This window comes from Brevibacterium gallinarum, assembly GCF_014836885.1.
Classification (GTDB): Bacteria; Actinomycetota; Actinomycetes; order Actinomycetales; family Brevibacteriaceae; genus Brevibacterium; species Brevibacterium gallinarum.
Map to the genome: position 1 here is coordinate 1 of NZ_JACSPY010000015.1, position 57671 is coordinate 57671.

The following is a 57671-nucleotide window of genomic DNA, read 5'->3' on the forward strand; positions in this document are numbered from 1 at the left end:
CAATCAGCATCGAGCCCACACCGCTATCGGAGGCCTCACCCCAGCCGACCGCGTTCACAACCTCACGGGGAACTACATCTAGAAGGATGCACGTGTGGGCCCAGATGGTAGAGGGGTTCTCAGGACAAGTCGGGGAGAACTTCAAACAGGATTCAGGAGACCACGTCATTCAGAGGTTTGCCCGCGCTCTGTCTGAGCTGTACGCTCATGAGGATGGCGGAACGACTCCGCCAGCGCATTTGAACGCCGAGTTCGAGACCCTGTGGATCCAGGTAGATGCGGCTCTAGGACCGACAGAGGAGACTGAATGAGCGGGATCAAGCATTTCTTGCTCGTCTTTGACCATGCCAAAGACGAGCTCATTGAGCAACTCGACTTCGGCGATGACGCCGAGCGCGCTGTCGAAGAATATGCCGTTCGCGAAGCCAAGTACCGTGATTCGAGCTCAGTCGATATCGTCCTTGTCGGGTCTGACTCGATCGAAACGGTCAAGGTCACACACAGCACGTACTTTGAAGGATTCAATCGAGGATCTAGAAACCGAATCCTGGATAGGTTGCTCTCCAGCTGATACGCAGGCCGCCCCGCAGCCACGTTGAGCCGGGGTGGCCCAGTATTTCGAGCCGAGGCACGCTGCTACTCCTCGTGGATGAGCGCGAGGAAGTCCGCAGCCGCCCCGCGCAGCCTGTGACCCTTCGCCCACAGCGCGTGCAGTTGCCGGTCGAGCCGGACGTCGTCAGCCACCGGAATCTCGACGAGGCTGCCGGTGCGCAGCTCGGACTCGACGGCCAGCCGTGAGATCGCCGCTGGTGCCAGCCCGGCGAGCGCGGCGACCTTGACTGCGGCGTTCGACGGAAACGCCGCGGCCACCTGCACTCCCCCGGCCGCCGCCAGTGCCGCGTCGATGACGCCGCGGGTGCCTGAGCCCTCCTCCCGGACCACGAGCGGACGCGCCGCCAGTGCGGTGGCGGACACGACCTCGGGACCGGCCCACTGCGCCGCGATGGCGGGTGTGGCGACGATGACCAGCGCGTCGGTGCCGATGAGACGCGCGGTGAGGTCCTCGGGCACCTCAGCCGATTCGATCAGCCCGATGTCGCAGCTGCCCTCGCGGACCGTGGCGCACACCGCTGTCGTATTGCCGATGCTCATGCCGACATCGGCGTTGGGGTGGGCGGCGCGGAAGCGCTCGAGCCAGCGCGGCAGCAGATGCTCGGCGATCGTCATCGACGCACTCACCCGCACGCGCGCGCCGACCTCCCGGCGCAGTGCGGCCATCCCGGAGAGCAGGTGATCATAGCCGGTCATGATCTCGGCGGCCCAGGCTGCCAGTGCCTGCCCCTGCGGGGTGAGCGTGGTGCCGCGCGGGCTGCGGTTGAGCAGCGGGATGCCGGATTCGCGTTCGAAGGTGCGCAGCATCCGCGAGGCGTTGGGCTGCGCGAGGTTGAGAGCGCGGGCGGCCTGGCCGATCGAGGTGGTGTGCCGGTCGAGTTCGACGAGCAGGGCCAGCACCTGCGGGTCAGGCAGGCGGCCGGCTGGCGGGTGCACGGCATCGGGCGAGGTCATGGTCTCAAGTGTGCGCCCGAAGCCCGGTCATATCAAGTTCATATGAGGGTGGGACGGAACTGGGGTCTACTGGCGGCTCGCCGGCTCCCCCAGAGTTGAGGGTATGGCAGAACACAGCGACTCGACGACTCACCGGGCTGGCGCCACCGCCCCGCCGGCACGCCCATCCCAGACCAGCCCGGCCGCCCCGCACGGGCCGGGCCGCAGGCTCACCGACCACCGCCTCGGGAAGTTCCTCCCCGGGCTTGCCGTGTGCGCTGCGGCCACGCCGGTGGCGATGGGGATCGCGCACTTCGTGCCGCTGGCCTCCGCGCTGCTCATCGCGATCATCCTCGGCATCGTGCTGCGCAACGTGATGGGCGAGCTGCCGGGATCGTGGGCCCCGGGCATGCAGTTCTCCGCGAAGAAGGTCCTGCGTCTGGGCATCATCCTGCTCGGCGCGCAGCTGGTGCTCGGTGACATCATGTCGCTGGGCTGGAAGCTGATCCTCGTCGTCATCGCCGTCGTCGCCATCGGCATGCTCGGCACGATCGGGCTCGGCCGTGCGCTCGGCATGGGCCGGGATCTGTCGCTGCTCATCGGCTGCGGCTTCTCGATCTGCGGTGCCGCCGCGATCGCCGGCGTCGAGTCGACGGTGCGCGCCCGCAAGGAGGACGTCGCCGCAGCGATCGCCCTCGTCGTGCTCTTCGGCACCCTCATGATCGCCGCCGTCCCGCTCCTCGCCGGCCTGCTGGGCCTGGGTGAGGAGACCGCCGGCATGTGGGCCGGTGCCTCAACCCATGAGGTCGCCCAGGTTGTGGCGATCGGCGGGATCATCGGGCCCGAGGCGCTCAAGGTCGCCGTTGTCGTCAAGCTCGCCCGTGTGCTCATGCTCGCCCCGATCGTGGCGATCCTTGCGATCTCGGTGCGCCGCTCCTCGGCTTCGTCCCTGACCCCGGGCCCGGACTCCGAGGTCAAGGCCGCCCGTCCGCCGCTGGTGCCGCTGTTCATCATCGGCTTCCTCGCCATGGCGATCATCCGCACGCTCGGCTGGCTGCCCGACTGGGCCGTCACCACCGCCGGCATCGGCCAGACGATCGCGCTGACCGCGGCGATGTTCGCCCTCGGCTCCGGCGTGCACATCAAGTCGCTCATCAGGCTCGGCTTCATGCCGGTGCTGCTGGCCACCCTGTCGACGCTCATCGTCGCCGGTGTTGCGGGTCTCGGCATCTGGCTGGCCGTCTGAGACTGCTGACGCGGTGAGGCCCCGGGCGCATGTCCGGGGCCTCACTGGCGCCTGGCGAGCCTACGGCTCAGCGGCGGGTGAGGGCTGGCCGGCGCGGTCCGCGCACCGCGCGGGCGGCCCGGCGGGCGTACAGTGCTGCGCGCAGGCCGATGAGCACGGTGGCCAGCAGCACGAATGAGGCCGAGAGGTTGATCCACAGGAATCCGCCGAGGCCGAGCACGGTGCCGGCGGTGGCGGCCATGAGCGCGCCGCCGAGGTTCATCGCCGAATCCGAGGCGCCCTGCAGGGTCAGCTTCGCCCGCGCGGGCACGCTGGCGCTCAGCAGCGCCGAACCGCCGATGAGCGTCATCGACCACGACACCCCGAGCAGGAACAGTGCGGTCGTCAGCAGCGGCATCGAGGACACCTCGCGCAGCGCATCGAGGACGCCGAGGATGATGGTGATGACGAAGCTGATGATGCCGGTGATGATGACGGTGAACGGGCCGTAGCGGTCGGCCATCCACCCGAACAGCGGAGACAGCCCGTACATGCCGGCGATGTGGATGCTGATGACGAGCCCGACCTCGCCCAGGTGGAAGCCGTGGTGGTCCATGTGCAGCGGCGTCATGACCATGACGTTGGTCATCATCATCTGCCCGGCGACGATCGTGATGATGGCGAACAGCGGGACCGGCCGGGCGGCGACGAACCGCAGCGCGTCGACCAGGCCCAGCCGCGCCCCGACGGGCGGGCGCCGGTCATCGGCGGTCTCCCCCGCCTCGGGCGCGGTTACCCCCTTGCCCGAGGCGGTGATCTCCGGGCCCGAGTCGGTGGCCTCCGGGCCCGAGGCGGTGGTCTCCGCTGCCGGGGCAGGTGCCGTTCCGGCAGCGGCCGGGAGCTGGCTGGCCACGCGGCCGGGCAGCAGGGCCGTACACGCGACGGCAAGGGCGAAGCAGACCATCGAGATGACATACGGCCCGGCCAGCGGGTTGAGGCCGAGCTGCTCGCCGAGCCGGGCGCCAGGGGCAGTGAAGTTGGGCCCGAGCACCGAGCCGACGGTCGTGGCCCACACGACCAGCGACATCGCCCGGGCCGCGCGGGCCGGATCGGCGAGGTCGACGGCGGCGTAGCGGGCCTGCAGACCGGCAGCAGTCGCTGAGCCGCACATGAGCATGCCCGCCAGGAACAGCGGCAGCCAGGCGATGATGACGCCGGCGAGCACGACGACCGTGCCGGCAGCGCCGATGCCGAAGCCCAGTGAGAGTGCGAAGCGGCGCCCGCGCGCTCCGGCGAGGGTGGCCAGCGGGTAGGAGATGAGCCCGGCGCCGAGGATGACGGCCATCTGCGCGAACCCGGCCATCTCGGTGCGCCCGGTGATCTGCTCGGCCAGCAGCCCGCCGACGGCGTATCCGGAGGCGATGCCGGCGCCGGCGAAGAGCTGGGCTCCGATGAGCTTGAGCTGGCTGCGGACCCGCGGCGAGACCGGCATGCACACGACCTTTCAGATGCTGGGCGGCAGGCGGTGCCGCCGGGATTCCAGCGGATTCGCGCAGCGCTGAGCGGATCCGCCTGATGCCCTCCATCTTGGCATATGGCCCTCCCACCGGGCGGGACGTGTCAGCTCCGGTCTCAGCTCGGTCTCACAGCGGGGCTTTGAGGACCTTCATCGTGATGTGGGAGCTGACCCGTTCGACACCGTCGATGGCGGTGAGCACCTGGGAGATGAAGTGCTCGGCGGCCTCCAAGTCCTTCACGGCGATGCGCACGAGGTAGTCGGGGTTGCCGAACATGCGGCGCAGCTCGATGACCTCATCGCAGTCGATGAGCTCGCCTTCGAAGGTCTCGGCGATCTGCTTGGTCTTCGTGCCCATATCGACGTGGACGATGACCTCGCACGCCCGGTCGATCGCCGCCGGGTCGATGCGGGCGTGATAGCCGGTGATGATGCCCTCGGCCTCCAGCCGGCGGACCCGGCGCAGGCACGGTGAGGGGGTGAGCCCGACCCGGTCGGCCAGTTCGGTGTTGTTCAGCCGCCCATCCAGAACCAAGTGGTCGATGATGGCGCGATCAGTGGTATCCATGAGTGAATCATGCCAAGATTCCCTGCTTGCGGGCAACAGCAGCAATCGCGTGCCAGCCGATTTCTCCTACCATGAGCCTCATGGCCCACTCCCCTGCACAGCACACGCTCGCGCCTGCTTCCCGCCTGCCGGTCTCGCCTGCCGCACCTGCCGGTGAGCGCACCGACTGGGCCGGTGTCGCCTCGGTCGCCGCTGGTGCTGCCACCTGGGGAGTCGGCGCCGGTGTTGCCGGCTTCATCTTCGCGGTCTCGACGATGTCTGCTGCGACCGTGACGTTCTGGCGGTTCCTTGCCGCCGGCATCATCCTCGCTCTTGCCTACGAAGCCCGCCGTGTGTTCTCACCGGCGCGCCACGGCGGGAAGCCGAGTCTGCTGGCGATCATGCACCGGCACGGCTTCGCCCTCATCATCATCGGCTCAGCACTCGCCGCCGCCCAGTCGCTGATGTACGCCTCGGTCGCCTCCCTCGGCGCCGGCCTCGGCACGATCGTGCCGCTGGCGGTGAGCCCGGTTGCGATGGCGGTGCTGTCGATGCCGCTGCTGCGCACCCGTCTCAACCTCGCCGGCTGGCTCACGATGATCCCGCCGCTGGTCGCCATGGCCTGCGTCGTCGGGCTGACGAACGGAGCGACCGCCGCCGAGGTGTCGGTCATCGGCGTATGCCTGGCCGTCACCGCCGCCGCAGCACACGCACTCATGACGATCTCCTCGAAACGCCTGTCGACCGGCGGCACCTCGGTGTTCGGGACGACGACGCTGACCTTCCTCATCGCCTCGGTCGCCCTCGCCCCGTTCGCAGCAGCCAACGGATTCCTCGGCCATACGGACCGGCCGTGGGCGGTCATCGGCTGCCTGGCTGTGCTGGCCGTTTTCGCCTCGGTGGTTGCCTATCCGCTGTTCTTCACCGGAGTCAAGCGCATCGCCGCGCCGGTGGCGGCGATCGTCATGCTCGTCCAGCTCATCGTCGCGACCCTCATGGGCACGATCGTGCTCGGCGAGCCGATGCCGGCTGCCGCATGGCTGGCCCTGGCCGCACTCATCGCCGGCATCATCATCCACACGCTCGCCGCCCGCAGCCTGCCGATGCGCCGGAACCGCGAACGTGTCGCGATGAGCTGAAGTCGACTACGGGCTGGCGATAGAGGCGACACGCAGTTCAGCGCACCGGTCACGGTCAAAGCCGGGAGGCAGATCGGAACGGGCAGCCGCTCGAATCAAGCGCCGCATGATCCGCTGGCCCTCGCGCTGCACACGCTGTCATCTATAGCCATTCTCGGCCGAGTCCGTACCCGTTCGTTCACTGGTCTTCTCCCCTTCAATGAGGCTCGACGAACTATTCAGTGCACGCTCAACACTTGCCGAAGTTGGTTCTTCCCAGGCTTGAGAAGAAAAGTTCCAATGCAATCGGTCTGTATTGCCTGCGAGGACCGGCTCGACGAAGTCCAAACATGTTGCGAGCAGGTCTTCGAATCTCACTGGGGTCGACTGCTCGATCCTCTGCTTCTTTCGCCAGACTTGCCACTTGCGCTGTGCGAATGCTGGCATCTGAGACAGCAGCGGACCAAGCGGTTCCAGCTCAACCTGCCGGTAGCGGGCGACAACACCGATTGCTTCCTGTAGGTCCGCACCTGAGACGACTCGGGAGCGGGCAATGGCGGCGATGTCCGTGAAGTCTCGCCAACGGGTGTTCTGCTCTCCTCTTTCGAGGGCGGTGACGATCTTCTCTGCGAGAACCATGTGGTCCGGGTATCCCAGGAGATGCAGCGTGCCGCCCAATAGGAGCGGCAGGACCGCCTCTGCGGGTGCAGGCCAGATGGGGTCCCCGAAGTTCACGTCGATATGCAGCGCAACCTGCGCGGTCGCCAACTGTGCGGTCACTTTGACTCGCACACCGTTGTAGTCGGCTTCATCACGGATTCGCTCTCCGTTGACGGAATCGAGATCGAACTCGAGCCCGTCATCGCGGCGAACGGCAAGGATGCTCATGACACGTCTTTCTACCTCGGGGATATCGTTGGTGAACCCTCGCGCCGCGAAGTCGATATCCCTGGTTGGTCGCCGATCAGCAAAGGCCGCCATGAGCACGCCACCTTTAAGGACGAAGTCTGTGGCAGATTCGGACGAGGCAAGTCGGGCTAAGAAGCCTTCCAGCGCGTACAGGGTGATGTACTCCGCTGGGTCACGGTTCTGCCGCCTGGCGAGGTTACGGAGGTCGTTGTACGCGCGCCCCGCTGGGGTATCTCTGGAGGGCGTTGGCGGAGTCACAGGAGCACCTCCAAAGCGTGACGGATCCGAGGGAGCGCCTTCGGGAACGAGCCCGCAACCTTCAGCAGACCTGCTGGCGTGTTGCCTCGCTGCCGCAGCCAGCGTCGAAGCGACTCATACGCAACGTCGCTGCCTTCTTGGTGCATGAGCCGAAAAGCGTCAACGATGGTCCGCTCTGCGGAGTAGATCGCAACCCTGGCTCCTCCTCCCGCGTCGGCATATTCACGTCCGATCGCGAAAGTAGCCGGGTCGAAGCTATGCCAGCTCACATTCGAGAGGCCGGCGGGCTGGTGAGTTCCGCGCGGCAGCGCTATGTCGGAACCGAACGGGATCGCGTCGCTGAGCTCGTGGTGCACAAGAGCGCTCGTCAGACATAGCGTCGCGTCGTGACGAAGCGCGGTTGCCGCAGCAAGCACGGTGAGCGCAGGCTCAAGGACGTCGGGACACACATAGACTCCCCGCCCCACCCGTTCGATCTCGTCGCGATCGAGCAAGGAGTACACCTGATCCTTGGTGAAACCCGCCGCGCGAGCGTCCCCGAGCGTGAAGGCTGGCCCAAGTTCGCGTGTTGGCATCCGAGCCTCCTAACTCTTGACACATCAAGTGTACCTGTACAGGGTTAGGCGGACAAAGCATGTGCGCATCACGTCGCCGGCTGGCTGACGATGGTCCCGCCGCTGGTCACCATGGCCTGTGTCGTCGGGCTGACGAACGGGGCGACCGCCTCCGAGGTGTGGGTCATCGGCGTGTGCCTGGCCGTCACTGCCGCTGCCGCACACGCACTCATGACGATTTCGTCGAAGCGTCTGTCGACCGGCGGCACCTCGGTATTCGGGACGACGACGCTGACGTTCCTCGTTGCCTATCCGCTGTTCTTCACCGGAGTCACACGCATCGCCGCGCCGGTGGCGGCGATCGTCATGCTCGTCCAGCTCATCGTCGTCACCCTCAGGGCACGATCGTGCTCGGCGAGCCGATGCCGGCTGCCGCATGGCTGGCCCTGGCCGCACTCATCGCCGGCATCATCATCCACACGCTCGCCGCCCGCAGCCTGCCGATGCGCCGGAACCGCGAACGCGTCGCGATCGGTTGAGGCCCCTCAGCCGAGCCGCTTCTCCAGGATCGCGAACTCCAGGTCTTCGCGTTTGGGGATGCCGAAGCGCTCATCGCCGTACGGGAACGGCTCGGTCTCACCAGTGGCTGAGTAACCGCGGCGCTCGTAGTAGGCGATGAGTTCGCTGCGCTGCCGGATGACGCTCATCCGGATCCGGGTGGTGTGCCAGTTCTCCTCAACCCACGCCTCGGCCCAGGCCATGAGCTTCGACCCGGTGCCGGTGCCCTGCGCGGCCGGGGCGACGGCGAACATTCCGAGGTAGGCGCAGGCGTCATCGCGCTCGACGAGCTGCACGGTCGCCAGCGGTGTGCTGTCGGCTGCGCGGACGAGGAACACGACGGTACCCGGTTCGGCCAGGGTCTCGGCGGCCAGCTGCGCATCGAGGCGCTGCCCGTCGAGCAGATCGGCCTCGGTCGTCCACCCTGCCCTGGAGGCATCGCCGCGGTAGGCGGACTCGATGAGCGCGACCCAGTCGGGGATATCGGCCTCACCCACCTGCACGGGGGCGAAGGCCTCTCCTGCCGGTGTCGTCACCGTTCGAGCGCCTCGTACACGGCTGAGGCGATCGCCAGGTCCTCCCACGACATGCCCGAGGTCTTGAACACCACCGGCTTGTCCGGGTCGAGGATCGCGGTGCCCTTGCCCACAACATCGCGGAAGGTCACGACGTCATCGATGGTCAGTTCGTTCTCCGCGATCGCCAGCACGAGGTCGCCGCATTCGGCTTCGGCGGTGTGCTTGGCTTCGACGATAACGGTGCCGCGGCCGAGCAGCTCAGCCGGCAGCTCACGGCTGTCCGGGGAATGGGAGCCGATCGCCACGACGATCGCGTCCTTGCGGATGCTGGCGGCATTGAACAGCGGCTCGGAGGACGATGTCGCGGTGATGATGAGGTCGCAGTCGGCCAGCGCCTGCTCGGCGCCTTCGCTGCCGGAGAGGATCGGGGAGCCGCTCAGCCCGCGGTCGGCGAGGCCGGCCAGCACCTCACCGGCGCGTTCCAGGCTCTTGACGCCGACCTTGACGTCGTGGATCTGTGTGACCGCCGCGGTGGCGTCGACGTGCGGCAGAGCCTGCGGGCCGACTCCGTAGAGCGCCAGGCGCACACCGTCGGGGAACCGCTCCTCGATGGCGTCCTTGACTCCAGCCAGTGAGACGGCCGGGGTGCGGATGTTCGTGATGGCGATCCCGTCGAGGTAGGCCAGGGTGGTGTGGTTGTAGGAGTCGAGCAGCAGGTAGCTGCCCTGGATGCGCGGATGCCCGTCATCGGGGTTGTCCGGGGTGACGGTGAGGGCCTTGAACCCGCAGTAGCGGCCGAGTTCGGCGGGCATGAAGAGGAACTCGCCGCGGCTGAGCTCAGCCGACACCCGGGCCGAATCGTTCGCAGGATCGAAGTCTCCGGCCAGCGCATTGCGCAGCGCCTCGATCGCCTGTCCGTAATCCATGTGGGCGAGAATCGTATCACCGTCGATGATCTTCATGGGTCCTCCCGGGTTGGGCCTGCCGCGGTCTCCCACCAGCCTAGCGGGCGGATCGCCCCGCGTCCGGGCCGCTCGCATGACGGGAGTAGAGTCGTGAGGTGAGGACACTGCCGTTTCCGAGGCGGTCGGGACTCCCAGCCGGCCGCCGGCAGGCCGATGAAAGGACGCACATGGACATCACCGTCGACTCCGAGACCTTCACCCTGGCCCACGATGCCGAGGCCAGCCGGTACACCATCAGCCATGACGGCGAGCAGATCGGGTTCGCCGACTACCACCAGTCCGGTGAGGCCGGTGCCGGGGGCATCCGCGACTTCGACCACACCGTCGTCTCCCCTGCGTGGGGCGGCCGCGGGCTGGCCGGCGCGCTCGTCGACTATGCACTCACCGACACCGTCGATGCCGGCTTCCGGATCCGCCCGACGTGCTCGTATGTCGAACGCTACGTCGGCAAGCACCCGCAGTGGCAGGACCACCTGGCCTGATTCCCCACCCCAGCTGACCGGCTCTATCGCCGGTCAGCGCTGCGGTGTCTCATGTGCGCTCAGCCCGGCTTCACAATGTGCGGCCGCGGTCTAGACTGGCAGCGGAACCCCGCAGTTTCATACGAACTCTCGTTTCTCAAGGAGGCGAACATGGACATCCAGCCCATTCTGGACAAGGTCAACACCGGTCTCTTCATCAACGGCGAATGGCGCGAGGCCGAAGGCGGCAAGACCATCGACGTGGAGAACCCGGCCACCGGTGAGGTCATCGCGACTGTCGCCGACGGTTCGGCAGCCGATGCCGAGGAGGCGATCCGCGTCGCCGGTGAGAAGCAGGCCGAATGGGCTGCCGTGCCCCCGCGTGAGCGCGGCGAGATCCTGCGCAGGGCCTATGAGCTGCTCATCGAGCGCCAGGAGGACATCGCCACGGTGATGACCGCCGAGATGGGCAAGGGCGTCGCCGAGGCCCGCGGCGAGGTCGCCTACGGTGCTGAGTTCTTCCGCTGGTTCGCCGAGGAGGCCGTGCGCGTCTCCGGCAACTTCATGCAGTCCACTGATGGCAAGAACCGCATCATGGTCTCCCGCGAGCCGGTCGGCCCGTCGGTGCTCGTGACCCCGTGGAACTTCCCGCTGGCGATGGGCACCCGCAAGATCGGCCCGGCGATCGCGGCCGGCTGCACGATGGTGTTCAAGCCCGCGAAGCTCACCCCGCTCACCTCGCTGATGCTGGTTGAGGCGCTCAAGGACGCCGGCCTGCCCGCCGGTGTGCTCAACGTCGTCACCTCGAACTCCGCCCGCCGGGTCGTGACCCCGTGGATGGAGTCGAACATCGCCCGCAAGGTCACCTTCACCGGTTCGACCGAGGTCGGTGTCGGGCTGCTGGAGCAGGCCGCGCAGAACGTCATGAAGTCTTCGATGGAGCTCGGCGGCAACGCCCCGTTCGTCGTGTGCGAGGACGCGGACCTCGACAAGGCCGTCGAAGGCGCACTGCTGGCCAAGATGCGCAACATCGGCGAGGCCTGCACCGCTGCCAACCGCTTCTTCGTCCACACCTCGCTGGCTGATGAGTTCGCTCAGCGGCTGGCCGATGAGATGGGCAAGATGACGATCGGCAACGGCCTGGATGAGAACAACAAGATCGGCCCGCTCGTCGAGGAGAAGGCCCGCGACAAGGTCGCCAGCCTCGTCGACGACGCCGTCGAGAAGGGCGCGAAGGTCCTCACCGGCGGCAGCAAGGTCGACGGTCCCGGCTACTTCTACGAGCCGACCGTGCTGACGAACGTCTCGGAGGACTCCGACATCCGCAAGGAGGAGATCTTCGGGCCCGTCGCCCCGATCTTCACCTTCGAGACCGACGAAGAGGCCATCGAGATGGCCAACGAGACCGACTTCGGTCTCTCCGGCTACCTCTTCACCGAGAACCTCGCCCGCGGCATGGAGCTCTCCGAGCAGCTCGAGTGCGGCATGATCGGCCTCAACACCGGTCTCGTGTCGAACCCGGGTGCGCCGTTCGGCGGTGTCAAGCACTCCGGTCTCGGCCGTGAGGGCGGACAGGTCGGCATCGACGAGTTCCTCGAGGTCAAGTACGTCACGACCCCGCGCAGCTGATATGCGAGCTGGCTGATGCCAGCCGGCACAACGCTGAGGGCCCCGAACCGGTCGGTTCGGGGCCCTCTTCTTGTAATTTGAGCTGTGTCGGACGGTCATGCCTACGCGGTATCACGATGCAGCGTGAGGAAAGGAGGAACGATCACGTAATAAGTCCTGACAAAAGAGGACCCCCGCAGGGTGCATCACCGATACGGTGAGAGGCAGCGGGGGACTATTAGTTTTTACGCTAGTCGCGCACGAGCCACGTGTCAAAGTAACCTCACAGCGGCCAGTGAACCACGCGCAATGACGCACGCAGGGCGCGGCGCACCGATTCCAGACCGAAGATTTCAGACCGAGCGTGGTTCAGGCGCGGCGGCGGGCGAGCACGTCGTCGATGCTCGCGACCCCGGCACCCGAGTCGGTGCCGGTGGCCTTGAAGCGGATCGCGGTGCGGCCGTGGGACAGCGGACCGGACTCAGCGTCCTCGTCGCGGGCAGCATCCTGGAGCTCGGGCCGGTAGCCGAGCTCGGCAGCGAACATCTCCGCCAGGGATTCCTTCGACTGTGGTTCGAGGGTGAACGAGGTGGCATCGGCAACGACCGGCTCAGGCTGATCGCGTTCGACGACCGGGGCATCGACGTAGGTCGGCTTCGGCAGCGGGCTGGGCTTCCAGCCGGTGGCCTGCAGACGCTGGGCGAAGGGATCGGTGCCCACGGTCGCTGCGGGCTCGTCCTCGGAAGCGGCTTCGGCCTCAACCTCGGCCTCAGACTCGGCGGCCTCGGTTTCGGCGGTCTCGCCGGCCGCGGCGCTGTCCTTGTCCTTCGCCGGCTTCGGCCCGAAGCTCAGCGACAGGGCGGCCTCAGTGGTGCGGGAGACGATGACGGTCGTGTCGTGCTCGGTGTTCGAGTCCTCATCGTCCTGCACGGCCTCGGCAGCCTGGCCCTCGACCGATGTGTCAGCCGGCGCCTCGGTTTCGGCGGCCTCGGCTGGTGCTGGAGCTGGTGCTGGCGTCGGGGCTGCAGCCGTTGCGGCCTCGCCGGCGGTGTCGTCTGCGGTCGTCGTCTCGGCAGCCGGGGTCTCGTCGATGTCGAGGATGTGGCGCGGGAAGCGGCGGGCCTGTGAGCTGGCCGGCACCGAGGCGGGCTGGCTGGGCTCGGAGCTGTCGAGTACCTCGGCGGCGTGGGCGCGGCGCGCGGAGACGACCTCAGCGGTGCGGCGCTGCTGGGCCGGTTGCGCGGCCCGGCGTTCCGTGCCGCGTGCAGGTTCGTAGCTGCGTGCAGTGTGTGCGGCCGGTGCGACTGCCTCACGGCGCAGCGTGCGCACACGCTTGTTGAGTGAGCCGACGAGCACGACGGAGCCGGCTGCGATGAGTGCCGTCAGCAGGGGCACCGCCCACGGCACGACGCTGAAGGCGGCGAGCACGGCGGTGACGAGGGTGGCGGCGAGCATGCCGAGGAACACTACGGAGACCATCGGGATGATCGAGCGGATGCCGGCGATCTTCTCCGCTGTCTGCCCGTCGATCGTGGAAGCCGGCCGGCGGGCCGGGTGCCCGGTGCCTGCCTGCGGTGCACCGCCTCGGGGGCGGTGGCTGCCGGTCCCCGCACCGGGGCGCGCGGCTCCCACACCGGGGCGGGCGGCTCCCGCACCGGGGCCGGCGGGCCGGCGTGCACCGGTGGCGGTCTGCGTGCGGGCAGTGTCGAGGTGACGACGCAGGTGAGCCGGCATGGCAGCCGGGCGGCTGCGGTGCGTCGGGGAAGATCCGGCGTCGGGTGTGTTCGTCATCATCGCATCCAGGTGGTTGTCGGGGCGGCGGTCGCGCAGCGTCGTCGTCTGCGCGGCGGTGTGCAGCTGTGTCAGTGCAAGGGTCTGGCCGGCAGCCAGCGGCAGCTCGATGTACTCGGCCTCTGCGGTCTCGGCGTCGGCGGCCTCGGCCTCTGCGGTAACGGCTTCGGCGGCGGTGTCCTCGGCTCCGCCGTCGATGACGGACAGCGCCGGGGCGGGGCGGCGCAGGCTCAGCTGCGCAGGTTCGGTCACGACCTCGACACCCGGCGGCGGGGCGTAGCGGGAGGCGGGGGTGGAGGCGGTGAAGAGCTCAGGGCGGGCCGGCTCCTCAGTGCACGGTTCGGCGGCCGGGAGCTGGCAGATCTCAGCGGTTTCGGGCACCTCGCTGAGCTCGCGCTGTGCCACTGCGCGATCCGTTCGCCGCAGGATTGCCGGCAACGTGAACGCGAAGAGCACGACGAGTGCGATGAGTACCGTGATGCTTGCCTCCACACCACAACTGTATGGCCGCAGCGACTGTCACGATCGGATCACGGCGGGTGTGTCGAGAAACTGCCCCTCAGGTGCCCGGCCGGTTCTCCGCGCGGGTGCGCTGCCAGTAGTCGAGCAGTCCGAAGGGGACGTCTTCGCGCAGCAGCGCGAAGCTCAGGTGGTCAGCCCAGGCGCCGTCGATGTGCATATAGCGTTCGCGGCGTCCCTCATAGCGGAAGCCGAGCTTCTCGACGACGCGCAGGCTGGCGGTGTTCTCCGGGCGGATGTTGATCTCCATCCGGTGCAGCCCGAGCGTGGTGAAACAGTAGTCGGTGGCCAGCGCAACAGCGGTCGGCGTGTGGCCGCGGCCGGCGAACTGCTCGTCGATCCAGTAGCCGAGCTGGGCGCTCATGAGCGAGCTCCACTGGAACCCGGAGACCGTGAGCTGGCCGCGCAGCCGGCCGCCGATGTCGATGACGAAGGGCAGCAGCCGGCCGGTCTTCGCCTGCCGGTTCAGCAGCCGGCGCAGATGGTGGAAGTCCGCCGGCTCCCCGCCGCGCGGGTCGGTCGCCTCCCACGGGCTCAGCCAGGCGCGGTTGCGGGCGCGCACCTCGGCGTAGTCCTTGGCGTCGCGGCGGGTCAGCGGGCGCAGCAGCAGCTCGCCCTCGCGCAGCTCAACCGGCCAGTAGGAGCTCACGGATGCTGCGGGTCGTCGTCGGGGCCGCGGTTGAGCGGGACGACCTTCGGGCGCAGGTCGTGGACGACAGCACCAGCACCGGTGTCATCGCCGCCGGCCTCCTCGGCGTCCTCACTCAGCTCGTCGAGCACATCGAGGATGATCGCCCCGACCTCCTGGATGGCCGCCTGCACGCCGGTGACGTCATCGGGCAGGGTGAGCACGAGGGTGCCGCCGATCCAGCCGCAGGCCGGGGACTCGAACACCGACCGGGAGTACCCGGCGTCGAGCTGGGCGCGGCGGATCGACTGGGCCAGCCCCGGCACCGAATAGTCGAGTGCCTCACCGACGTCAGCAGCGAGATCATGGCCGCAGCCGACCCCGAGCCGGCCGACGATGACGACGAGCCGGATCTGCGCATCGGTGACAGCGAGGCCGGCGAGGCGCTCATGCAGCGCTTCGCCCACCTCGGCGGCGGCCGTCTCGACGTCGAAACCGTACTCGTCGAGCATCGTCTCCGCCGCCTCGGCAGCGGCCGTCAGCTTCCGGCCCGCCAGCGGGCGGGACCGGCCTGCGGCAATGACGAGCGCGCCGTAGGTCTCGGCGGCCTGGGACCCGCCGGCAGAGCTGCCGAACAGTCCGGTCATCACGTCACTCAGCTGTCGAGGCCGGCGACGTATTCGCGCAGCCAGCCGTTGAGTTCGTCCCCGAGGTCGTCGCGGCGCCCGGCGAGCGTGATGACGGCCTTGAGATAGCTGATCTTGTCGCCGGTGTCGTAGCGGTCGCCGGAGAACACGACGCCGAAGACGCCGTGGGAGTCCGGGTCGGCGGCCAGGGTCTGCAGCGCATCGGTCAGCTGGATCTCGTTGCCGCGTCCGGGTGCGGTGTTGTGCAGGACGGGGAAGATCTCCGGGGCCAGCACGTAGCGGCCGATGATCGCCAGGTTGCTCGGCGCCTCGGACGGGTCGGGCTTCTCGACCAGGCCGGTGATGCGCACCGCACCGTCGATGTCGACGTCTTCGACGGCCGCGCAGCCGTAGAGCCCGACGTCCTCGTGCGGGACCTCCATGAGTGCGACGACGCTGCCGCCGGTGGCCTGCTGGACGGCGATCATCGATTCGAGGATCGGGTTCGATTCGTCGATGAGGTCATCGCCGAGCAGCACGGCGAAGGGCTCGTTGCCGACGTGCCGTTCGCTCTTGAGCACTGCGTGGCCGAGGCCGAGCGGATCGCCCTGGCGGACGTAGTGGATGTCGGCGAGCTCCGAGGAGTGCTGGACGGCGGCGAGCTTCTTGGCATCGCCCTTCTTCTCCAGGGCCCGCTCGAGGCCGTCGACGCGGTCGAAGTGGTCCTCCAGCGGGCGCTTGTTGCGCCCGGTGATCATGAGAATGTCGTTGAGACCGGCATGCACGGCCTCTTCGACGACGTACTGGATGGCCGGCTTGTCGACAACCGGCAGCATCTCCTTCGGGGTGGCCTTCGTCGCCGGCAGGAAGCGGGTGCCCAGCCCGGCCACGGGGATGACGGCCTTGCTCACAGCTGCGTTGCTATTCTCAGTCATATCCTCAGTGTACGCATAGGAGTGAGGGCAGTGACCGACACCTCGAACGCGGCCGCCAGAGCCGCGCTGCGCACCCGCATCCGCGCTGGTCGCCGCACCCGTGACGGGGCCGCGGCAGCCTTCGCCGAGGTGCTGGCCGGCTGCGTGCCCAGCGAAGGTGCGATCCTCGCCTACGCCGCCCTGGCCGGCGAGCCGAACCTCGATGCACTCCTGGACGACCTGCGTGTCCGCGGCCGGACGGTCTACCTGCCGGTCACCACCCCGGGGCAGCCGCTGCGCTTCGGCCGGCTGGACACTGCGATGGAACGCCTGCCCCGGGTGGGCAGGTGGCAGATCCGCGAACCCGAGCCGGTGCTCACCGCGCCCGAGGCGGTGGCCGGCACCGCCGATCACCCGCCGGTGGGCGTCGTGTTCGTGCCGGGATTGGCCTTCAGCCCGGATGGCGCCCGGCTGGGCAACGGGGCCGGGTTCTACGACCGGACCTTCGGCCCGCAGGGACAGGTGCCCGCGGCCTCGGCGGCGGTGGACGTCATCGGCGTCTGCTACGCAGACGAAGTGCTGTCAGAGGTCAGGCGTGAGGAGTGGGATCTTGCGGTCTCGGCGATCGCGACCGAAACCGGCCTGCACCCGGTGACCGGAGGCGCCGGCGCGGGCGCATGCGAGTAGGGCTATACTTCTCTACGGATTTCCGCCCGTGAGAGAGGTCTGCTGTGCCCACCTACGCCTACCGCTGCACCGAGTGCTCCAACGCCTTCGACATCCATCAGGCGTTCACCGATGATGCGCTCACCGAATGCCCGCAGTGCCGGGGACGACTGCGGAAGGTCTTCGGCTCGATCGGCGTGAGCTTCAAGGGCTCGGGCTTCTACCGCAACGACCACGGCGCGACTGCCGGCAGCGGGTCGGCCAGCAGCGGCTCGGCGGGCTCGGCCGGTGGCGATTCCGGATCTTCCTCAGCTTCGTCTGCCGACTCCTCAGCCTCGTCTGCGGATTCCTCAGCTTCGTCCTCCAACAGTGTGGCCAGCACAGCCTCAGCCGGTGCATCGAGCAGCACCGCCTCGTCGAAGACGGCAGCGACCTCCGCGTCATGACCACCGGCCGGGTCCTGGCTGCCTGGGCATCTGCACTGGTCAGCGCGGCTGACATCCCCTGATGCGGTTGTGGATGGCAGACAGTTCGCTGTCCACAGCCTGCGCTGAGCTGCCTGCCGGGGTGTGCGCGCCGGTCAGACTCAGCGCATGGTCCTCTCGCTTCTCACCCGCCTCACCCGGCAGCCAGCCAGCTCCCGCGAACCTCAAGCGAGTACCGCCTCGGCGGCGGTGCACGCCCGCACAGCTCTGAGGCGCCGCCGGATCCTCGGGGCGGCCGCACTGGCGGTGGCGACGATGCTGGCGGTGTGGCTGATCATCCCGCGCACCGGCGGGACGCACGTGCTCGTGGCCAGCAGCCAGATCAGCGCCGGCACCGAACTCACGGCAGCCGACGTGTCCCTCGTGCGCTTCCCACCGGACCTCGTGCCCGCCGGTGCGCTGACCGAGACCGCCGCCGTCGTCGGGGCGACGGCGACATCCGAGGTGGCGGCCGGGGCTGTGCTGACCGAGCACGCACTCCTGACCCCGCGTGCTGAGCCGCTGCCCGAGGGCATGGTCGCCCTGCCGGTGGAGGTCGGCGACGGCGCAGCAGCACAGGTGCTGCGCCCCGGGCACCATGTGCGGGTATTCGCCGCCGGCACCGGCAGCGACCCTGCCGGGGACGACGGGGACCCGCTGACCGGGCTGCGGCGCGGCCCAGCGGTCGTCGAGGACGCGGTCGTCGAGTCGATCCAGCAGGCAGACGCCGGCAGCTCCCCGCTTGACCGTTCGACGGTCGTGGTGCTGCGGGTGCACTCCGATGAGGCGGCCGCGCTGGCCGATATCGCCGGCAGCGCACTGAGCTTCGCCGTGCTCAACTGACCCGGCCGTGCAACTGACCCGGCCGTGCTCACCTGATACGGCCGTGCTCAGCTGACCCGCTGGTCACGACTCTGTGCTGATGACAGGCCTGCAATCCGCGGCTCATATGAGCTCACCGGCTATGATCGGAACGTACACAGGGCAGCCGGTGAGCGCGTGCGTACGCGCAGGCTGCCAGGTCTGGAAAGGACATGACTATGCTCAAGGGCTTCAGAGACTTCATTCTGCGCGGCAACGTCATCGAACTGGCCACCGCAGTCATCATCGGCGGTGCCTTCACGGCCATCGTCACCGCGATCTCCGACAAGATCATCAACCCGCTCATCGCCGCCATCGGTTCGCCGGAGTCCCCGGCCCTGTCGTTCTACCTGCGTGACGGTGTGGAGGCGACGAAAGTCGACATCGGTGCGGTCATCACCGCCTGCATCAACTTCCTCATCGTCGCTGCTGTGGTGTACTTCGTCATCATCATGCCGATGAACAAGATCAACGAGCTACGCAAGCGCGGCGCCCCGGAAGACGAAGTCCCGCCGTCGAGCGAGGAGCTGCTCGCCGAGATCCGCGACCTCATCGCCCAGGGACAGCAGAACGTCGTGCCCGACCAGCGCTTCGTCGAAGGCGCCTCCGGCACCCCCGGTGTGCCCGGTGGTGCCCAGGACATGCCGAACTCCGCAGGCGAGGGAGACCCGCGCCACTGACATGCCGCCCAGCACGCGCCTCAGCGTGTGAACAGGCCGCAGGGGCCGGGAGGATCGCGGTGATCCTCCCGGCCCCTCGCATGTCCCCACCAGCCGCTGAGATGCCCGGCTGTCATCGTCGGGTGCGCCCGGCTACTCTTGACGCCATGACCGACGAGCAGCACCCGCTCCCCCACCACCGCCGTGAGCCCGAGACCGAGGCACCGACTGCGGACCCGCAGAACCGCGCTGCGGCACCCCCAGCCCAGCCGCAGTCGTTCAAGGACCTCGCCCCGTGGGAGGGCGAGGCCACGATCGTCGACAAGCTCCTGCTCGTCGGCGTGTTCGGTGTGCCGCTGTTCTACCTCGCGCTGCTGCCCTTCCGCCCGCAGCTCATCGCCAGCCATCCGGTGCTGCTGGAGTTCCTCACCGGCGCGAAGTCCGCGATCGTCGGCGCCGGCGCCTATGCCGGGATCGGCGAACTGCCGCTGACCCTCGTGTTCATCGCAGGCCTGGTCGGCATGGCGAAGTTCGACTGGATGTTCTGGCTGGCCGGCCGCCGCTGGGGTGACGGCGCGGTCAACCTCTTCGCCCAGTCCGAACGCCAGCGCAGGCGCTTCCGGCAGCTGAAGAACCTGCCGGCCTGGCTGCTGTTCATCTTCGTCTTCATCTCCCGAGTCCCCGGCATCCCCGGCACCATCGTGTGGCTGGTCGCCGGATACTCCCGGATGTCGCTGCCGCTGTTCCTCACCGCCCAGATCTCCGGAGCCGCAGTCATGACCGCGGTCTGGACCGCGCTGGGCTACAGCCTCGGGCAGGCCGCCGTCGACGTCATCCAGGTCATCGACCGCTACGCCATGTGGATCTCCCTGGCGATCATCGTCGGCATCGTCGTGTGGTCGACGGCCAAGAGCGTGCGCACCGAATCCAAGCGCGCCAAAGCAGCCGGTGACACGGAGGACTCCACAGCTGAGAATCAGCGCTGAGTCCGGCCGATCTCCTTTCGCCGGTGAGCCCCCGGCAGTAACTTGAACGGGCGCGGCCAGCTCCCGCCGGCCAGCGCACCCATGAGGAGACTGCTATGACCACCTCAACCGGCCGGCCCATCTGGATCGACCACACCCATCAGAACCCCGCGGCGATGCGCGAGATCTACTCCGACCTGTTCGGCTGGACGTTCAGCGACCAGGGTCCGGACTTCGGCCACTACACCATCGCCTCCAACGCAGAAGGCCACCCGGTCGCCGGCTTCATGCAGGCGATGGCACCCGACGGCACGCCCGATGCGCAGATGCCGACAAGCTGGACGATCTACTTCCACACCGACGACATCGACACTGCCGCCCGCACCGCCGGACAGTCCGGCGGCACCGTCATCGTCGAGCCGATGCCGGTCGGTGAGCTCGGTTCGATGGCCGTGCTCGCCGACCCCGACGGGGCCGTCTTCGGCCTGTGGCAGCCGGCAGACTTCGCCGGCTTCGAGCACCTCGCCGGCGGGGCCTCCGGCGCCGGCACCCCGGTCACGGCCGGGCTGCCGGTGTGGTTCGAGCTCATGAGCGCCCGCTACCACGACGCGCTGTCGTTCTACGCCACGGTGCTCGGCTGGCAGCCGACCCCCTTCGGGGAGTCCTCCCCTGCCGCATACTGCACGAATCACCCGGACGAGCAGGCCACCGCCGGGCTGTGCGATGCCGCCGAGTGGTTCGAGAAGTCGATGTGGCGCGTGTACTTCACCACCGACGACGTCGACAGCACCGCCGAGCGGCTCACGGCTGCCGGCGGGCAGGTGCTCGACGGCCCGATGGACACCCCCTTCGGCCGGCTGGCGACGGTGACGGACCCGGAGGGGGCGACCTTCCAGCTCAACCGGCCACCGCAGATGGGCTGAGCGACCGGCCTGCCGCCGCTAGACTGGCCGGCATGTCGATCGTTCCCACGCGCGACGAGATCACCGCCGCGCATTCGCTCATCAGCAGCCGCATCCGCCGCACCCCGCTGCTCGACATCACCCTGCCCCACGGCACGCCGGCAACACTCAAACTCGAGCTCTTCCAGCACACCGGCAGCTTCAAGCCCCGCGGTGCCTTCACCGGTGCGCTCACCGCCGCTGAGCCGCCGAAGACCCTGGTGGCCGCCTCCGGCGGCAATCATGGTCTGGCCGTCGCGCATGTCGCCTCCCAGCTCGGCATCCCGGCACGCATCTTCGTCCCCTCAACCGCCCCTCAGGCGAAGGTCTCCCGGCTTGAGGCGATGGGCGCTGAGGTCACCATCACCGGTGATGTCTACGCTGATGCGTTCGCCGCCAGCCAGGAGGCCGCCGCGCAGCCCGGCGCACTGGCCCTGCACGCCTACGACTCCCCGGCCACCGTCACCGGCCAGGGCACCCTCGGTGCGGAACTCGACGCACAGCTGCGCAGCCGCACCGGTGAGCAGCACAGCACCGCAGCCGAGGCGAAGGTCCCGACGGTGCTCGTGGCCACCGGCGGCGGTGGTCTCGTCGGCGGGATCTCCGCCTGGTTCGGCTCCGCCGCACACGTCGTGCCGGTCGAACCGGAGACCTGCGCTGCCCTGCACACGGCGCTTAGGAACGGCGAGCGCACACCGATCACTCCCAGCGGGGTGGCTGCCGATTCGCTCGGGGCGAGCACGATCGGTGAGATCTGCTTCGCTATCGCCTGCCGCAACGCGCTGCAGCCGGTGCTTGTCTCCGATGCTGCGATCCGTGAGGCCCGCACGTGGCTGTGGCGCCAGACCCGCATCGCAGCCGAACCCGGTGGGGCCGCGGCACTGGCCGCGCTGCTCTCGGGCGCCTACCAGCCGGCACCAGGTGAGCAGGTCACCGTCGTCGTCTGCGGTGCGAACGCAGACCCGTCTGACCTGCCCCTAGACTGAGGCAGTGGCTCTCAAGGATCTGCTGGCCGATACCCGGCCGCTGCGCACACCGACGTTCCGGCGGCTGTGGTCGGCGAACATCGTCACCGTCATCGGTGCACAGGTCACGATCGTCGCCATCCCCGCCCAGCTGTATGCCCTGACCGGGCAGTCGAGCTATGTCGGCTTGGCTGGACTGTTCGGGCTCATCCCGCTGGTGATATTCGGCCTCTACGGCGGTGCCCTGGCCGATGTCATGGACCGGCGGATCCTCATGCTCGGCTCCGGCTGCGGCCTGGTGGCGGCCAGCTTCGGGCTCTTCCTGCTCTCGGCTCTCGGGTCGACGAATGTGTGGCTGCTGCTGAGCGTCTATGCGCTCCAGCAGATGTTCTTCGCGCTCAATCAGCCGGCCCGCAGCGCGATCCTGCCGGCAATCCTGCCCGGTGACCAACTGCCGGCAGCCAATGCGCTCAACATGACGCTCATGACCTTCGGCGCAGTCGTCGGCCCGCTGGTCGGCGGGATGCTCATCCCGGTCATCGGCTTCTCCTTCCTCTACCTCTTCGATGCCGTAGCGCTGCTCGTGTCCGTGTGGGCGATCTGGCGGCTGCCGTCCCTGCCGCCGCAGCGCGCAGGCGAGGCGGCAGGCGCGAGCAGGCGCCGTGCGGGAGTGCGCAGCGTCGTCGACGGCTTCGCCTATCTCATCACCGCCCCGGTGCTGCTCATGAGCTTCGTCGTCGACATCATCGCGATGGTCTTCGGGATGCCCAGGGCGCTGTTCCCGCAGATCGCCCACGAGACGTTCGACGGGCCCAGCTCCGGCGGGTTCGTCTTCGCGCTGCTCTCCGCCGCGATCCCCTTCGGTGCGCTGCTCGGCGGGATCTTCTCCGGCTGGGTCTCACGCGTCAACCGGCAGGGCCGGGCGGTCGTCATCTGCATCCTCGTGTGGGGTGCGGCGATGACCGGGTTCGGGCTGGTCCTGCCAGCGGCCGGGAACTGGTGGATGCTCGCCCTCATCGGCGCCGTCGTATTCCTGGCCATCGGCGGTGTCGCCGATGTCGTCTCGGCCGCCTTCCGCATGACGATCCTGCAGCAGGCCGCCGATGACGCGGTCCGCGGACGGCTGCAGGGCGTCTTCATCGTCGTGGTCGCCGGCGGCCCGCGCATCGCTGATGTGCTGCACGGCTACGTCGCCACCGGCATCGGCACCACCTGGGCGACCGCCGGTGGCGGCGTTCTCGTCATCATCGGCGTGCTCATCGCTGCGGCAGCCGCACCGAGCTTCATGCGCTACCGCGTCCGCTAGGCCTGCTGGGCAGCCGCGAACGGCAGCACGGCGGCTGCGCCTGCCTGCAGCAGTTGGCGGGCGAGGACCGTCATCGTCCAGCGGGAGACGATGAGCGCATCGACGAGCAGCACCGTCTTCCCGTTCACGGCAGCGGCCTGCTCGTCTGCCAGCCGGAACGCCCCGGCGAGGTTCCTGACCCGGAACGCGGAGTTGACGTCAGGGGAGCCGGGGTCGCGCAGCAGCTCGAACTCACCGATGTCCTGCATCTGGCCGACCGTGGCGAGCCCGGCTGCCAGGGAGCGGGTGAAGACCGGCCGCAGCGTGTTCGGCACCGAGATCACCACCTCGGGCCGGGACTGCCAGTCCCAGTCGGTAAGCACCGTCACCGCAGCCTGGCCGATCGCCTCGGGCACCGGAGCGTCTGCCTGCCCGGTGCTGAAGGTCTCGGCCAGGCGCTGGCCGATTCCCAGGTCGGTGAGCCGGGCGATGACCCGTCCTTCGGCCGGCCGCTGCGCCGGGGCGATCTTGCCGCGCAGTTCGATGCCGAGGCGGTCGAGGCCGGTCGGCCATTGGGCGCGCGGGGCGACCGGCAGTCCGACGCCTGCCAGCTGGCTGCCGGCAGACTGCAGACCGGAGTCGCTGACCTCGGTGGAGAACCACGGGCCGGCGCAGTTGTCGCAGCGGCCGCAGTCACCGGTCGTGTCGTCGTCGAGCTGGCCGGTGAGATAGCGCATCCGGCACATCTGCGTGCGCTCGTACTCCCGCATCGCATCGGCCTCACGGGTGCGTGTGGCCGCGACTGCGGCGTAGCGCTGGGCGTCGTAGGTCCAGCCGGCCCCGGTGGTGACGAATCCGCCGCGCACTCGGTCGACGGCCCCGTCGACCTGCAGGATCTTGAGCAGCAGCTCGAGCCTCGCCCGCTTCTCCCCCACGACGGTCTCAAGCGCCGGAATCGACATCGGCTCCTCGGCGCTGAGGCTGGCCAGCACCGCGGCGGCGGTCTGCTCATCGGGCATCGATGCGGTGGCGAAGTACTCCCAGATCCGTTCGTCCTCCGGCCCGGGCATGAGCAGCACATCAGCTGACTCGGTTGCGCGCCCGGCACGGCCGACCTGCTGGTAGTACGCCACTGGTGAGGACGGGGCGCCGAAGTGGATGACGAACCCCAGATCCGGTTTGTCGAAGCCCATCCCCAGCGCCGAGGTCGCCACAAGCGCCTTGACCTCATTGGCTTTGAGCGCAGCCTCCATGCCGGCCCGCTCATCGGCATCGGCGGCGCCGGTGTAGGCGGCGACATTCCAGCCGGCCTGCGTGAGCGCCCGCGCAGCATCCTGGGCGGCGGCGACGGTGAGCGTGTAGATGATGCCCGAGCCGCTGAACTCGCCCAGGTGCTCGCACAGCCAGGCGAGCCGGCGAGCCGGTTCGGACTTCTCCATCACGCCCAGGCGCAGGGAGTCGCGGGCGAGCTGACCGCGGATGACGAGCGCATCGTGGCCGAGCTGCTCGGCGACATCGTCGACGACCCGCGAGTTCGCTGTCGCGGTTGTCGCCAGCACCGGAATCGACTCGGGCAGCTCAGCGAGGATCGACCCGATGCGCCGGTAGTCGGGCCGGAAGTCGTGCCCCCAGTCGGAGATGCAGTGGGCTTCGTCGATGACGATCATCCCGAGATCAGCCATGAGCCCCGGCAGCACCTCGGAGCGGAAGGACGGGTTGGCCAGCCGTTCGGGAGAGATGAGCAGCACGTCGACGGCACCGGCGGCCAGGTCGGTGCGCACCTGGTCCCACGCCTCGGCGTTGGACGAATTCATCGTCACCGCGCGCACGCCGGCGCGTTCGGCGGCTGCGACCTGGTCGCGCATGAGCGCCAGCAGCGGGGAGATGATGAGTGAGGGCCCGCGGCCGGCCCGGCGCAGCAGGGTCGCGGCGACGAAGTAGACGGCTGATTTGCCCCAGCCGGTGCGCTGGACGACGAGTGCGCGCCGGTGCTGGGCGACCAGCGCTGCGATCGCCTCGAACTGGCCGGGATGGAACTGCGCGTCAGCCCGGCCGGTGAGCTCGCGCAGCACTTCCAGGGCGGCCGCGTGCAGCTGCGGGTCGGGGGCCGCCGCCGAGGCGGGGGCTGGCTGGGGTGCAGATGCGTCAGTGCTCATGTTCCCGAGTCTAGGCACACCCACGGACGTCGCCGGCACCTCACCGTGTGACCAGGAACGATGTCCCGCCAGTCGGCTGGATGGGGCGGTGTCCGTCCCACTCCGTATGATGGTCTGCGATACCGGTTCCCGTCCCCTGCCAGGAGGCTGTCGTGGCTGCGCATCCGCATGGTCACCCCGGTGCGTCCAGCGCACCGGAGGCACCGCTGCATGAGCAGCTGCGCCGGGCGGTGCCCGGCTGGGTGCTGGCGGTGTCGACGGCCGCAGCCTGGGCGCAGGCGGCGGCGACGGCGTTCCTGTTCTTCAGCCTCGGTTCGGCCCTCGATGTGCTCAGCTTCGGTGAGCGCCTGCTGCCGGTCGAGATCATCACCCTCATCCTCATCGCAGCCGCAGCTGCGATCTGGGCAGCCGCCGGTGCCGGGTTCTCCGCCTGGGCTGCTTCGGATGCTGAGAAGCAGCTGCGCGCGGCGGCGCTCGGCAGCCTCTACCGCCTCGGTGCCGTCGACGTGCAGTCGCGCGCCGGGTCCCTGCTGTCGCTGCTGACCGACGGGGTGCAGCGCACCGCGAACTACCGGGCGGCGTTCATCGGCCCGATGATCGGGGCGCTGACCACCCCGCTGCTCGTGCTGGCGATCATGGCGCTGACCGTCAGCGGGCGGATCGCCGGGCTCCTCGCGCTGCTGCTGCTCATCGTGCCGGTCGTCATCGCCGGGTTCCGGCGGGCGGTGCGCCCGATCGGCCGGTCGTACCGGATGACGCAGGGCCGGCTGACCGCTGCCTTCCTCGAGGCGATCCAGGCCCTTGACACCCTCGTCTACGCGCGCGCTGCCGGGCGCACCGCTGCTGAACTGGCCCGCCGCGGCGAGCAGCACCGGTCGAGCATCATGCGGATGCTGGCCGGCAACCAGCTGCTCATCTTCGTCGTCGATGCCGCCTTCTCCCTCACCGTCGTCGTCGCCGCGACCGCCCTGGCGCTGCAGGGCCTGGCCGCCGGCACGCTGAGCCTCGGCGGGGCGCTGGCGGTCCTGCTCATGACCACGCTTGTCATCGGCCCGGTCGACATCATCGGCCGGTTCTTCTACATCGGCATCAGCGGCCGGGCAGCCCAGCGCAGTCTGAGCGAGCACCTGCGTGCCGGCACCGCGCCCGAGGTGGCAGCCGGCGCGGGTGCCGAACGTCCCCGCGGGGACGTCGAGACCGCCGGCGCTGCGCTTAGCCTCCGCGAGGTCACCGCGGGCTGGCCGGGTGGGCCGCCGGTGTTCACCGGGCTCAGCCTCGACATCGCGCCCGGTGAGCATGTCGCGCTCATCGGTCCCTCGGGTGCCGGGAAGTCGACGATCGCCGCCCTCCTCCAGGCCCACCTGCTGCCGCGTTCCGGTGTGGTCACCGTCAGCGGGCTTGAGACGCAGAAAGCGCAGCCGGCGGCGGTGCGCGATCAGCTGGCTGTCGTCGAACAGCAGACCTTCCTGTTCCTCGGCACGATCGAAGACAACCTGCGCATCGCCGCTCCCGAAGCCGCAGAGGAGCAGCTGTGGGAGGCGCTGGAAACGGCCGGACTGGCCGCCGATGTGCGCAGCATGCCGGCAGGCCTGGCGACACCGGTCGGTGAGCACGGCCGGCTGCTCTCCGGCGGGCAGGCGCAGCGGCTGGCGATCGCCCGGGCTGCGCTGCGCGATGCCCCGATCCTCATCCTCGACGAGCCGACCAGCCAGGTCGATCTGTCCGGTGAGGCGGCGATCCTTGACGCCCTGCGCCGGCTGGCTGCCGGCCGCACGGTGCTCACGATCGCCCACCGTCCGCTGGCGGTGCTCTCGGCTGACCGGGTCATCGACCTGCGTCAGCTGATGGCGGAGGTGCCGTCATGACGCCTGCGACTGCCCGCCGCCGGGAGCTCACCGGCTGGCTCATCGGCCAGACCCGCGGTCTGCTCGCCCCGCTCGGTTTGGCGGTCATCGCCCGGGTGCTCGGCCAGCTGCTCGGGGTCGCACTCTTCGTCGTCGCCGCTTCGCTGCTCATCCGTGCCGCAGGACCGCAGCTGTCCGGCCAGTCCGTCGGCATCGGGGTCGCTGTCGCCGCGCTGGCCGGCATGGCGATCGCCAAGGCGCTGCTGCGCTACGCCGAGCACTACGCCGGTCACTATGTCGCCTTCACCTCGCTGCAGCGGCTGCGCGATGCCTTCTTCGCCCGGCTGATCCCGCAGGCGCCTGCTGCGACGCAGGGCCGTGCGGGGGCCGAGCTGACGAGCCGGGCCACCTCGGACATCGACCGGATCGAGGTGTTCTTCGCCCACACCCTGCCCCCGGCTGTCTCGGCTGTTGCGGTGCCCGCAAGCGCGCTCACCTGGCTGGCGGTCGCCGTGGATCCGCGGCTGGCGCTGACGCTGACGCTTACTGTCGCGGCGCTGCTGGCGCTGCCGCTGCTCACCCGGCGCGGGGCCGTCGACTCCGCCAACGCCGTGGCGCGTGTGCGCGGACAGATCGCCGAGCGCCTCAGTGACGATGTGCAGGGGATGCGCGAGATCCTCGGCTTCGGCATCGCCGAACAGCGTCTCGACGGCCTGGCGCGCGTCGATGCCGCACGCACCACAGCGGCCGCGCAGGTCGGTGCGAACCAGGCGGCCCGGGCGGGCCTCTCGGTACTGCTGCAGGGCGGCGGGCTCATCGCCGTCCTCCTCGTCGGCGCCAGCACGGGTGCCTCACCAGCTGCGATCATGACAGCGCTGGCCGTCGGCATCGGGCTCATCGGCCCCGCCCGTGGGTTCGAGGACTACATCACCGGTCTCGACAACGCCTTCGCCGCCACCGCCCGCATCCGCGAGATCATGGACGCCGCTCCTGCCATCACCGACTTCGCCAGCAGCACGGCCGCCGCGGCTCCCGCTGCCACCGGTGACGCACCCGAATCTGAGGCTGCCCCCGATCCGAGAGCGGCGGCCTCGCGCAGCGGTACGGCTGCTTCGCCCAGCGGTACGGCGGCCTCTCTCAGCGATGCGGCTGCAGGTGTCGAGTTCGACGACGTCACCTTCGGCTATGACCCGAATGCCGGGCCGCGAGCACTCGACGGCGTAACACTGCACGCTGAGGCGGGGACGTGGACGCATATCGTCGGGGTCTCCGGCAGCGGCAAATCCACGCTGGCTGGGCTGCTGCTGCGCGGCTGGGATCCCGAATCCGGTGTGGTGCGCCTGGCCGGCACCGATGTGCGCGAGCTGCCGCTTGCCGAGCTGCGCTCACGCATCTCACTGGCCCCACAGCGACCGACAACACTGCGCGGGACTCTGCGGGAGAACCTCACGCTGGCCGCCCCAGATGCCACCGATGAGCAGATCGCAGAGGCGCTGACACTCGCCGGCCTGCCCGACTGGACCCAGCGGCTGGCGGAACCGGTCGGCGCACGCGGTCAGAGCATCTCCGGTGGGCAGCTGCAGCGGCTGTCCCTGGCCCGCGCACTGCTGCCGAACCCGCAGGTGCTCATCATCGATGAGGGCCTCAGCCAGCTCGATGCCGAGACCGCAGCCGAGGTCCGGCAGCGGCTGCAGTCGATCGAGAACCTCACGATCATCGAGATCACCCACCGGGCCGACCTCATCGACGATGCGGCTGCTGTGTGGGTGCTCGACCTCGGCAAGGTCGTCGAATCCGGCACCGCCAGCCAGCTGCGTTCACACACCGGCCCGTTCCAGCGGCTTGAGGCGCGCATGGCCTACGATGCCTGAGTGATTCTCCACCTGCTCACCGGCGCGCTGACAGGCTGGTCGCTCATCATCGCGGTCGGCCCGCAGAACGCTCTGGTGCTCCGGCAGGGCATCCGCCGCGAACACCTCGGCGTCGTGCTGGCCATCTGCATCATCGCCGATGTTGCGCTCATCGGCCTGGGCACCATCGGCATCGGCGGTCTCATACTGCTGGTGCCCTGGCTGCTGACAGCCCTCAAGTGGCTGGGTGCTGCCTATCTTGTGTGGTTCGCGCTCATCACGCTGCGCTCCGCCTGGCACGCCACCGGACTGAACGCCGATGCACAGCCGCGCACCCGCAGGCAGATCGTGCGCACGACTCTGGCGCTGACCTTCCTCAACCCCGGCGTCTACCTCGACACTGTCGTCATGGTCGGCAATCTGGCCAATCAGCAGGGTGCAGACGGGCGGTGGTGGTTCATGCTCGGGGCGATGGCCGCCTCGATCAGCTGGTTCCTTGTCATCGGCTTCGGATCCCGAGCGCTGGCACCCGTCCTGGCCAAACCGCGCGTCTGGCAGGCCATCGACGTCGCGATCGCCGTTGTCATCCTCGGCTTAGCGATCCGTCTCGTGCTCTCCTGAGCCGGTATCAGCGGACGCTTCGTCTGCGTCACCGGCGGCTGCTTCACCGCCGGGCTCGGACACATCTTCGGCTGGACGTGCGGCGGAGTCGGACCGGCGTGGATTCGGGCGTGATGCCGGTGCGAGAACTGGGCGGGATCTCGTCGCCCAATGCGGTGGCCTGTCAGCCAGCAGCCGCTCGTCGCTGTTCGCCTCCGAGGCCGGGGCGGAATCCCCGGATTCGTTGCGCAGGGTGCGCCGGTAGGCCTCGATCGCAGCCTGCACCCGCGGATCCTTCGCCACGGTCTCAGGGCTTCCGGTTGTCAGCCCCGGCAGCGTCTGCGTCACCGGCGGGCTCGCCGGCATCGACTGCTGCCGGAGATACGGAGTCTTCCACCGCCGAGGTATCGGCCGACTTCTGTCCGGCTGCCGTGCTGCCGCCGGATGAGTCGGCTGACTCAGCCTCGCGCTCACCTGCCGTGGTGCTCGCACCTGGTGTGGGGTTCTCACCTGCCGTGCTCTCATCTGCAACGGTGCTCTCGTGTGCAGCAGCGGTCTCGTCTGCAGCAGTGCTGTTGCCGGTGCTGTCGTCCGCCACAGCGGAGCTGTCTGCTTCGTCGCTGTCGATCAGCCCGGCGTCGAGCAGCTCCTGTTCGCGCAGCTTGCCGGTGTCGTACTGCGGCATGACCGCCGTCTGGTCCGGTCCGGCATCAGCGGCCGGGACGAAGACGTCTTCTTCCCGCTGACTCGTGCCCGCATGGGTGGACTTGCGTTCGTTGGCGCGGCGGCGGAATCGCTGCACGGCTTCGGTGAGCACACTGTCGACGCGGTGGGCGCGGCTCTTGACAGCCAGCGCGGAGCGCAGCTGGTCCTTCAGCCCGGCATCGGTGCGCGAGACACCATCGGACTGGATCCAGTCGAGCATCGCATCGAGGTCCTCAGCCGAGTAGGTGTAGACCGGCAGACCCGGGGTCACGCGCGGGCGGTTGCCCTGCCGGCCGACGACGACGGCTGCCGCGCGGGCGGCATTGAGCACTGCCTGCGGGGAGAGCTCCTCAACAGTGTCCTTCCAGACTTCGAAGATCCGCTCGGCTTCGCGCTGCGGATCGACGAACGCATCGGTCGTCCACACGCGCAGGCTCCGCCAGCCGTGGCGGGCCAGGTTCTCAGGCCGCAGACGTTCGCGTTCGCGGATGCTCTTCCGGCTGACATAGGAGGCGCCGTCGGACTCGACGGCGACGGCCATGCCCTCATCCCCCGCAGCGGAGACGGCGACAGCCAGGTCGATGCCGGCGTATCCGGCGTGGGGTTCGACGCCCATGCGGATGAGGCGCTCGGCCAGGTCATCGATGACAGGGGCGACGTCGTTGTAGATCGCCAGCTCGACACCGGCATCCTCAACGGGTGCCGCCTCGGCATCGCCTGCCTCGGCGTCGGCGGTTCCCGGTTCCGCCTCCGAGGTGTCGCCGTCCGTCTCGGCGACACGGCTCGCAGCCGTCGAACCGTTGCCGATTCGCTGCGCTTGCGTGTGGGCTGCATCGTCGGTCTCGTCGTCACCGGTCGTCTCGGAAGCCTCACCGCCGGCAGATGAGGTGCCCTCCGCCTCGGGCGCGGCGTCTGCCTGCGGGCTCAGCCCGCCGGCAGCCACAGCTGCCAGCAGGTCCGGCAGCACGGCGGCACCGTGGCGCAGCCGGGCGGGATCGAAGTCGTCGGCCTCGAAGCAGGAGACGAGCGTGAGCTTGCGGCGGGCGCGGGTGACAGCGGCGGCCAGCAGCTTCTCACCGTCAGGTTCGGACAGGGCGCCGAAGTTGTAGATGACCCGGCCCTGGCGGGTGCGGCCGTAGCCGAGGGAGAAGATGACGGCGTCGCGGGCCATCCCCTGGATCTGCTTGCAGTCGGTGACGACGAAGGGCTCCTTCGACCCGTCCGAGAAGAAAGAGGCGACATACGGGTATTGGCGGATCGCCTGCTGAATGCCGGCGGCCACGCGCTTGGCGTGCCACGGGGTGAGGGTGATGACGGCCAGCGACTGGCGGGCGTTGGTGCGGGCGTGCTTGAGCACGAGGTCCACGACCCGCTGCACTTCGGCGTCGAGGCTCTCGACCTGGCCGGTGGCGGTGTCCGGGGAGCCGAAGGCATCGGGCACATACGCGAACTCCAAGCCGGTGCCCTCGTTCGTGTGGGCGCTCGGCAGACCGGTGATGGTGCCGTCGTAGAACTGCTCGTTCACAAGCCCGAGCAGGCCTGCCGGGGAGAGCCGGTAGCTGGTGTGCAGGCGGCGCACGGGCAGGAACTCGCGCAGCTCAGCGAGCACGCTCGGGGTGCCGGAGCCGTTGGGCACGGTGCGCCGGTCGACGGCGACGCTGAAGTCGCGCGGCCCGAGCAGCCGGTCGTCGCCCATCGCGATGATCTGCTTGCCGCGGGCGATCGCCGGCAGCACCTCAGGTACGGACATCCGGCCGGCATCGGCGAGGATGACGGTGTCGAACATCGGCAGGTCGGCGAAGTACTGCGGCACGTCGAACGGGCTCATGAGCCAGACCGGGGCGAGCGCGCCGAGCACGTCGGGAGCAGTGAGGCTCAGCGGTTCGACGTGGAACTGGCGCGAGCGCAGGGCTGCACGCAGCGCCTGGGCCTGCTGGCTGTGTTCGCCGATCGCGTGCTTCCAGCCCTGGGCGTGCGACCACTGCAGGCGCTGAGCGCCGGCAGCGACGTACTGGCGGTCGCAGATGCGGAAGTCGGCGGCGGTGCGGTGCATCGCCTCGGAGTCGTGCTGGCCGATCTGCGGATCCTCAGCGGCCAGGCGCTGCAGCACGGTCGCCCAGTAGGCGAGGTCGAACTCCTCGCCGACGAGTTCGTGGGCCGCGCGGCGGGAGCGCAGGTCGTCGATAAGCTCGCCGAGCCCGGCTTGGCGCAGCTCGGCGTCGAGGTGGGTGCGCGCCGGCAGGTCGGCCAGCGCCTCCTTGTCCTCGCCCATCGCCTGCAGGCGGGCGTGGAGCTCCTCCACGAGCATCCCGTCGAGGTCGCCGCCGTCGGGGGTGTCGGCCATCACCGGTGAGAGCTTGTCGAGGTCGGCCTGGACCTCCTGGTACTTCTCGTCGGCGTCAAGCAGCCCGCGCGGCACCTTGAGCCGGGTGCCTCCGCCGGCCAGGTCCTTGAGGGCGGCACGTTCGTCGCGCGCGTTGATGAGTGCGGTGTGCAGGTCATCGACATGGGCGCCGGGGCGCAGGAACTCACGGGCGGCCTTCTTCAGGCGGCGGCGCTCCATCATGCCCATCGGGTTGTCGTGCTCGGCGCGGTACTCGTTCGAGCCGGTCGCGGCGATGAGCTCGCTGAGGTTGTGCTCGTAGACATCGGGTGAGAACTTGTCGAGGGTGCGGCGCACGCCCAGCAGCACTGAGAGCGCCTGTCCCCAGCCGGCGACGGTGCGTTCGGGGTTGAGGCCGGCGTCGCGCAGCACCGGTTCGCACAGCTGCGTCAGCTGCGGGATCTTCGCTGCGACCCGTTCGGCGACACTGCGGGCGGCCTCGGCGTCGGCATCGGAGTTGAAGCGGGCGCCGAACCACACGGTGTCCTCGACTTCGAGGGTGAACGCGCCGAGTGTCGAGAGCTTCAGCAGCTTCTCGCGCAGCCGGGCGCGGTGGCCGGGTTCGGCAGCCATGATGTCGTCGCCGAACCGAACCCCGGTGGTGGGACCGGGCTGCTGGGCGGTCAGCCTGGCGAGGTGCTGCATCGTCTGGTAGACCGACACTCCCCACGGCTGGCGGATCCGGTGCAGGGACTCGGCGTGCTGGGACAGGGTGTCGCGCTGTTCGTTCAGCCGCTGCAGCAGGGTGCCCAGATCGGGGCGTTCGGCCTTCTCGGCCTGGGCGATGAGGCGGATGAGCTGGCGGTGGATGTCGCGGGCGGAGTCGCGGCCGTCGATCGCCAGATCCGGCAGGCCGGCGACCTCCATCCGCGTGGCGAAGTCATCGAGGGCATCGGAGTTCTGTGCGACGTAGAGCACGCTGCGCCCGGTGTGGGCCAGGGTCGTGGCGATCGCGGTGGCCAGCTGGGTGGCCCCGGTTCCCGGCGGGGTGTCGACGACGAGCGACTGGCCGGCCACGGCGGCGTCGACGACGGCCTGCTGGTCCCCGTCGACGTCGATGGCGAGGAACTCCTCCTGCGGTTTGCGATCCGGCAGCGGCACCGGGCCCGAGGCGGCGGCCGCCTCGGCATCGGCTGCCGCCTGTGCGGTCGGTTCGGGCAGCGCATCGGTCTGGCCGGCGAGCGCCCTGAGGATCGGGTGCGCCTCGGGCAGCTCCTCACCGGTGTAGGGGGAGACGATGTTGGCGAACGTGGAGACGATGAGCCGCTGGTTGACGAGGAGGCCGGGTACGCCGCGGGCAACCTCGCGCAGCCGCTCGAAGACCGGGTTGGGATCGAATCCGTGGCTGTAACCGGTGGAGGCGACCCATTCGTCGACGTCGATGGCGATGTCATGTTCGCGGTGCAGGAAGTCGACGAGTGCGGGGTTGATGGTGATGCTCTCATCGAGGACGATCTCGTAGTCCTCGACCCGGGAGCCGCGCGGGACGAGCCGCACGTGGCGCAGCATCACCGGTGCGGCGTAGTCGAGGCGGGCACCGGAGTCGCTGTCCTCACTCCAGGTGGCGAAGCCGATGGCCAGATGGGCGGTGTTGATGCCGCGTTCGCTGGCGAGCTGGTCGGCCTTCTGGCGAATCGAGCGGGCCCGGCGGCGGGCGTCGGAGAGCTGGTCATGATCCCGGATGAGGCTCGAGAGCCGGGTGGGCCTGCCGGCCAGCAGCTGTGCCAGGCCGGAGGGGTGGGCGCCGGTCAGTTCGATGGAGCCGTCGCGGGAGTCCCGATACTGCAGCATGGTGTCGCGTCCGCCGATCTTGGCAGCGCGAGCCTTCCACGCGGCAAAGGCCTCGCCGACTGTGGACTTCGATGCATGTTCGGTTGATGACACACATCGAGCCTAACCATTAGCCAGCGGATTCGCGCGCTGGCGCACCGGGGAGGAGGAATTTTCCACGCCGCTGGTACACTGGGCTGGTTGCCCATCCGCCGCCTGCATGCAGGCCGGTGACACGGGCATCGAGCCCCCGTAGCTCAGGGGATAGAGCACCGCTCTCCTAAAGCGGGTGTCGCAGGTTCGAATCCTGCCGGGGGCGCACCGCTCACCAGCCCAAGCATGAATGCGCCGACGCGAGGTGCCCGGCTCGTGGAGCAGACATGGAGCAGCCCGAACCGTCGTGCTATGCGACCTGGCCTGTTCCAGATGGGCCGACCTGGCCGCTCCCCGGCGCTCTGAACGGGCAAGGCTGACGCCGAGGCCGCGGAAGCGCCGGAGATGTCGCTCCCCCACGTGCTCCAGACATGCACACATAGTGCATATATGTATGCGTTCCGCCGCCGGCTGCCCTGGCCGGCCCGTCCACGGCGCCGAGCGTGAGAGCGCGTTTGCGTGCCCATCAGCATGAAGGAGCTCCACCCGTGCCAGCAGGCAGAGACACGACGTTGCCCAGCATCACGAGGCGACTGGTGTGGCTCGGCCTGGCCCTGCTGGCAGTCGATGCTCTCTTCCTGCTGGCCGACATGCTCCACCGTCTCCACATCACGCGGGGAATCTTCCCGACCTTCGCCCACCCTCTGTGGGAGGGCGATCCCGACGGCAGCCTGCTGGAGATCTGGGGCTATGTGAAAGCCGTCGCCGGCGGCATCGCGCTCATCTGGCTCTGGCGACGGCTGCACGCAGCACCAGTGCTGCTGGTCGCCGGCTGCATCCTCTTCTTCATCGCCGCCGACGATTCCCTGCGCCTTCATGAGGAGATCGGCGGGGCGATCGCCTGGAACCTGGGCTTCCCGGCGATGTGGAACCTGCGCGGGCAGGACTTCGGCGAGCTGCTGTTCTGGGCGATCATCGGCTCGGGACTGCTGGCCTGGCTCATCATCGCCTTCCGCCGGTCTGCCCCGCAGCCGCGGCGCATCGTCTGGTTCCTCGTCCCACCCCTGGCCTCCCTCGCCTTCTTCGCCGCGATCTTCGACGGCATCGGTCCGGCTTCTCGCCAGTGGGGCTGGTCGACGCGTGCCCGCTACCTGGCCAACTGGGCGGAGAGCGCCGGTGAGCAGCTGTCGATCACCGCGCTGGTCTTAGTGATCGCCTACTTCGTGTTCCTGCACCTGCGCAACCCTGGCCCCCGCACCACCGGGACGCAGGGCCTCAGCGACTGACAGCGCCCGGGCCACTGAGGCGGGTAACGACACACGCCCTGGACCGGAGGTCTTCCCTGACTCACCGTAACGCCCCGATGACCGTCGAGCGTAGGCGCCGGCTCGTCTCCCTTGTTATCGATCGCGGCTGACACCAATGACATGTTGCTGATTGCTTCCAGGTGTCCCTGGCAACGGTGTCACGCCGGATGAGTCGGCACCACACAGGGACCGGCCTGCCTGACCGCTCGAGCCGCCCGCACCACAGCCCGAACAGGCTCAGCGCACATACCAAGCGAGGTATCATCGCGCTGCGGTTCAACCGTCGATGGGGCCACACCGTGACGGCTACCGCCTGCACATGCCACGCTCGACCGTCGGGCGGTTGCTGGCCCGCCACCGGATGCACAGGCTGGAGTGCATCGATCACGCCCCCGGTCGGCCGATCCGCCGATCCGCCGACCCGCGCGATGTCGCTACGAAGTCGAGCAGCCTGGCGAGCGGTGCATATAGCTTACAAGAAGCTCGGCCGCATCCTTGACGGTGGTGAGTGGCGGGTTATGGCCGCGGATCGGGCTAGGGCCGAAGGTCCACTCCTCACGGGGCAAGGATGCCCGTGCCGGGCAGCCTTCGTCGCGTTGGTATCGGCACCTGCATCACGCCGTCCATGACTGCTCCCGGCTGATCTACTCCGAGATCCTTGATGATGAGAAAAAGAACACCGCGGCCGGGTTTTGGACTCGTGCCGGGGCGTTCTCCACCGGGATCGGTGTGAGCGTGGATGCAGTGATGACAGACACCGGGGCTTGTTACCGGTCCAGGGACTTCCGGCGAGCACTCGAGGATGGACTCAGGCACAAGCGGACGAGGTCAAGACGCGGAGCGGAACTACCGATAGACTCCATCCCACACCGACAAGATCCAACGAAGGCCTTACGACGCATGACCACGCCACCGTACACACTTCAGAGCTTCGTCCGGCTCGCCGAAAGTGACAACCGCCGAGGCAACGACCTAAGCAGGCAGGACAGAGGCGTCAGGAGAGCGACCAGGCAGCTCAGTAACCGGAGGAAGCAGTACCTCCGTGACGTGCCTCGCTATCCAACAGGTTCAACGGCAAGGGCCCAGCTACGCGAAACCTACCGCGAAGATCGCGGCAAACTGCGCAAAGCGCGTGACGAAGCGGTAGAGGATGCGCTACAGACAGCTCTCTCAAAGTTCGATAAACACGTCGAGGAAGACAGCTTCGAACTTCAACTTGCACGAGGCTCAGTCGTTAAAGGAAAACAAACATACAAAATTTCCCGTGACCTCAGCATCACTTTCCCGGCGAAAGAAGCCGGGAAGCAACTGCACCACCTCTCACATGTTGACCACCAGAGCCGAAATAGTATAATCAGAGCGCTCCAAAGTGCGCTAGAACGGCCGTACCCGCATGCGATATTAAAAACTGACATAAAGAACTTTTTTGAGTCAATCCCACACGACAACCTCAAAACAATTATCACACAGGCAGGACTAGATAGCCTGAGCTATTCAATCGTCACGACCCTTCTTGACGAATATAACCAGCTAACTAACTCAGCATCTGGACTGCCTCGCGGCGTGGGTCTAAGTTCGCACCTCGCTGAAAGCTATCTGACCGATTTTGACATTAGCATCAAGTCTCGTCCAGGCGTGATTTTTTACGCACGCTACGTTGACGATCTTATAATGGTTCTAGAAGACGAGTCGATCCTCACGACACTCAAGCAACACATCAAAACAGAACTAGCCGACAAAGGCCTACAAATAAACAAGCGAAAAACTCTCGAAATAGTGTCAGACGAACACGGCAATTATCCAACAGGGACGACTGTGAACTATCTCGGATACCAATTTAAACGCGCAAACAATACTCTAGCAACCGGCCTAACGCAGCAGAGACGCGCACGTCGCGAAAACCGACTCAAAATAGCTTTTAAGGCTTGGCTAGAATCAAAACCGTCACAGATCCACCCCAACCACGGTCACAATGGATTGCTATTGAACCGCGTACGATATCTCGCCGGTAATACAAAACTCCTCAATTCCAAAGCAAATGTGGCGATCGGTCTGTACTTCTCCAATAGCAGCCTGGACAGAGAAGCGGAAGAGCTGAAAGAGCTTGACAAGCTACTGAGAACACTCGTGATATTGCACCGTTCAAAAATGACCCAAAAGTTGCATAAGCGCCTTAAGGCGATCTCATTTGTTGATATGTTTTCCGAGCGCACGTTCTTGAGGCTATCGCCGAAAAGCATCGAGAAAATTGTCAAAATCTGGTAGGTGACGAGATGTACCGCAGAGCCAAACGGGATTCGCTGCGCCCACTAACTTCCGAAGTGTTGCCTTACGAGGTGCCGGTCCCTTTTAGCACCGCACGCTTCTATACGTTCCTACGCCTCCTACGATTCGAATGGGTCAAGAAAAACGAATTCAGGGTTCGTAGATCACGGTTAGGGCCAGGCGAGAAGCGCTGGCTCGACTTAATCTTTGATCCAATTCAAATTGGTAAAGGCGTCACGGATGGAGACTACCAAGTATTCAACCTCGCTAGCGGTGGCGGTAGTAACTGCGATCTTAGACATCCGTACAAATTCCGAACACGCAGAAATAATGGCAAGTCAAGAGAACTCTCAGTGCCTCACCCACACTCAATGCTCCTGATCGCCGAGTTCATCCACCAACACCGCGATTCCATTCTCTATTATACCAGTCGGAGCAACTTTTCAATTCGGCACCCGCACCGGGTCGCACGGTTGCAGAAACGTAGGCGTTCAATATTCGACGGGGTGTACGATCGTGAATCTTATGGATCTGAACAATCCGATCTCGAATATGCATACGTATCGTCGTACTTCAGCTACCATCGCTACAATAACATAAACCGGTTCTTCGCGTCCAACGACTTCCACGCGTGTGAGCGCAAATTCACCCATTTAATGAAAGTGGACGTATCGAAGTGCTTCGACAGTATTTATACGCATACTATTTCATGGGTATGTAACGGCGAAAAATCGAGCAAGGCCTTCCGGAATAAAACAATATCCACCTTTGGCGGCAAATTCGATCGCCTTATGCAATATTTAAACTACGCCGAAACAAGCGGCGTCATCATCGGGCCAGAAGTCTCGCGCATCTTTGCAGAGATTATCCTTCAGGAGGTCGATATACGCGTCGAACAAAAGCTTTCTAAGCACAACTTGATCTTAGGTAAAGATTATGTAGTGATGCGCTATGTTGACGACTACTTTGTTTTCCTCGCGGATGCGAGACATTCCACCCTCGTCGAGGAGGTACTTTCCGAATGCCTCGCCGCGTTTAAGCTCCACCTCAACGAACTAAAACAACGGCATTTCGATACACCTCTTGACTCGATTATGTCGATTGCAAAAGTTCGCATCAGGGAATCGCTGAAACTTCGGACGCGCATTGACTTTGCATCCGAGGAATCTGCGAGTAATTCCCTCTATTTTTACGCTCAACGTGCCATCCTTGATTATAAGTCAATTATTTTGGATACAGGACTAGACCACTCTGATCTAGCCAACTCATTTTTGTACGAGCTGCAACAAAGGCGTGATCGGACTGTTCGCCGATTCAGGGAATATCTAAAGGACGTTTCTCAAGTTGCACATAGGCAATATAGCAAAGCTCAACTCGATTTGGTGCGCTACCTGACTGAGTCTGTTCGGGTTGGATTTTTCATCTACTCTTCTGCGCCTTCAGTTTCACACAGCATCAAGCTCGCTCGACTGATCGCAGCTTCACTTCGCGAGCTCGCCATTAACAACATTAGCGCGGTCGCGAAAATAAGGTTTCGCGATGAGATTCGTAAAGAACTCATTTCTCAGCTTTCAGCCGTGCGTGACGAACCGGCACTCGGCACGCATAATTTAACGTTGCTCGACTGTCTTTTCCTAGTCGATCCGTCTATCAGTGAGGATTCGCTACGCGATATTCTGCGTCAACGCAAAATGTCTGTTGACGATCTTGACGCGTTTGCAGTGCTGACTCTCCTCAGACGGTTCAGAACTCCTAACACACCTAGTCAATTGCGTGAAGAACTCCTTGACCAGGCTCGAAAACTCATTGATCGCGGACGCGGCAGCAAGCGTGAGGAGGGATCCAGAGCCGTCTTACTTCTAAGCTTACCCACTTATCCAGGCGCCCCGGCTAAACGGATCGCGGACGCTATGGGGTGTGGCTTCTCCGGGCGGGACGTGCTGAAGCTTAGGTCGAGCAGTAGGACCCCGTCGTTATTCGCATGGGATGTCGATAAAGACTATTTCGACCGGCTGTTGCTCAAGGCGTCTCAAGCTGTATACTGATCACGCTGCCATGGCGCATCGTAGGAGCTCCTCCGAGCTCCGACACACACGGGCGCGGAGGGGGGAGCGTCATCCAACCCCTCACCAAATTCTTCGTTTCCGATTTTCAAGTTTCGTCTGTTGGCCTCTCCAGCTGTGAGTCTCAACTCTGTCGTCGTCGCGCTCTCCGTCCCTTCATAGCCCCCATTCGAGCCAATGTGCAGCTTGACGTGTACGTCCCGGGACTTTTGCGGCTCTTCGCAGTTGAGGGTGTAGGTGGGGTGGGCGCGTCGATGCGCTCGTGAGGGTCGAGGCCCTCCGATGATGGGAGTTCCTACGCTGCCCATCCGGACGACCTCGACGTGCACCATCCTACTTTCGCGAGCCCTGACCTGACTGTCTTCTGCCGTCTGGACGAACTCGGGTTGACTGTGACCGGCCAGAAGATCACCGCGAAGCGGGCATGGCTGGAGTGCCGTGTCGCTGATCGGGACCCGTGGTGCCGGGGATGTGGCTGCCAGGCCCGCTCGCGGGGAACCGTCACCCGCAGGCTCGCGCATGAACCCTTCGGGCACCGGCCCACGACACTCGTCGTCAGGGTGCGTCGATACAAGTGCGACGAGTGCGGCCGGTCGTGGCGCGAAGACCTCACTCGTGCTGCGGATGCGAGGGCGAAGCTGTCGCGCCGTGGGGTCAGGTGGGCGTTGGAAGCACTCGTGATCGATCACCTCACCGTGAGCCGTGCCGCCGCCGGGTTAGGCGTGGCCTGGCATACCGCGAACACCGCGATCCTCGACGAGGGACGCCGGGTCCTGATCAACAACCCGAGCAGGTTCGACGGCGTCGCGGTGATTGGTGTCGATGAGCACGTGTGGCGCCACACCCGCCATGGGGACCGGTACGTCACCGTGATCATCGACCTCACCCCAATCCGCACGGGAACGGGGCCCGCACGGCTGCTGGACATGGTCGAAGGGCGCTCCAAACACGCGTTCAAGACATGGCTCGCCGCGCGCCCGAAGGCGTGGCGCGATGGCGTGGAGGTTGTCGCGATGGACGGGTTCACCGGGTTCAAGACCGCCACCAGCGAGGAACTGCCCGACGCGACCGCGGTGATGGATCCCTTCCACGTCGTCCGCCTCGCCGGTGACGCGCTCGACGACTGTCGCCGTCGTGTCCAGCAGGCAACGCTCGGACACCGCGGCCGTCGCGGTGACCCGCTCTACGGGGCCCGCCGCACCCTCCACACCGGGGAAGAACTCCTCACCGACCGACAACGTGAACGCCTCATGAAGCTGTTCGCCGACACCCAGCATGTCGAGGTTGAGGCGACCTGGGGCATCTACCAGCGGATGTTGATCGCCTACCGACACCCCGACAAGACCACCGGCAAGAAGCTCCTCAAGCGGCTGATCGATGACATCACCAATGGCGTCCCCACAGCGTTGACCGAGATCCGCAAGCTCGGCCGGACCCTGAAACGACGAGCAGCCGACATCCTTGCCTACTTCGACCGGCCCGGCAGCAGCAACGGACCCACAGAAGCGATCAACGGGCGCCTCGAACACCTCCGAGGCAGTGCCCTGGGATTTCGAAACCTGACCCACTACATCGCCCGGTCGTTACTCGAAGCCGGCGGGTTCAGACCCGCACTACACCCTTGATTGCGAAGAGCCACTTTTGCTGGGCAGCTCACGCTACCCCTTACTTGACTTCTTTAAGCTACAGTGAAGATTCGTTCTGAGTGCTCACGAACTGCCATTTTGCCTACTCTGACTAACCGAGTCAGCACTGTTTCAAGCTACCGATTTAGGCCGGCCACCGCCTCGGGCGCGGGGCGTTCGGTAACGACCCGGTGAACAGTGGGGATCGCCCGGCCGTTCTTGGCCGGCGGTTGGACTACAGTGGGAGCGACAGCTCTCCGTCCTGCACGTGAAAGAACCCCCGATGTCAGCATTCCAGGCCCCTCCGGGCATGCAGTCCCCGATCTACGGCGCCGACTTCTCCGTCGCGATCGTCCGCCTCTTCCGCAAGGCCCTCGTGTTCGTCGGCCGCTCCAGCCGCAGCGAATACTGGTGGGGCCTCCTCGGCCTCGTCCTGGCCAATATCGCCATCAGCATCCTCCAGTCGATCATCCTCGGCCCGGCCGAACTGCTCTCCGGGGCGTTCAACACCGGCGTCTTCTCCGGTTTCGGGAACCTGGCGACGATGCCGCTGTCGCTGCTGTCGCTCGCGCTCATGGTTCCGCAGCTGGCGCTGAGCTTCCGCCGCATGCACGACGCCAACTACTCCGGCTGGTTCGGCCTGCTCATCCTCATCCCGGGCCTCGGCTGGATCGCCTCGATCGTCCTCGGGTTCCTGCCGACTGTGCAGAACACCCGCTACGAGACCACCGTGTGACACAGCTCAGCCACGCTTGAGCAGACAACAGCAGCGGCCGCATCGATCGATGCGGCCGCTGTCGCCTGCTCGGGCCGGGCCCGAGGCGTGGGTTCAGTCGTCGACGGCGTCGCGGCCGCGGCGGACGATCTTCGGGTCAGCGGCGTAGACGACCGAGGAGTCCTTGCCGGCGTAGTCGAACTGGTTGAGGTAGAAGCGCATGGCGTTGAGGCGGGCGCGCTTCTTGTCGTTGGATTTTATGGTGATCCACGGCGCGTGGTCGGTGTCGGTGCGCCGGAAGGTCTCCTCCTTCGCCTTCGTGTAGTCCTCCCAGCGGTCGAGGGACTCCAGGTCCATCGGTGAGAGCTTCCACTGCCGGACCGGGTCGATCTGGCGGATGGCGAAGCGGGTGCGCTGCTCGGACTGGGTGACGGAGAACCAGAACTTCGTGATGTGGATGCCGGAGTCGATGAGCATCTTCTCGAACATCGGCGCCTGCACCATGAACTCCTCGTACTGCTCATCGGTGCAGAAGCCCATGACGCGCTCGACGTTGCCGCGGTTGTACCACGAGCGGTCGAACATCACGATCTCGCCGTGGGTGGGCAGGTGCTGGACGTAGCGCTGGAAGTACCACTGGCCCTGCTCGCGGTCGGAGGGCTTGTTCAGTGCGACGACGCGGGCGGCGCGGGGATTCAGGTGCTCGGTGAAGCGCTTGATCGTCCCACCCTTGCCGGCGGCGTCGCGGCCTTCGAAGACGATGACATGGCGCAGGTCGTGGTCCTGGCTCCAGTACTGGAACTTCAGCAGTTCGACCTGGAGGCGGTACTTCTCCAGTTCGTACTCCTCGCGGCTCATCCGCTCGTCGTACGGATAGCCTTCGCGCCAGGTTTCGACGGCCTTGCCCATCGGGTCGATGAGGTCGGGGTCGGGGTTGTGGCCATCAGCGACGGTGTAGCCCTCGGTGTTGAGTCGATCGATGTATTCGCGGAGATTCTCGCGCTGTGACAGATGCACTGGTCCACCTTCTGTTCGGCAGCTGGTATTCGACTGGTGTTCCGGTGCCGCCGGTCCCGCTGATGCAGGGCCGGCGGCGGAGCTGTTGCGATGGCGGTGCCGGCCGGCACCGCCGGTGATCAGCGGGAGACCCGCACGACCATCGTCGGGCACTTGGCGTAGGGCAGCACCGACTGTGAGGTCGAGCCCAGCAGCAGGCCGGCGAATCCGCCGCGGCCGCGGGAGCCGATGACGAGGACATCAGCGGTGTCGGAGGCGCGCACAAGCACCTCGGCTGGCTGCCCGTCGAACAGCGTCCAGCGCACCGTGAGGTCCGGGTGCTTCTCCTTGAGTGCGTCGCGGGCGTCGATGAGGGCCCCGGAGCTCTCGTCGATGAAGCGGCGCATATCACCGGTGCTCGGCAGCCATTCCGGGCCGACGACGGCGGTGATCGTCACGCCGACGACGTGCAGCGGGGTGCCGCGCTGGGCTGCCAGGGAGGCGGCTTCCCACAGGGCCGGTGAGTCCTTGCCGAGGGAGTCGACGCCGACGACGACGGAGTTGGAGAAGTCCATGCCGGGCACGGTCTCCATCTCCGAGTCGGTGTCGATGACGCCGTGCTCGTAGTGGCGAATCGGCCGTGAGGCGGTCTGCTTGGGTGTGCGCTCCCCGTCCGGGGTCCAGCCCACGGGGATGACGACGGTCGGGCAGGCGGAGTGGGCTGGCAGCGCCGAGGAGACGGTGCCGAGCAGCCGGCCGGCGAACCCGCCGCGGCCGCGGGAGCCGACGACGGCCAGCGAGGCGGCCTTCGACTCCTCGACGAGGACACCGGCGGCGTCGCCGATCTCGATGACGGCCTCGACGGGGATGTCGGCGGCCTTGACCTCGGCGGCGGCTTCCTTGAGGGTCGCCGTCACCGAGGCGCGGATCGCGGTGTCGTCGATCGGGACATAGGAGACGTCGATCGTGGCAGCGGTGACGCTGGGGATCGTGTAGGCGCCGACGAGGCGAATCGAGCGGCCCAGTGCCTTCGCTTCGCCGATCGCCCAGCGCAACGCGTTGCGGCTGGCTTTCGAGCCGTCGATGCCGACGAGAATCGCTTCCGGGTCGGCGACATCGGGAGTGGACGGGTTCTGGGTGTTCGCGTCTTCGGTCACGGTAACTCCTTACAGAGGATTGTGATCTCCACACTACCGCCTCAGCCAGGCCGACGACCGCCTGCGGGCACTCTCCGATCAGCCCCTTCTCGGGATATGGTCGACACAGGGTTCGACACTCCCGGAGCGCGGTGCCGCGCTCAGGTTTCACACAGATGCCGCGCTTCGCCAGTGAGCTCGCCGGAATGCGCGAACAATACACCCATTGTCGCCGATATGCCGATTGACGCTCCGGCTCTGGGTGCATATGCGTTCAATTGCTCTGTCACGCATGTGATCACACCCATATAAGTTTCAACTTCATCAGCCCCTCATCCTCAAGGGAGCTTGATAGGATCATGGAGTAAGTGCAGGATCCACTCAGGATCCAGCCTCGGCCGGTTCCCCGGCGGAGGCGCAGATTCCGCGAATCGAAAGGACCAACAATGGGCTTCCTCGCATTTCTTCTTCTCGGCCTCATCGCCGGTGCCATCGCCAAGGCGATCCTCCCGGGTCGTCAGGGTGGCGGCTGGCTCGGCGCGCTCATCTGCGGTGTCATCGGTGCTCTGCTCGGTGGCTGGCTCGGCAGCGTTCTGTTCGGCAAGGGCGTCGACGCGTTCTTCGACATCGGATCCTGGCTGCTGGCCATCGGCGGCTCGCTGATCGTGCTCATCATCTGGGGATTCATCTCCGGACGCACCCGTCGCGACTGATCTCAGCACTCTAGCCTGAGACACAGCGGACAGGCGGTCTGCCCTTCGGGGCAGGCCGCCTGTCGGCATTCATGGGCGGCTTCCTGCTTTCGCGCGCGGCCCGCATCAGGCCGTTGGACGCCGCAGACACACCGAATGTGCGTTGAGTGCAACATCGAGCTCACTCGATAGTGCACTCAACGCGGAAAGCCCGTGTCAGCGTCCTCAGGCGGCAGTGGCGTAGGACAGGAACGGCCGCCACTGTTCGGCGGGGTTATCGAGTTCACGCAACCAGAACCGGCCAATGCGCGGCGGACCGGGAGTGAACGGCAGGGACCAGCCCATCTCCTCCGGAGTCCGGTCGCCCTTCTCGTTATTGCACGCCCGGCAGCAGGCAACGAGATTCTGCCAGGTGTTGCCGCCGCCTCGAGAGCGGGGCAGCACATGGTCGACCGTATTGGCGTGACCGCGGCAGTACGCGCACGTCGCGTCGTCGCGGCGGAGCACTCCCCTGCGCGAAAGCGTCACCGAGGCGCTGCTGGGCGGGCGGACGTAGCGTGTCAGCAGGATGACCGAGGGCTGTTCGAGCGACAGTGTCTCACTGCGCACCTGCACGCATGAGTCTGCGGCAAGCACGGTCGCCTTTCCCGCCAGGACGAGGATGATGGCGCGTCTGAACGACACGATCGACATCGGCTCGTAACCGGCATTGAGCACCAGGGTCTTCACAGGCTCGCTCCTCTGCTGAGAACACACAAGGCGCTGCACATTCGTGCAACGCCTTGGAACTGGGAGATCTGCCGTGCAGGCACGGCGGGTATCGAGTCGACTATGGACTCGGCTATGGAATCGACGATGTCGAAGACATCCACGGCGTCGGAGCGCTCGGGAAGCAGGCTCGGCACAGGCGCGGTCTGCGCTGTCGTCATAGCCCGTCTCCCTTCTGTGCTCACCTGCCGTTCCCGGCAGCGGGCCGCCGCCGAGGTGGTCGTGGTCCATATCACTGCGCACTAGAGTAGCGCAGCACGGACGTTTTCGCCTCCGACGCGCACACAGTGGGCGCAGGGTTGCCGAATAGACGGCAGCTGTTCACCGGGATTCACCAGCGGTTCGCCGCCCGGGCGGGGATACTGGCGCGCCGGCCGTGGGGGTGGGAGCCGGTGGAGCGAGAGCCAACAGGGGCGGGAGCCTGAGACCGGCTGGCCGTGAGGCGGTCTGGGCGTGCCGCTACATGCACAGACACCGCACGCCCGCAGGCTGCCAGGACCATGGCAGCTCGCGGGCGTGCGGTGTGAGAGCCGGCTCGTCAGCGCGTGGCGCTGGGCGCGGCGAAAGGATCAGAGGACGCGGACGAAGACGGCGCCCTTCTTCATCATCCAGTCAGCGGAGTGGTAACCGGTGGTCTTGCCACTGCTGGGCGCGTCGTACATCATGCCGTTGCCGGCGTAGATGCCGACGTGGCCGGGAGCCCAGATGAGGTCGCCGGGCTTGGCTTCGGACTTCGACACGACGGTGCCGGCACCCTTCTGCGCACCCGAGGTGCGGGGCAGGTTGACGCCGACCTTGCCGTAGATGAACGAGGTGAATCCCGAGCAGTCGAATCCGGCAGTGGTCGTGCCGCCCCACTTGTAGGGGATGCCGGTGTACTGCTTGGCCAGGCCGATGACCTGCTGGGCCTTCGAGCCGTTGGGCATCTTGACGTCGTCGGAGCTCTTCGAGGAGCGGTCCGAGTTGCGCGAGGCGGCACCCGAGTCGCGGGTCTGCGTCGGCGTGCTGGTCTGAGTGGGCTCCGGGCTCGGAGCGGCCTTGGCCGATCCGGTCTCGATGTTGGCGGTCGAGGTCTCCAGCGCGTCGCTGCCATCCTCGGCATCGGGAGCGGTGACGCTGGCCTGGTTGACGAACTCGGGGGCCTGATCGACCTCGGAGTCCTGTGCGACGACCTTGCCATCGGCTTCAGCTGCCGAGTTGGCGGTCGGGAGTGCGACTGCTGCCATCAGGCCGCCGGCGGCGGCGACGACGGCCGCGCGACGTCCGACTGCGCCGGAATTGGCGGCGAGGACGTCGGTGAGTTCAGTGAGTGGGGTCTTGACCGGAGCATCTGCCCGGCGGCGACCACGCGTCTTAACTGCCACGAAAGTTCTCCTCCATTACCTACGGGGTGAGCTGTCGGGCTCGAGCTGGAGTTGCCCGGTTCCGGTCTGGAACTTAGCCCCGAGCTTCGCGGCCTGCCGGCCGCTGAAGCGAAGGTGGTTCCCCCGCTGCCGCAACGGTCCTTTTGGGTTTGTCTTCTGCGCTGAGTGCGGCACTCGGATCCTCATTGCAGAAGCGGGCTGTCTCAACCCGCGATAGCAACAGTAACCGATGTTGCGGCCGAATGTCACATTATTGTCACGAGGATGTGAACAGCGCCGTGACCTTGCAGACATCCTCCCAGGTCAGAGGCCATAAAATTTCTTCAAGAAAATGTTACGGAAGCGCCGCAATCGCTGCGGCGCTTCCGTGATCTCAACCCTTGCGGCGCCCGTCCGGCGGGCGTCTGTCACGCCTGTGTGACGAAGATGTGCGCGGCGGTCTCGATCGGCAGATCGAGGACATCCTCGACATCGGGAGCGCGCAGCGTGAGGTAGTCGCCGGCCGGCTCGCAGTCGACGGTGACGCCGGGCAGGATGCCGGTCTGCTTGAGCTGGCTCAGCAGCATGTGATCGGTCTGCAGCGGCTCGGCGATCCATGCGATCGTCACCGTGCACCGCCGGTCACCGGGACATGCCTCAGACAGGGCGACGATGTCAGCGCTGGGTTTGGGTGCCTCGCCGAGGGATTCGCGACTGGGCACCGGGTTGCCGTAGGGGCTGGTGGTGTGGTTCTCCAGCAGGCCGACGAGCTTCTCCTCGACCTGGTCGCTCATGACGTGCTCCCAGCGGCAGGCCTCGTCGTGGACGAGCTCCCAGTCCAGGCCGATGACATCGGCGAGCAGCCTCTCGGCCAGCCGGTGCTTGCGCATCACCGAGGTGGCCAGGTCGCGGCCTTCGGGAGTGAGGATGAGGTGGCGGTCGGAGCCGACGACGAGCAGGCCGTCGCGCTCCATCCGGGCAACGGTCTGCGAGACTGTGGGACCGGAGTGGTCGAGGCGCTCGGCGATGCGAGCGCGCAGCGGCACCACGCCCTGTTCCTCAAGTTCGACGATGGCCTTGAGGTACATCTCGGTGGTATCGATGAGATCATTCACGAGCTTGGTCCATTTCCTTTCCGGCTGCCACCAGTCTATCCCGGGGCAGACGACCCCAGCGACTTTTATCTGGAACTGTTCCAGTTTACGCCGTGTGGGGTGAAAAATCATCCCGAGCGCATCCGTTGCGGCCCCGGCTCGAGCACGCACGCTGGTGGGCGCGAGCTGGAACTTCAGCGGCGCCTCGGGACCGGGCCCGAGGCGCCTGCTGAGTCACAGCCGTCAGGTCGCGTTCAGGGGTTGACGTAGATGGTCTTGTGCAGGGTGAAGAACTCGCGTGCCGCCCGGCCCTGTTCGCGCGGGCCGTAGCTGGAACCCTTCCGCCCGCCGAAGGACGTGTGGTAGTCGACGCCGGCGGTCGGGGCGTTGACCATCACCATGCCGGCCTGGGAGTGGCGCTTGAAGTGCTCGGCGTGTGTGAGGGAGCCGGTGAAGATGCCGGAGGACAGGCCGAAGCTCGTGCGGTTGGCCACCGCGAGGCCCTCGTCGTAGTCGGCGACCTTGATGACGCTGGCGACGGGTCCGAAGACCTCCTCTTTGTTGATCGTCATGTCCTCGGTCGTCCCAGTCACCAACGCCGGGGCGAGGAAGTAGCCGTCGGTGTCGGCTTCGACGCGCTTGCCGCCGTAGACGGTGCCGCCCTCCTGTTCGGCCAGGGCGATGTACTCCTCGTCCTGCTTGAGCTGGGTGTCGGAGACGACGGGGCCGATGACGGTCGAGTCGGCACGCGCGTCGCCGACGGTGAGGCCGTCCATGCGCTCCTTGAGCTTGGTCACGAACTCATCGTGGACATCCGCGGTGACGATGAGGCGGCTGGAGGCGGTGCAGCGCTGTCCGGTGGAGAAGAAGGCGCCGTTGATCGCGGCATCGGCAGCGGCGTCGAGGTCGGCGTCGCCGAGGACGATGAGCGGGTTCTTCCCGCCCATCTCGCACTGCACCTTCGACCCTGCCGCCGAGGCGTTGGCGATGACGCCGGCGCCCACGCCGACGGACCCGGTGAACGTGACCGCGTCGACGTCGCGGCTGGTCGAGATCGCGTCCCCGACCACCCGGCCGGGGCCCATGACGAGGTTGAGCACGCCGTCGGGCAGGCCGGCCTCACGCAGGATGCACACGAGCGCATGCGCGCTGGCCGGGACGATCTCGGCGGGCTTGAAGACGATCGTGTTGCCGTAGGCGAGTGCTGGGGCGATCTTCCAGGCCGGGATGGCGATCGGGAAGTTCCATGGGGTGATGATGCCGACGACGCCGACGGGCTCGTGGATCATCTCGACCCGCAGACCGGGGCGGACGGAGTCGACGATCTCACCGGTGTTGCGCAGGGTCTCACCGGCGAAGAACTTGAACAGCTGGGAGGCGCGCAGCACCTCGGCGGTGGCCTCCTTGAGCTGCTTGCCCTCTTCGCGGGCGAGCAGCTCGCCGAGCTGGTCGGCGCGCTCCTTGATGAGCGTGCCGGCGGTGTCGAGGATGTCGAAGCGCTGCTGGATGGGGCTGTGCGCCCAGGTCTCGGCGGCTTCCTTGGCTGCGGCGATGGCGCGTTCGACGGTGGCGGCATCGGCGCGGGCGAACTGGCCGAGGACATCGGAGGTGTCCGAGGGGTTGACGTTGCGGCTGCGGTCCTCCGATGGGACCCACTCACCGGCGATGAGGTTGTCGAACAGCTCGTCGGGACCGTAGGCGGCCGGCTGGCTCTGGGTCATGGCAGCATCCTCTCTGATTCGCTCACGTGGCCGCGGTCGCTGCGGCCGTCGCGCTCATCCTATCCCCCGCGTGAGCGGCGTCACGCACCGGTTCGCCCAGCGGCCCGGCGGGCTCTGTCAACCGGCGCCGAGGCGGTGGCCGGCTTACGGGTTGAGGCGGGTGATCGACCAGGCGGCTGCGGTGGCGAGGTCGGCGGGCTGGCCGCCGGTGCTCATGTAGACGAAGCGGTCATGGAAGCGGTTCTGCCGGCCCTGCCAGAACTCGATCTCGAACGCCTTCACCCGATATCCGCCCCAGTTCACCGGACGGGCCACCTCGGTGCCGTCGTACTTCGCGGCGGCGTCATCGTAGGCCTGCTGCATCGCCTCGTGGCTGGCGACCGGCGCCGACTGCCGGCTGGCGACCGCCCCGATCTGCGCCCCGCGCGGGCGCACAGCGAAGTAGGCGTCGGAATCAGCTGCCGGGATCGGCTCGGCGATCCCGCGCACGCGCACCTGCCGCTGGAGCTCCAGCCACGGGAAGGTGAGCGCGACGATCGGCTGGGCGGCGATCTGGCGTCCCTTGGCCGAGTCGTAGTTGGTGAAGAAGGTGAAACCTGCCGCATCGAAGCCCTTGAGCAGCACGATGCGGGCGGCCGGGCCGGAGGCATCGGCGGTGGCCAGCAGCATCGCGTTCGGTTCGGTCACGGCGTCTTCGGCCTCGGCGAACCACGTGCGGAACTGGGTGTGCGGGTCGGCTGCGACCTCGTCGAGATGGTCGCTGCCGTATTCGACGCGCTGGCGGGCCAGGTCGGCGATCGCCTCGCGCCCTGCGGCCTGCGTCTCGGGGGTCTCGGAAGTCATGGCCCAAGCCTACTCCGCGACCCCGTCCCCGGCTTCTCACGCGCGGGTCGTAGAATCGATGGGGTGAGTGATGCACCGAAATCCGTGAAGATCCCATCCGAACTCCTGCCCGCCGACGGCCGCTTCGGCTCCGGGCCCGCTCGTGTGCGCGATGCGCAGCTGACGGCGCTGGCCGCTGCCGGGCGCGAGGTGATCGGCACCTCCCACCGCAAGGCCCCGGTCAAGAAGCTCGTCGGCCGCATCCGCACCGGCCTGGCTGAGCTGTTCGACCTGCCCGCCGGCTACGAGGTGGTGCTCGGCACTGGCGGATCGACCGTGTTCTGGGATGTCGCCGCCTTTGGGCTCGTGCGCGAGAAGGCCGCCCACGCCCAGTTCGGTGAGTTCGGCGCGAAGTTCGCCAAAGCCACGAACACAGCCCCGTTCCTCGCGGAGTCCGCGATCCTCGACGCCGAGCCCGGTACCGGTGCCGTTCCCGAGGCGGTGGCTGGTGCCGATGTCTACGCGTGGCCGCACAATGAGACCTCCACCGGTGTCGCCACCGAGATCCGCCGCCCGGCCGGCATCGCGGATGATGCACTCGTCGTCATCGATGCGACCTCGGGTGCCGGCGGCCTGCCGGTCGACATCCGCGAAACGGACGTCTACTACTTCGCCCCGCAGAAGAACATGGGCTCCGATGGCGGCCTGTGGATTGCGATCATGTCCCCACGCGCGATCGAGCGGGCCTATGAGATCAAGGACTCCGGCCGCTGGATCCCGGCCTCCCTCGACCTCGTCACCGCGATCGAGAACTCGCGCAAGGACCAGACCTACAACACCCCGGCTGTCGCGACTCTGCTGCTGCTGGCTGAGCAGATCGAGTGGATCAACGGCAACGGCGGGCTCGCCTGGGCGACCGAGCGGACCCGGACGTCATCGGAGCTCGTCTACCGGTGGGCGGAGAACTCCGAGGTCGCCACCTGCTTCGTCGCCGACCCGGCTGACCGTTCGGCTGTCGTGTGCACGATCGACTTCGACGACTCCATCGACGCCGCAGTTGTCGCCGACATGCTGCGTGCCAACGGCGTCGTCGACGTCGAGCCCTACCGCAAGCTCGGCCGGAACCAGCTGCGCATCGCCACCTTCGTCTCAGTCGAGCCTGAGGACGTCAAGGCGCTGCTGGCCTGCATCGACTTCGTGCTCACCGCCGTGCAGCAGTGAGCGTCTGACCCTTCAGACATGAGCGTTCAGACCTGAACTTTCACACCTGGGCGTTTCAGATCGCACAGCGGCCGGTCACCCCGCGGGGTGGCCGGCCGTTTCGGTACCCGCACTCAGGCGCTGACGAAGGAGATGACATTGACGACGACGAAGGTCGTCAGTGCCGCTGCCGCACAGCAGAACTCGACGATGATGCCGATGCCCAGCGCCTTGATCGCCGTCCAGCTCGACTGCCAGGAGTCCTTCGGGTCCTTCAGCCGCCGGAATTCAGCAAGGTAGAGACCGGCGATGAAGCCGACGAACAAGCCGACGACCGGGATGACGAAGAAGCCGATGAACGCGCAGACGGCGGCGATCAGCAGCGAGGAGTTCGGGATCTGCCGTGCCTTGAGCCGCTTGCCGGTCAGCACCCAGGAGGCGGCCATGCCGATGCCCACGAGCAGCAGGATGACGGCCAGCGTCACCCAGCCGGTCGTGGTGCCGAGCACGATCGCCCAGACGAGTGCACCAATGGCGATGAGAATCGAACCCGGCAACACGGGAACGATGATGCCGATGCAGCCGATGAGCATCGCCAGTCCGACGATCACGGTGGTGATGGTTTCTGCGTTCACTGCCAAGTGGCCTCACGTTGTGGGAACAGGGTGCGCACTCAGTGTACGAGCACCGCCCGGCACCGGCCTGGACAGGCGCGCCGCACCGGCTGACAGCTCACGGCCCCACTCCTCGGGTGCGGTCGATCTCAGGGTTTGCCGTCGTAGCTGAGGTGGATGAGCCGGCGGCGCCGGCGGGGACGGTGGACGCGCAGGTGCTTGGCGAAGATCATCCAGCCCAGCCCCACGGACAGTCCAATAACACCCGAGAGCCCGCCGACGACGAGGGAGGCCCGGGGGCCGAGAAGGTCGGCGATGATGCCGGCGACCGGTGCGCCGATCGGGGTGCCGCCCATGACGACGGCGGCGTAGATCGCCATGACCCGGCCGCGGTAACCGGCCGGCGTCGTCGTCTGCACATAGGCGTTCGCTGAGGTCATCATCGTGATCGCGGAGAACCCGACACCGGTGAGCACGACCGCAAACGCCCAGTAGCTCGGGGCCATCGCCGCTAACAGGCAGGCGAGCCCGAACCCGCCGGCGGCACCGAAGACCATCCGCAGCCGCGGTTTCTCCCGCCTGGCTGCTGTCAGCGCTCCGGCGACCGAGCCGATCGCCATGACCGAGGACAGCAGCCCGAACCCGCCGGCGTCCTGGTGGAACTCGATCTTGGCCATCGTGGCGGTGTAGACGCTGAAGTTGAATCCGAACGTCGAGACGATCCCGAGGATCGTGAGCACGACGATGATGTCGGGCCGGGTGCGGATGTAGGTGAATCCGCCGAGCACCCCGCGCTTGCCCATCTTGCGTGTACTCGTCGAGTGCAGACGGGTCCGGTCGAGGGTGAGCAGCACCCCGATGGTGGCGGCGAAGCCGAGCCCGGAGATGAGGAACACCGGTTCGGCGCCGATGAGTGCGGTCAGTCCGCCGGCGATCGCCGGGCCGAACATGCGCGCACCGTTGAAGGAGGCGGAGTTGAGCGAGACGGCGTTGGGCAGCAGCTTCTCGCCGACGAGTTCGGAGACGAAGGCCTGCCGGGCGGGGTTGTCGATCGTGGCGACCATGCCGAGGGCGAAGGCGAGCACGTAGACGTGCCAGAGCACGAGCAGGTGAGTGATCGCCAGCGCGAAGAGCAGCAGCCCGCAGGCGCCGAGGAGGGCCTGGGTGAGGATGAGCAGCTTGCGCTTGGGGAACCTATCGGCGATCGCCCCGGCGACGGGGAACATGATGAGCTGCGGTCCCAGCTGCAGGGCCATACAGATGCCGAGCGCGGTCGCGTCGTTGTCGGTCAGCTGGGTGAGGACGATCCAGTCCTGCGCCGTGCGCTGCATCCACGTTCCGGTGTTCGACACCAGCGCACCCGAGAACCACCGGCGGTAGTTGGGCTCGCTCAGCGACCGGAACATCGAGCTCATCGGCTGGCGTGTGCCTCCTCGCGTTCGGGTTCGGCGGCGGTGTGCGCCGCATCCGTTCCCGAGGCGGAGGCCGGCTGATCCGTGTCCCCACCGCCGGTCTCGCTGCTGGTCTCGCTGCTGCCGGACTGCTCGGTGCTGGTGGTGGCGACCATGTCGAAGTCCTCATCCAGGTCATCGATGACCGGGTCGGGAATCGGCTCGGGCCTGCGCCGCTCATCAGTTTCGGAGTGCGCGCCGCACCCGTTGTCGAGGGCGACGACGCGGCCGTCGAAGGGCGACCACTCGTTGGCGCACACACCGAACTGTGTGCGCAGGGACCCGGCCATCGGCATGAGATAGCCGCAGGTCGAACAGTGCGCAGACGACCGGCGGGCGAAGTCGCCCTCGGGACCGGCGTCGGAGTTCTCCCAGCGGGTCGCGGCATTCGCGATGCCCTCACGGGAGAGCACGCGGCGCCGTCCCAGACCCCATTCGAAGTTCGGGATCTGGTCGATCTGATCATCAGGGCCCAGTCCGGTGCCCTCACCGCCGACCTGCTCGAAGCCCTGCTCGAGGTTCGGGTCGTCGAGCACCTTCGGCAGCACATCGCGGGCACTCATGTCACCGGGCTGCAGGCGCTCGGACCACGGCACCCAGCGCGGGGCCACGAGGGCGTCCTCGCCAGGCAGCAGCGCAGTCTCACAGACGGTGACCTTCTTCGAGCGCGGGGCGCGGGCGAGCACGGCGATCCAGTGCCAGCCGCGGTAGCCGGGCATCGTGCAGGCGAATGCGTGGGTGGCCAAACGCTGGCCCTCCATGACAGCCGACAGGTGAGCGCCGATGTGCTCAGCCTCAGCAGCCTCGGCGATCGCCTCGCGGGCGAGGTCGACCGCGGCGAGCAGGAGGGCGTCATCGGCGACCTTCGCTGGCCTGCGCGAGGCGCGCGGCGCCTCGGCGGCGGTCTGCAGCGACTGCGGATCGGCAGCTGGGGCGGCTGCGGCTGCCCCCGCCTCGGGCTCTCCGGCGGCTTCCGGCTCGCCGGAGTCAGCCAGGGCGGCGCCTGTGCGGCTGCGGCTGGCCCGCATGTCCTCTAGCCAGGCATCGAACAGGTGCGACATCAACCCTCCAGGTCATCGGCGATCGCGCGGAGCACTTCTGCCACCTTATGCGAATGTGCCGAATCGGGGTACCGGCCGCGGCGCAGGCCGGCGGCGGTGTCATCGAGCAGGCGGATGACGTCTTCGACCATGACGACCATCTTCTCCGGATCGCGGCGGACCTTGCGGGGTGCGTCGAGCACGCGGGCCTTGAGCACCTGCTTGCCCTTGCGGCCGTCGACGATGTCGAAGTCCAGCCGGGTGCCGGTGCGCACCTGTGCCCCGGCGGGCAGGGCGGAGCCGTGGAGGAAGATCTGTTCGCCGTCATCGGCGGTGACGAAGCCGAATCCCTTGCCTTCGTCGAACCATTTCACGCGTCCGGTGGGCATAGCGTCCTTTCGCATACGAAGCTTCGCGCGGCGATCGTGCCGCAGCAGAAGCGGATTGCTCTGAGTTCAGTGGTCGGGGTGGTGCGGCCGGTGGGCCGGTGGTGCGGTGTCAGCCGCGGGTGCCGGGCGGCTGTCGTGCGGGCGGGCCGGGCGGCTGAGCCGCAGGGGCCGCGGCGGGCCGGCCTCAGCTGCTGCGGCGGCGCAGTGTCGCGCGGATGAGCACGGCCAGCATTCCTGCAAACCCGATCGGCAGGCAGATCATTCCCGTATAGGTCATCAGCGCCGAGGGTCTGGCCTGCATGGCGGCCTGGACGAGCACGACCGCGATCGCGAGGACCCCGATGAGCGAGAAGATCACCGCAGCTGCTGTCAGCACGGCATCGGCTCGCGAGGTCGTGCGCCTGTGCGGCGGTGCGCTCTGCGCCGGTGCGCTCACCGTGGCCACCTCCTTCTGCTGCGTGCGGGCCTGTGCTGGCTGGCCAGACTATTGTAGCCGAGGCCCGGGCCGGGTGCGGCCGGCGGTACTAGACTGGGCCCGATGGCTACGCTGACCTCCTTCGCCGCCTGGCTGCGCGAGCTTCCCGATGCGGACTTCGCCGCGTTCGCCCGCGCCCGCCGCGATCTCATGCGCACCGACCTGCCCCGGCTGCGCGATGTCGCCGCAGCCGCCGGGTCGCGCAGCGCGGTGGCCACCGGGCTCGAATCCCTCGACACAGCTGCCCTGCAGGCCGTGCACCGCGCGGCATGCGCCACCCGTGTCGATCCAGCCGTGCCGGCGGCCACGCTGGCAGCCGCGCCCGAGGTGGTGGAGACGCTGCAGACCCGCGGGCTGCTGTGGCCGGTCGGCGAGGATGCCTATCGCACCCATGCGGAAACGATGAGTCTGCTGCCTACCTCGGCAGCTGAGCTGCGCACTCCCCCGGACTGGGCCTCCGCCACCGCCCCGGCCGACCCGGGCTCCTGCACCCGCCCGGTCGCTGCGGCGATCGCTGCCAATGCCGAGACGGCTGCCGCCTCGGCGACGGTGTCCGGAGTGCTCTCGGCTGTCGATGCGTTCACCTCCCATGAGGTCTCCCAGCTCACCAGCGGCGGGGCGGGCAAGCGCGATATGCAGGTCATCGCCCGGGCGCTCGGGGTGAGCTTCGCCGATGCGGTGATGCTCACCGAGCTGGCCGCAGCCGCCGGGCTGCTGGGCATCGGCGGCACCGAGCTCGACCCGCGCTGGCTGCCGACCACGGCCTTCGACACGGTGCTCGCCGCCGAGCGCAGCGAGGTCTACGCGATGCTGCTGCAGACCTGGCTGACCGGCGCGGTCGATACGACCCATGTGCTGGCCGGGCGCACCGAGCGCGGGGACCGGCTGCAGTCGCTGGCCGCTTCGGCAGGTCTGCACCGCAAGGCCGCCTATGCCGGGTTCCCGCAGTCCCAGCCGCCGCTGCCGCATGCCCGCTGCGCACTGCTGCTCACCCTCGCGGACCTGACAGCCGCCGCAGACGAGGCCGGTGCCCACCTGGCGGTGCCCGATGCGCTGCTCATCGCCCACATCCAGTGGCGCCACCCGCTGCTGGCCGCCGCCGGCACGACCACCCTCACCCGGCTCATCGAGGAGGCCGCGCTGCTCGGGCTGCTGTGCACCCCGCTGGCCGACGGCCGCGCCCACGCGCTCACGGCGCTGGGCCGGATGCTCGCCGCTCACCTGGCCGAGGCGATGGATGCCGCCCGTGCGGTCACCGGCTTCGACATCACTGCGGTGTCAGTGCCCGAATCGATTCCCGCCCGCGTCGATGGGATCCTGCCGCAGCTGCAGACGCAGGTGGTCGTCCAATCCGATCTCACGGCGATCGCCACCGGGCCGCTGGCCCCGCAGATCCATGCCGCGCTCACCGAGCTCGCCGAGGTCGACACCCGCGGGCAGGGCACCGTGTACCGGTTCACCGAGACGACGATCGCCGATGCGCTGAAG

The 57671-nt window shown here is 67.4% G+C and carries 53 protein-coding genes, 1 tRNA gene and 1 riboswitch (1 of these 55 running past the window's edge); of the genes, 27 read left to right on the plus strand and 27 right to left on the minus strand.

The window, feature by feature from the left end; translation table 11 throughout:
- Both H9634_RS14615 and H9634_RS12155 read left to right on the plus strand, forming a co-directional pair.
- Positions 1-311 (plus strand): hypothetical protein (locus tag H9634_RS14615; protein WP_225210910.1); only part of this gene is annotated, 311 nt, incomplete at its 5' end.
- Positions 308-571: a hypothetical protein gene (locus H9634_RS12155; protein WP_191726933.1), complete on the plus strand. Its 264-nt coding sequence runs from the start codon at positions 308-310 to the stop codon at positions 569-571. The genes H9634_RS14615 and H9634_RS12155, both read left to right, overlap by 4 nt.
- A gap of 65 nt (positions 572-636) precedes the next feature.
- On the opposite strand, the gene H9634_RS12160 is transcribed toward H9634_RS12155, so the two are convergent.
- Positions 637-1566, minus strand: a complete 930-nt coding sequence (locus H9634_RS12160) for a LysR substrate-binding domain-containing protein (protein WP_191726934.1) — start codon at positions 1564-1566, stop codon at positions 637-639.
- A gap of 103 nt (positions 1567-1669) precedes the next feature.
- On the opposite strand from H9634_RS12160, the gene H9634_RS12165 reads away from it, so the two are divergent.
- Positions 1670-2791 (plus strand): YeiH family protein, encoded by a 1122-nt coding sequence (locus H9634_RS12165; protein ID WP_191726936.1) that lies wholly within the window; start codon positions 1670-1672, stop codon positions 2789-2791.
- Positions 2792-2858: 67 nt separating this feature from the next.
- Here H9634_RS12165 and H9634_RS12170 read toward each other — a convergent pair whose 3' ends face one another.
- Both H9634_RS12170 and H9634_RS12175 read right to left on the minus strand, forming a co-directional pair.
- Positions 2859-4262, minus strand: a complete 1404-nt coding sequence (locus H9634_RS12170) for an MFS transporter (protein WP_191726938.1) — start codon at positions 4260-4262, stop codon at positions 2859-2861.
- A gap of 151 nt (positions 4263-4413) precedes the next feature.
- The gene (locus H9634_RS12175) at positions 4414-4854 is read right to left on the minus strand and encodes an Lrp/AsnC family transcriptional regulator (protein ID WP_191726940.1); all 441 of its coding nucleotides are present in this window, start codon (positions 4852-4854) and stop codon (positions 4414-4416) included.
- A gap of 80 nt (positions 4855-4934) precedes the next feature.
- Between H9634_RS12175 and H9634_RS12180 the strand changes: the two genes are divergently transcribed.
- The gene (locus tag H9634_RS12180) at positions 4935-5972 is read left to right on the plus strand and encodes a DMT family transporter (protein WP_191726942.1); all 1038 of its coding nucleotides are present in this window, start codon (positions 4935-4937) and stop codon (positions 5970-5972) included.
- A 138-nt stretch (positions 5973-6110) separates the two neighbouring features.
- Here H9634_RS12180 and H9634_RS12185 read toward each other — a convergent pair whose 3' ends face one another.
- Both H9634_RS12185 and H9634_RS12190 read right to left on the minus strand, forming a co-directional pair.
- Positions 6111-7118, minus strand: coding sequence for a nucleotidyl transferase AbiEii/AbiGii toxin family protein (locus H9634_RS12185; protein ID WP_191726943.1), 1008 nt, complete (start codon positions 7116-7118; stop codon positions 6111-6113).
- Positions 7115-7693: a type IV toxin-antitoxin system AbiEi family antitoxin domain-containing protein gene (locus H9634_RS12190; RefSeq protein WP_191726945.1), complete on the minus strand. Its 579-nt coding sequence runs from the start codon at positions 7691-7693 to the stop codon at positions 7115-7117. The genes H9634_RS12185 and H9634_RS12190 overlap by 4 nt, the downstream gene beginning before the upstream one ends.
- A 386-nt stretch (positions 7694-8079) precedes the next feature.
- Here H9634_RS12190 and H9634_RS14780 point away from each other — a divergent pair, with 386 nt between their 5' ends.
- Positions 8080-8211, plus strand: coding sequence for a hypothetical protein (locus tag H9634_RS14780; protein WP_263598811.1), 132 nt, complete (start codon positions 8080-8082; stop codon positions 8209-8211).
- Between the two features lie 6 nt (positions 8212-8217).
- Here the strand turns inward: H9634_RS14780 and H9634_RS12195 are convergent, their stop codons facing one another.
- Entirely contained in the window at positions 8218-8766 is a 549-nt protein-coding gene (locus H9634_RS12195; protein ID WP_191726947.1) for a GNAT family N-acetyltransferase, read from the minus strand.
- A complete protein-coding gene (locus H9634_RS12200) occupies positions 8763-9710 on the minus strand; it encodes an ornithine cyclodeaminase family protein (protein WP_191726948.1) in 948 nt (315 codons plus the stop codon). The genes H9634_RS12195 and H9634_RS12200 overlap by 4 nt, the downstream gene beginning before the upstream one ends.
- A gap of 170 nt (positions 9711-9880) precedes the next feature.
- Here H9634_RS12200 and H9634_RS12205 point away from each other — a divergent pair, with 170 nt between their 5' ends.
- Positions 9881-10195 (plus strand): GNAT family N-acetyltransferase, encoded by a 315-nt coding sequence (locus H9634_RS12205; RefSeq protein ID WP_191726950.1) that lies wholly within the window; start codon positions 9881-9883, stop codon positions 10193-10195.
- Between the two features lie 150 nt (positions 10196-10345).
- On the plus strand, positions 10346-11803 hold the full coding sequence (locus H9634_RS12210; protein ID WP_191726952.1) for an NAD-dependent succinate-semialdehyde dehydrogenase: 1458 nt from the start codon (positions 10346-10348) through the stop codon (positions 11801-11803).
- A gap of 348 nt (positions 11804-12151) precedes the next feature.
- Here H9634_RS12210 and H9634_RS12215 read toward each other — a convergent pair whose 3' ends face one another.
- From H9634_RS12215 to galU, 4 genes are all read right to left on the minus strand, one after another.
- On the minus strand, positions 12152-14065 hold the full coding sequence (locus H9634_RS12215) for a serine/threonine-protein kinase (protein WP_191726953.1): 1914 nt from the start codon (positions 14063-14065) through the stop codon (positions 12152-12154).
- A gap of 67 nt (positions 14066-14132) precedes the next feature.
- Positions 14133-14741, minus strand: a complete 609-nt coding sequence (locus H9634_RS12220) for a GNAT family N-acetyltransferase (RefSeq protein WP_191726955.1) — start codon at positions 14739-14741, stop codon at positions 14133-14135.
- Positions 14738-15367, minus strand: coding sequence for a molybdopterin-binding domain-containing protein (locus H9634_RS12225; RefSeq protein ID WP_191726957.1), 630 nt, complete (start codon positions 15365-15367; stop codon positions 14738-14740). The genes H9634_RS12220 and H9634_RS12225 overlap by 4 nt, the downstream gene beginning before the upstream one ends.
- Positions 15368-15375: 8 nt before the next feature.
- Positions 15376-16281, minus strand: a complete 906-nt coding sequence (galU, locus tag H9634_RS12230; RefSeq protein ID WP_191726959.1) for a UTP--glucose-1-phosphate uridylyltransferase GalU — start codon at positions 16279-16281, stop codon at positions 15376-15378.
- 30 nt (positions 16282-16311) lie between these two features.
- Between galU and H9634_RS12235 the strand changes: the two genes are divergently transcribed.
- The 8 genes from H9634_RS12235 to H9634_RS12270 all read left to right on the plus strand — a co-directional run bounded on the left by H9634_RS12235 (position 16312) and on the right by H9634_RS12270 (position 23087).
- Positions 16312-16947, plus strand: coding sequence for a 5-formyltetrahydrofolate cyclo-ligase (locus H9634_RS12235; protein WP_318245105.1), 636 nt, complete (start codon positions 16312-16314; stop codon positions 16945-16947).
- Positions 16948-16991: 44 nt separating this feature from the next.
- A complete protein-coding gene (locus H9634_RS12240; protein WP_191726961.1) occupies positions 16992-17372 on the plus strand; it encodes an FmdB family zinc ribbon protein in 381 nt (126 codons plus the stop codon).
- Positions 17373-17519: 147 nt separating this feature from the next.
- The gene (locus H9634_RS12245; protein WP_175293942.1) at positions 17520-18233 is read left to right on the plus strand and encodes an SAF domain-containing protein; all 714 of its coding nucleotides are present in this window, start codon (positions 17520-17522) and stop codon (positions 18231-18233) included.
- Between the two features lie 197 nt (positions 18234-18430).
- Positions 18431-18931, plus strand: a complete 501-nt coding sequence (gene mscL, locus H9634_RS12250; protein WP_175294256.1) for a large conductance mechanosensitive channel protein MscL — start codon at positions 18431-18433, stop codon at positions 18929-18931.
- A gap of 146 nt (positions 18932-19077) precedes the next feature.
- Positions 19078-19896 (plus strand): DedA family protein, encoded by an 819-nt coding sequence (locus H9634_RS12255; RefSeq protein WP_191726963.1) that lies wholly within the window; start codon positions 19078-19080, stop codon positions 19894-19896.
- Positions 19897-19991: 95 nt separating this feature from the next.
- Positions 19992-20798, plus strand: a complete 807-nt coding sequence (locus H9634_RS12260; RefSeq protein ID WP_191726964.1) for a VOC family protein — start codon at positions 19992-19994, stop codon at positions 20796-20798.
- Positions 20799-20830: 32 nt separating this feature from the next.
- A complete protein-coding gene (locus H9634_RS12265) occupies positions 20831-21802 on the plus strand; it encodes a serine/threonine dehydratase (protein WP_191726966.1) in 972 nt (323 codons plus the stop codon).
- Positions 21803-21806: 4 nt separating this feature from the next.
- Positions 21807-23087: an MFS transporter gene (locus H9634_RS12270; RefSeq protein ID WP_191726968.1), complete on the plus strand. Its 1281-nt coding sequence runs from the start codon at positions 21807-21809 to the stop codon at positions 23085-23087.
- Here the strand turns inward: H9634_RS12270 and H9634_RS12275 are convergent.
- Positions 23084-25222 carry a RecQ family ATP-dependent DNA helicase gene (locus H9634_RS12275; protein ID WP_191726970.1) on the minus strand — a complete coding sequence of 713 codons (2139 nt, stop codon included), beginning with the start codon at positions 25220-25222 and terminating at the stop codon, positions 23084-23086. The two genes, H9634_RS12270 and H9634_RS12275, sit on opposite strands and share 4 nt — an antisense overlap.
- A gap of 152 nt (positions 25223-25374) precedes the next feature.
- On the opposite strand from H9634_RS12275, the gene H9634_RS12280 reads away from it, so the two are divergent.
- From H9634_RS12280 to H9634_RS12290, 3 genes are read left to right on the plus strand one after another with little or no spacing between them, the layout of a single operon-like run.
- Complete coding sequence (locus H9634_RS12280) at positions 25375-27087, plus strand: ABC transporter ATP-binding protein/permease (RefSeq protein WP_191726972.1); 1713 nt, start codon at positions 25375-25377, stop codon at positions 27085-27087.
- Complete coding sequence (locus H9634_RS12285) at positions 27084-28937, plus strand: ABC transporter ATP-binding protein (protein ID WP_191726974.1); 1854 nt, start codon at positions 27084-27086, stop codon at positions 28935-28937. Before H9634_RS12280 ends, H9634_RS12285 begins: the two co-directional genes overlap by 4 nt.
- Complete coding sequence (locus tag H9634_RS12290) at positions 28938-29537, plus strand: LysE/ArgO family amino acid transporter (RefSeq protein WP_191726976.1); 600 nt, start codon at positions 28938-28940, stop codon at positions 29535-29537. It abuts the gene before it with no gap.
- Here the strand turns inward: H9634_RS12290 and H9634_RS12295 are convergent.
- Entirely contained in the window at positions 29511-29819 is a 309-nt protein-coding gene (locus H9634_RS12295; RefSeq protein WP_191726978.1) for a hypothetical protein, read from the minus strand. The genes H9634_RS12290 and H9634_RS12295 overlap by 27 nt on opposite strands.
- A 4-nt stretch (positions 29820-29823) precedes the next feature.
- Positions 29824-34488: a DUF4011 domain-containing protein gene (locus H9634_RS12300; RefSeq protein WP_191726980.1), complete on the minus strand. Its 4665-nt coding sequence runs from the start codon at positions 34486-34488 to the stop codon at positions 29824-29826.
- A 132-nt stretch (positions 34489-34620) separates the two neighbouring features.
- Here H9634_RS12300 and H9634_RS12305 point away from each other — a divergent pair.
- From H9634_RS12305 to H9634_RS12330, 6 genes are all read left to right on the plus strand, one after another.
- Positions 34621-34693 (plus strand) — tRNA-Arg (locus H9634_RS12305).
- A gap of 322 nt (positions 34694-35015) precedes the next feature.
- Positions 35016-35753 (plus strand): hypothetical protein, encoded by a 738-nt coding sequence (locus H9634_RS12310; protein WP_191726982.1) that lies wholly within the window; start codon positions 35016-35018, stop codon positions 35751-35753.
- A gap of 921 nt (positions 35754-36674) precedes the next feature.
- Positions 36675-38039 carry an antiviral reverse transcriptase Drt3a gene (gene drt3a, locus H9634_RS12315; protein ID WP_263598812.1) on the plus strand — a complete coding sequence of 455 codons (1365 nt, stop codon included), beginning with the start codon at positions 36675-36677 and terminating at the stop codon, positions 38037-38039.
- An 8-nt stretch (positions 38040-38047) separates the two neighbouring features.
- Complete coding sequence (drt3b, locus tag H9634_RS12320; RefSeq protein WP_318245107.1) at positions 38048-40084, plus strand: antiviral reverse transcriptase Drt3b; 2037 nt, start codon at positions 38048-38050, stop codon at positions 40082-40084.
- A gap of 341 nt (positions 40085-40425) precedes the next feature.
- Positions 40426-41727: an ISL3 family transposase gene (locus tag H9634_RS12325; protein ID WP_191726988.1), complete on the plus strand. Its 1302-nt coding sequence runs from the start codon at positions 40426-40428 to the stop codon at positions 41725-41727.
- A 283-nt stretch (positions 41728-42010) separates the two neighbouring features.
- A complete protein-coding gene (locus tag H9634_RS12330) occupies positions 42011-42463 on the plus strand; it encodes a DUF805 domain-containing protein (RefSeq protein WP_175293929.1) in 453 nt (150 codons plus the stop codon).
- Between the two features lie 93 nt (positions 42464-42556).
- Here the strand turns inward: H9634_RS12330 and ppk2 are convergent, their stop codons facing one another.
- Together ppk2 and H9634_RS12340 are read right to left on the minus strand one after the other, a co-directional pair.
- Positions 42557-43459, minus strand: coding sequence for a polyphosphate kinase 2 (gene ppk2 / locus H9634_RS12335; protein ID WP_191726990.1), 903 nt, complete (start codon positions 43457-43459; stop codon positions 42557-42559).
- Positions 43460-43578: 119 nt separating this feature from the next.
- A complete protein-coding gene (locus H9634_RS12340; protein ID WP_175293927.1) occupies positions 43579-44595 on the minus strand; it encodes a universal stress protein in 1017 nt (338 codons plus the stop codon).
- Positions 44596-45020: 425 nt separating this feature from the next.
- On the opposite strand from H9634_RS12340, the gene H9634_RS12345 reads away from it, so the two are divergent.
- Positions 45021-45287 (plus strand): GlsB/YeaQ/YmgE family stress response membrane protein, encoded by a 267-nt coding sequence (locus H9634_RS12345; RefSeq protein WP_165883596.1) that lies wholly within the window; start codon positions 45021-45023, stop codon positions 45285-45287.
- 204 nt (positions 45288-45491) lie between these two features.
- Here the strand turns inward: H9634_RS12345 and H9634_RS12350 are convergent, their stop codons facing one another.
- The 6 genes from H9634_RS12350 to pdxH all read right to left on the minus strand — a co-directional run bounded on the left by H9634_RS12350 (position 45492) and on the right by pdxH (position 51035).
- Positions 45492-45995 (minus strand): HNH endonuclease, encoded by a 504-nt coding sequence (locus tag H9634_RS12350; RefSeq protein ID WP_191726992.1) that lies wholly within the window; start codon positions 45993-45995, stop codon positions 45492-45494.
- Positions 45992-46195, minus strand: a complete 204-nt coding sequence (locus H9634_RS12355; RefSeq protein ID WP_191726994.1) for a hypothetical protein — start codon at positions 46193-46195, stop codon at positions 45992-45994. Before H9634_RS12355 ends, H9634_RS12350 begins: the two co-directional genes overlap by 4 nt.
- 408 nt (positions 46196-46603) lie before the next feature.
- A complete protein-coding gene (locus tag H9634_RS14945; protein WP_191726996.1) occupies positions 46604-47398 on the minus strand; it encodes a C40 family peptidase in 795 nt (264 codons plus the stop codon).
- A 1-nt stretch (position 47399) separates the two neighbouring features.
- A riboswitch (cyclic di-AMP (ydaO/yuaA leader) is annotated at positions 47400-47548 on the minus strand.
- 257 nt (positions 47549-47805) lie between these two features.
- Positions 47806-48492, minus strand: a complete 687-nt coding sequence (locus H9634_RS12365; RefSeq protein WP_191726998.1) for a metal-dependent transcriptional regulator — start codon at positions 48490-48492, stop codon at positions 47806-47808.
- Positions 48493-48725: 233 nt separating this feature from the next.
- Positions 48726-50192, minus strand: a complete 1467-nt coding sequence (locus H9634_RS12370; RefSeq protein ID WP_191727000.1) for an aldehyde dehydrogenase family protein — start codon at positions 50190-50192, stop codon at positions 48726-48728.
- Positions 50193-50336: 144 nt separating this feature from the next.
- The gene (gene pdxH / locus H9634_RS12375; RefSeq protein ID WP_191727002.1) at positions 50337-51035 is read right to left on the minus strand and encodes a pyridoxamine 5'-phosphate oxidase; all 699 of its coding nucleotides are present in this window, start codon (positions 51033-51035) and stop codon (positions 50337-50339) included.
- A 63-nt stretch (positions 51036-51098) separates the two neighbouring features.
- Between pdxH and serC the strand changes: the two genes are divergently transcribed.
- Positions 51099-52235 (plus strand): phosphoserine transaminase, encoded by a 1137-nt coding sequence (gene serC / locus H9634_RS12380; protein ID WP_404801693.1) that lies wholly within the window; start codon positions 51099-51101, stop codon positions 52233-52235.
- A gap of 113 nt (positions 52236-52348) precedes the next feature.
- On the opposite strand, the gene H9634_RS12385 is transcribed toward serC, so the two are convergent.
- The 5 genes from H9634_RS12385 to H9634_RS12405 form a co-directional block, all read right to left on the minus strand.
- A complete protein-coding gene (locus tag H9634_RS12385) occupies positions 52349-52849 on the minus strand; it encodes a DUF456 domain-containing protein (RefSeq protein ID WP_191727005.1) in 501 nt (166 codons plus the stop codon).
- Between the two features lie 128 nt (positions 52850-52977).
- Positions 52978-54243: an MFS transporter gene (locus H9634_RS12390; RefSeq protein WP_191727007.1), complete on the minus strand. Its 1266-nt coding sequence runs from the start codon at positions 54241-54243 to the stop codon at positions 52978-52980.
- Complete coding sequence (locus H9634_RS12395) at positions 54240-55340, minus strand: DUF3027 domain-containing protein (protein WP_225210911.1); 1101 nt, start codon at positions 55338-55340, stop codon at positions 54240-54242. The genes H9634_RS12390 and H9634_RS12395 overlap by 4 nt, the downstream gene beginning before the upstream one ends.
- Complete coding sequence (locus tag H9634_RS12400) at positions 55340-55708, minus strand: cold-shock protein (protein WP_102161941.1); 369 nt, start codon at positions 55706-55708, stop codon at positions 55340-55342. The genes H9634_RS12395 and H9634_RS12400 overlap by 1 nt, the downstream gene beginning before the upstream one ends.
- A 184-nt stretch (positions 55709-55892) precedes the next feature.
- On the minus strand, positions 55893-56144 hold the full coding sequence (locus H9634_RS12405) for a hypothetical protein (protein WP_318245108.1): 252 nt from the start codon (positions 56142-56144) through the stop codon (positions 55893-55895).
- A gap of 102 nt (positions 56145-56246) precedes the next feature.
- Between H9634_RS12405 and H9634_RS14950 the strand changes: the two genes are divergently transcribed.
- On the plus strand, positions 56247-57671 hold the 5' portion of the coding sequence (locus tag H9634_RS14950; RefSeq protein ID WP_191727009.1) for a helicase-associated domain-containing protein. The gene runs 783 nt beyond the window's last position; the window shows 1425 of its 2208 coding nt (coding positions 1-1425); the start codon lies at positions 56247-56249; its stop codon lies beyond the right edge, outside the window.

Excerpts from the sequence above, each read along its gene's own strand:
- H9634_RS12400 (WP_102161941.1), bottom strand. The coding sequence starts at position 55,708 with ATGCCCACCGGACGCGTGAAATGGTTCGACGAAGGCAAGGGATTCGGC.
- H9634_RS12265 (WP_191726966.1), top strand. The coding sequence starts at position 20,831 with ATGTCGATCGTTCCCACGCGCGACGAGATCACCGCCGCGCATTCGCTC.
- H9634_RS12260 (WP_191726964.1), top strand. The coding sequence starts at position 19,992 with ATGACCACCTCAACCGGCCGGCCCATCTGGATCGACCACACCCATCAG.
- drt3b (WP_318245107.1), top strand. The coding sequence starts at position 38,048 with ATGTACCGCAGAGCCAAACGGGATTCGCTGCGCCCACTAACTTCCGAA.
- H9634_RS12345 (WP_165883596.1), top strand. The coding sequence starts at position 45,021 with ATGGGCTTCCTCGCATTTCTTCTTCTCGGCCTCATCGCCGGTGCCATC.
- H9634_RS12175 (WP_191726940.1), bottom strand. The coding sequence starts at position 4,854 with ATGGATACCACTGATCGCGCCATCATCGACCACTTGGTTCTGGATGGG.
- galU (WP_191726959.1), bottom strand. The coding sequence starts at position 16,281 with ATGACTGAGAATAGCAACGCAGCTGTGAGCAAGGCCGTCATCCCCGTG.
- H9634_RS12210 (WP_191726952.1), top strand. The coding sequence starts at position 10,346 with ATGGACATCCAGCCCATTCTGGACAAGGTCAACACCGGTCTCTTCATC.
- drt3a (WP_263598812.1), top strand. The coding sequence starts at position 36,675 with ATGACCACGCCACCGTACACACTTCAGAGCTTCGTCCGGCTCGCCGAA.
- H9634_RS12165 (WP_191726936.1), top strand. The coding sequence starts at position 1,670 with ATGGCAGAACACAGCGACTCGACGACTCACCGGGCTGGCGCCACCGCC.
- H9634_RS12275 (WP_191726970.1), bottom strand. The coding sequence starts at position 25,222 with ATGAGCACTGACGCATCTGCACCCCAGCCAGCCCCCGCCTCGGCGGCG.
- H9634_RS12330 (WP_175293929.1), top strand. The coding sequence starts at position 42,011 with ATGTCAGCATTCCAGGCCCCTCCGGGCATGCAGTCCCCGATCTACGGC.
- pdxH (WP_191727002.1), bottom strand. The coding sequence starts at position 51,035 with ATGACTTCCGAGACCCCCGAGACGCAGGCCGCAGGGCGCGAGGCGATC.
- H9634_RS12355 (WP_191726994.1), bottom strand. The coding sequence starts at position 46,195 with ATGACGACAGCGCAGACCGCGCCTGTGCCGAGCCTGCTTCCCGAGCGC.
- H9634_RS12170 (WP_191726938.1), bottom strand. The coding sequence starts at position 4,262 with ATGCCGGTCTCGCCGCGGGTCCGCAGCCAGCTCAAGCTCATCGGAGCC.
- H9634_RS12160 (WP_191726934.1), bottom strand. The coding sequence starts at position 1,566 with ATGACCTCGCCCGATGCCGTGCACCCGCCAGCCGGCCGCCTGCCTGAC.
- H9634_RS12245 (WP_175293942.1), top strand. The coding sequence starts at position 17,520 with ATGGTCCTCTCGCTTCTCACCCGCCTCACCCGGCAGCCAGCCAGCTCC.
- H9634_RS12225 (WP_191726957.1), bottom strand. The coding sequence starts at position 15,367 with ATGACCGGACTGTTCGGCAGCTCTGCCGGCGGGTCCCAGGCCGCCGAG.
- H9634_RS12390 (WP_191727007.1), bottom strand. The coding sequence starts at position 54,243 with ATGAGCTCGATGTTCCGGTCGCTGAGCGAGCCCAACTACCGCCGGTGG.
- H9634_RS12190 (WP_191726945.1), bottom strand. The coding sequence starts at position 7,693 with ATGCCAACACGCGAACTTGGGCCAGCCTTCACGCTCGGGGACGCTCGC.
- H9634_RS12370 (WP_191727000.1), bottom strand. The coding sequence starts at position 50,192 with ATGACCCAGAGCCAGCCGGCCGCCTACGGTCCCGACGAGCTGTTCGAC.
- mscL (WP_175294256.1), top strand. The coding sequence starts at position 18,431 with ATGCTCAAGGGCTTCAGAGACTTCATTCTGCGCGGCAACGTCATCGAA.
- H9634_RS12255 (WP_191726963.1), top strand. The coding sequence starts at position 19,078 with ATGACCGACGAGCAGCACCCGCTCCCCCACCACCGCCGTGAGCCCGAG.
- H9634_RS12205 (WP_191726950.1), top strand. The coding sequence starts at position 9,881 with ATGGACATCACCGTCGACTCCGAGACCTTCACCCTGGCCCACGATGCC.
- H9634_RS12180 (WP_191726942.1), top strand. The coding sequence starts at position 4,935 with ATGGCCCACTCCCCTGCACAGCACACGCTCGCGCCTGCTTCCCGCCTG.
- H9634_RS12200 (WP_191726948.1), bottom strand. The coding sequence starts at position 9,710 with ATGAAGATCATCGACGGTGATACGATTCTCGCCCACATGGATTACGGA.
- H9634_RS12155 (WP_191726933.1), top strand. The coding sequence starts at position 308 with ATGAGCGGGATCAAGCATTTCTTGCTCGTCTTTGACCATGCCAAAGAC.
- H9634_RS12285 (WP_191726974.1), top strand. The coding sequence starts at position 27,084 with ATGACGCCTGCGACTGCCCGCCGCCGGGAGCTCACCGGCTGGCTCATC.
- H9634_RS12395 (WP_225210911.1), bottom strand. The coding sequence starts at position 55,340 with ATGTCGCACCTGTTCGATGCCTGGCTAGAGGACATGCGGGCCAGCCGC.